General features: G+C 57.9%; 52 protein-coding genes. 44 read left to right on the top strand and 8 right to left on the bottom strand.

The annotated features are described in order from the left end of the window. Positions 1-56 precede the first annotated feature (56 nt). Entirely contained in the window at positions 57-1,355 is a 1,299-nt protein-coding gene (locus tag ABYM29_RS02355; protein WP_372861623.1) for an acetyl-CoA C-acetyltransferase, read from the top strand. A gap of 59 nt (positions 1,356-1,414) precedes the next feature. Here ABYM29_RS02355 and ABYM29_RS02350 read toward each other — a convergent pair whose 3' ends face one another. Both ABYM29_RS02350 and ABYM29_RS02345 read right to left on the bottom strand, forming a co-directional pair. Continuing rightward, complete coding sequence (locus ABYM29_RS02350) at positions 1,415-1,732, bottom strand: hypothetical protein (protein WP_372861621.1); 318 nt, start codon at positions 1,730-1,732, stop codon at positions 1,415-1,417. Between the two features lie 222 nt (positions 1,733-1,954). After that, positions 1,955-3,112 carry a diguanylate cyclase domain-containing protein gene (locus tag ABYM29_RS02345; RefSeq protein ID WP_372861618.1) on the bottom strand — a complete coding sequence of 386 codons (1,158 nt, stop codon included), beginning with the start codon at positions 3,110-3,112 and terminating at the stop codon, positions 1,955-1,957. A 249-nt stretch (positions 3,113-3,361) separates the two neighbouring features. Between ABYM29_RS02345 and ABYM29_RS02340 the strand changes: the two genes are divergently transcribed. The 6 genes from ABYM29_RS02340 (at position 3,362) to ABYM29_RS02315 (ending at position 9,032) form a co-directional block, all read left to right on the top strand. Further along, entirely contained in the window at positions 3,362-5,530 is a 2,169-nt protein-coding gene (locus tag ABYM29_RS02340; protein ID WP_372861616.1) for an FAD-dependent oxidoreductase, read from the top strand. Further along, entirely contained in the window at positions 5,531-6,346 is an 816-nt protein-coding gene (locus tag ABYM29_RS02335) for a DUF547 domain-containing protein (protein ID WP_372861613.1), read from the top strand. A gap of 16 nt (positions 6,347-6,362) precedes the next feature. Next, positions 6,363-7,052: a TIGR04283 family arsenosugar biosynthesis glycosyltransferase gene (locus ABYM29_RS02330; protein WP_372861610.1), complete on the top strand. Its 690-nt coding sequence runs from the start codon at positions 6,363-6,365 to the stop codon at positions 7,050-7,052. An 8-nt stretch (positions 7,053-7,060) separates the two neighbouring features. Further along, positions 7,061-7,723, top strand: coding sequence for a TIGR04282 family arsenosugar biosynthesis glycosyltransferase (locus ABYM29_RS02325; RefSeq protein ID WP_372861607.1), 663 nt, complete (start codon positions 7,061-7,063; stop codon positions 7,721-7,723). Further along, positions 7,716-8,498 carry a sterol desaturase family protein gene (locus ABYM29_RS02320; protein ID WP_372861604.1) on the top strand — a complete coding sequence of 261 codons (783 nt, stop codon included), beginning with the start codon at positions 7,716-7,718 and terminating at the stop codon, positions 8,496-8,498. The genes ABYM29_RS02325 and ABYM29_RS02320 overlap by 8 nt, the downstream gene beginning before the upstream one ends. Before the next feature lie 108 nt (positions 8,499-8,606). Beyond that, positions 8,607-9,032, top strand: coding sequence for an MOSC domain-containing protein (locus ABYM29_RS02315; RefSeq protein WP_372861602.1), 426 nt, complete (start codon positions 8,607-8,609; stop codon positions 9,030-9,032). 25 nt (positions 9,033-9,057) lie between these two features. Here the strand turns inward: ABYM29_RS02315 and ABYM29_RS02310 are convergent, their stop codons facing one another. Further along, positions 9,058-9,849: a crotonase/enoyl-CoA hydratase family protein gene (locus tag ABYM29_RS02310; RefSeq protein ID WP_372861599.1), complete on the bottom strand. Its 792-nt coding sequence runs from the start codon at positions 9,847-9,849 to the stop codon at positions 9,058-9,060. A 116-nt stretch (positions 9,850-9,965) separates the two neighbouring features. Here ABYM29_RS02310 and ABYM29_RS02305 point away from each other — a divergent pair, with 116 nt between their 5' ends. The 6 genes from ABYM29_RS02305 to nadA all read left to right on the top strand — a co-directional run bounded on the left by ABYM29_RS02305 (position 9,966) and on the right by nadA (position 16,704). Beyond that, positions 9,966-10,568, top strand: coding sequence for a TetR/AcrR family transcriptional regulator (locus ABYM29_RS02305; protein ID WP_372861596.1), 603 nt, complete (start codon positions 9,966-9,968; stop codon positions 10,566-10,568). 310 nt (positions 10,569-10,878) lie between these two features. Then, complete coding sequence (edd, locus tag ABYM29_RS02300; protein ID WP_372861594.1) at positions 10,879-12,732, top strand: phosphogluconate dehydratase; 1,854 nt, start codon at positions 10,879-10,881, stop codon at positions 12,730-12,732. After that, the gene (gene eda, locus ABYM29_RS02295) at positions 12,717-13,382 is read left to right on the top strand and encodes a bifunctional 4-hydroxy-2-oxoglutarate aldolase/2-dehydro-3-deoxy-phosphogluconate aldolase (RefSeq protein WP_372861591.1); all 666 of its coding nucleotides are present in this window, start codon (positions 12,717-12,719) and stop codon (positions 13,380-13,382) included. Before edd ends, eda begins: the two co-directional genes overlap by 16 nt. Then, positions 13,372-14,814: a glucose-6-phosphate dehydrogenase gene (zwf, locus tag ABYM29_RS02290; protein ID WP_372861588.1), complete on the top strand. Its 1,443-nt coding sequence runs from the start codon at positions 13,372-13,374 to the stop codon at positions 14,812-14,814. Before eda ends, zwf begins: the two co-directional genes overlap by 11 nt. After that, positions 14,807-15,529, top strand: a complete 723-nt coding sequence (gene pgl / locus ABYM29_RS02285) for a 6-phosphogluconolactonase (RefSeq protein ID WP_372861585.1) — start codon at positions 14,807-14,809, stop codon at positions 15,527-15,529. Before zwf ends, pgl begins: the two co-directional genes overlap by 8 nt. A gap of 131 nt (positions 15,530-15,660) precedes the next feature. Beyond that, entirely contained in the window at positions 15,661-16,704 is a 1,044-nt protein-coding gene (nadA, locus tag ABYM29_RS02280; RefSeq protein WP_372861583.1) for a quinolinate synthase NadA, read from the top strand. A gap of 22 nt (positions 16,705-16,726) precedes the next feature. On the opposite strand, the gene ABYM29_RS02275 is transcribed toward nadA, so the two are convergent. Continuing rightward, positions 16,727-18,178: a M48 family metalloprotease gene (locus ABYM29_RS02275; protein ID WP_372861581.1), complete on the bottom strand. Its 1,452-nt coding sequence runs from the start codon at positions 18,176-18,178 to the stop codon at positions 16,727-16,729. Between the two features lie 166 nt (positions 18,179-18,344). Here ABYM29_RS02275 and ABYM29_RS02270 point away from each other — a divergent pair, with 166 nt between their 5' ends. From ABYM29_RS02270 to ABYM29_RS02215, 12 genes are all read left to right on the top strand, one after another. Continuing rightward, positions 18,345-18,575, top strand: a complete 231-nt coding sequence (locus ABYM29_RS02270) for a sulfurtransferase TusA family protein (protein ID WP_372861579.1) — start codon at positions 18,345-18,347, stop codon at positions 18,573-18,575. 27 nt (positions 18,576-18,602) lie between these two features. Then, positions 18,603-19,682 (top strand): AI-2E family transporter, encoded by a 1,080-nt coding sequence (locus ABYM29_RS02265; protein WP_372861577.1) that lies wholly within the window; start codon positions 18,603-18,605, stop codon positions 19,680-19,682. A gap of 22 nt (positions 19,683-19,704) precedes the next feature. Continuing rightward, the gene (locus ABYM29_RS02260; protein ID WP_372861574.1) at positions 19,705-22,533 is read left to right on the top strand and encodes an insulinase family protein; all 2,829 of its coding nucleotides are present in this window, start codon (positions 19,705-19,707) and stop codon (positions 22,531-22,533) included. A 358-nt stretch (positions 22,534-22,891) separates the two neighbouring features. Next, positions 22,892-25,537 (top strand): pyruvate dehydrogenase (acetyl-transferring), homodimeric type, encoded by a 2,646-nt coding sequence (gene aceE, locus ABYM29_RS02255; RefSeq protein WP_372861668.1) that lies wholly within the window; start codon positions 22,892-22,894, stop codon positions 25,535-25,537. Between the two features lie 15 nt (positions 25,538-25,552). Further along, a complete protein-coding gene (gene aceF, locus ABYM29_RS02250) occupies positions 25,553-27,187 on the top strand; it encodes a dihydrolipoyllysine-residue acetyltransferase (protein ID WP_372861572.1) in 1,635 nt (544 codons plus the stop codon). A 104-nt stretch (positions 27,188-27,291) separates the two neighbouring features. Then, on the top strand, positions 27,292-28,152 hold the full coding sequence (locus ABYM29_RS02245; RefSeq protein WP_372861570.1) for an SDR family NAD(P)-dependent oxidoreductase: 861 nt from the start codon (positions 27,292-27,294) through the stop codon (positions 28,150-28,152). A 145-nt stretch (positions 28,153-28,297) separates the two neighbouring features. Beyond that, positions 28,298-29,131 carry an alpha/beta fold hydrolase gene (locus ABYM29_RS02240; protein ID WP_372861568.1) on the top strand — a complete coding sequence of 278 codons (834 nt, stop codon included), beginning with the start codon at positions 28,298-28,300 and terminating at the stop codon, positions 29,129-29,131. Between the two features lie 3 nt (positions 29,132-29,134). Further along, entirely contained in the window at positions 29,135-29,920 is a 786-nt protein-coding gene (locus tag ABYM29_RS02235) for a fumarylacetoacetate hydrolase family protein (protein WP_372861565.1), read from the top strand. A 79-nt stretch (positions 29,921-29,999) separates the two neighbouring features. Then, positions 30,000-30,908 (top strand): acetaldehyde dehydrogenase (acetylating), encoded by a 909-nt coding sequence (locus tag ABYM29_RS02230; RefSeq protein WP_372861563.1) that lies wholly within the window; start codon positions 30,000-30,002, stop codon positions 30,906-30,908. A gap of 10 nt (positions 30,909-30,918) precedes the next feature. Beyond that, a complete protein-coding gene (gene dmpG, locus ABYM29_RS02225; protein WP_372861561.1) occupies positions 30,919-31,947 on the top strand; it encodes a 4-hydroxy-2-oxovalerate aldolase in 1,029 nt (342 codons plus the stop codon). A 174-nt stretch (positions 31,948-32,121) separates the two neighbouring features. Next, positions 32,122-33,246 (top strand): helix-turn-helix transcriptional regulator, encoded by a 1,125-nt coding sequence (locus ABYM29_RS02220; RefSeq protein WP_372861559.1) that lies wholly within the window; start codon positions 32,122-32,124, stop codon positions 33,244-33,246. A gap of 37 nt (positions 33,247-33,283) precedes the next feature. After that, positions 33,284-34,066: an SDR family NAD(P)-dependent oxidoreductase gene (locus ABYM29_RS02215; protein WP_372861557.1), complete on the top strand. Its 783-nt coding sequence runs from the start codon at positions 33,284-33,286 to the stop codon at positions 34,064-34,066. On the opposite strand, the gene ABYM29_RS02210 is transcribed toward ABYM29_RS02215, so the two are convergent. Together ABYM29_RS02210 and ABYM29_RS02205 are read right to left on the bottom strand one after the other, a co-directional pair. Beyond that, entirely contained in the window at positions 34,063-34,884 is an 822-nt protein-coding gene (locus tag ABYM29_RS02210) for a methylated-DNA--[protein]-cysteine S-methyltransferase (RefSeq protein WP_372861555.1), read from the bottom strand. The genes ABYM29_RS02215 and ABYM29_RS02210 overlap by 4 nt on opposite strands. 70 nt (positions 34,885-34,954) lie before the next feature. Further along, positions 34,955-35,887, bottom strand: coding sequence for a GAF domain-containing protein (locus tag ABYM29_RS02205; RefSeq protein ID WP_372861552.1), 933 nt, complete (start codon positions 35,885-35,887; stop codon positions 34,955-34,957). Between the two features lie 299 nt (positions 35,888-36,186). Here ABYM29_RS02205 and ABYM29_RS02200 point away from each other — a divergent pair, with 299 nt between their 5' ends. The 6 genes from ABYM29_RS02200 (at position 36,187) to pyk (ending at position 42,877) form a co-directional block, all read left to right on the top strand. Next, positions 36,187-37,251, top strand: a complete 1,065-nt coding sequence (locus ABYM29_RS02200; protein WP_372861549.1) for a Rieske 2Fe-2S domain-containing protein — start codon at positions 36,187-36,189, stop codon at positions 37,249-37,251. 46 nt (positions 37,252-37,297) lie between these two features. Continuing rightward, positions 37,298-38,209 carry a VOC family protein gene (locus ABYM29_RS02195; protein WP_372861547.1) on the top strand — a complete coding sequence of 304 codons (912 nt, stop codon included), beginning with the start codon at positions 37,298-37,300 and terminating at the stop codon, positions 38,207-38,209. A 127-nt stretch (positions 38,210-38,336) separates the two neighbouring features. Next, positions 38,337-39,485, top strand: a complete 1,149-nt coding sequence (locus tag ABYM29_RS02190) for an acyl-CoA dehydrogenase family protein (RefSeq protein WP_372861544.1) — start codon at positions 38,337-38,339, stop codon at positions 39,483-39,485. Between the two features lie 231 nt (positions 39,486-39,716). Then, the gene (pomA, locus tag ABYM29_RS02185) at positions 39,717-40,487 is read left to right on the top strand and encodes a flagellar motor protein PomA (protein WP_372861541.1); all 771 of its coding nucleotides are present in this window, start codon (positions 39,717-39,719) and stop codon (positions 40,485-40,487) included. Then, positions 40,487-41,344 carry a flagellar motor protein MotB gene (locus tag ABYM29_RS02180; protein WP_372861539.1) on the top strand — a complete coding sequence of 286 codons (858 nt, stop codon included), beginning with the start codon at positions 40,487-40,489 and terminating at the stop codon, positions 41,342-41,344. Before pomA ends, ABYM29_RS02180 begins: the two co-directional genes overlap by 1 nt. Before the next feature lie 111 nt (positions 41,345-41,455). After that, positions 41,456-42,877 (top strand): pyruvate kinase, encoded by a 1,422-nt coding sequence (gene pyk, locus ABYM29_RS02175; RefSeq protein WP_372861666.1) that lies wholly within the window; start codon positions 41,456-41,458, stop codon positions 42,875-42,877. Between the two features lie 29 nt (positions 42,878-42,906). Here pyk and ABYM29_RS02170 read toward each other — a convergent pair whose 3' ends face one another. Beyond that, positions 42,907-43,689: an SDR family oxidoreductase gene (locus ABYM29_RS02170; protein WP_372861538.1), complete on the bottom strand. Its 783-nt coding sequence runs from the start codon at positions 43,687-43,689 to the stop codon at positions 42,907-42,909. Positions 43,690-43,977: 288 nt separating this feature from the next. Here ABYM29_RS02170 and npdG point away from each other — a divergent pair, with 288 nt between their 5' ends. The 7 genes from npdG to ABYM29_RS02135 all read left to right on the top strand — a co-directional run bounded on the left by npdG (position 43,978) and on the right by ABYM29_RS02135 (position 51,345). After that, on the top strand, positions 43,978-44,652 hold the full coding sequence (npdG, locus tag ABYM29_RS02165) for an NADPH-dependent F420 reductase (protein ID WP_372861536.1): 675 nt from the start codon (positions 43,978-43,980) through the stop codon (positions 44,650-44,652). Positions 44,653-44,661: 9 nt separating this feature from the next. Further along, positions 44,662-45,432, top strand: coding sequence for a coenzyme F420-0:L-glutamate ligase (gene cofE, locus ABYM29_RS02160; protein ID WP_372861534.1), 771 nt, complete (start codon positions 44,662-44,664; stop codon positions 45,430-45,432). After that, positions 45,432-46,394, top strand: a complete 963-nt coding sequence (cofD, locus tag ABYM29_RS02155; protein WP_372861532.1) for a 2-phospho-L-lactate transferase — start codon at positions 45,432-45,434, stop codon at positions 46,392-46,394. The genes cofE and cofD overlap by 1 nt, the downstream gene beginning before the upstream one ends. 4 nt (positions 46,395-46,398) lie before the next feature. Continuing rightward, complete coding sequence (gene cofC / locus ABYM29_RS02150; RefSeq protein WP_372861529.1) at positions 46,399-47,142, top strand: 2-phospho-L-lactate guanylyltransferase; 744 nt, start codon at positions 46,399-46,401, stop codon at positions 47,140-47,142. A gap of 3 nt (positions 47,143-47,145) precedes the next feature. Continuing rightward, complete coding sequence (gene cofH, locus ABYM29_RS02145; RefSeq protein ID WP_372861527.1) at positions 47,146-49,593, top strand: 5-amino-6-(D-ribitylamino)uracil--L-tyrosine 4-hydroxyphenyl transferase CofH; 2,448 nt, start codon at positions 47,146-47,148, stop codon at positions 49,591-49,593. A gap of 27 nt (positions 49,594-49,620) precedes the next feature. Beyond that, a complete protein-coding gene (locus tag ABYM29_RS02140) occupies positions 49,621-50,385 on the top strand; it encodes an SDR family oxidoreductase (RefSeq protein WP_372861524.1) in 765 nt (254 codons plus the stop codon). Between the two features lie 69 nt (positions 50,386-50,454). Continuing rightward, entirely contained in the window at positions 50,455-51,345 is an 891-nt protein-coding gene (locus tag ABYM29_RS02135; RefSeq protein WP_372861522.1) for an AEC family transporter, read from the top strand. A 72-nt stretch (positions 51,346-51,417) separates the two neighbouring features. Here ABYM29_RS02135 and ABYM29_RS02130 read toward each other — a convergent pair whose 3' ends face one another. Next, positions 51,418-51,903, bottom strand: a complete 486-nt coding sequence (locus ABYM29_RS02130; RefSeq protein ID WP_372861520.1) for a DUF3806 domain-containing protein — start codon at positions 51,901-51,903, stop codon at positions 51,418-51,420. Positions 51,904-52,104: 201 nt separating this feature from the next. Between ABYM29_RS02130 and dapA the strand changes: the two genes are divergently transcribed. From dapA to ABYM29_RS02100, 6 genes are all read left to right on the top strand, one after another. Next, on the top strand, positions 52,105-52,980 hold the full coding sequence (dapA, locus tag ABYM29_RS02125) for a 4-hydroxy-tetrahydrodipicolinate synthase (protein ID WP_372861518.1): 876 nt from the start codon (positions 52,105-52,107) through the stop codon (positions 52,978-52,980). Positions 52,981-53,021: 41 nt separating this feature from the next. Then, entirely contained in the window at positions 53,022-54,029 is a 1,008-nt protein-coding gene (gene bamC / locus ABYM29_RS02120) for an outer membrane protein assembly factor BamC (RefSeq protein ID WP_372861516.1), read from the top strand. After that, on the top strand, positions 54,029-54,787 hold the full coding sequence (locus tag ABYM29_RS02115; protein WP_372861515.1) for an MBL fold metallo-hydrolase: 759 nt from the start codon (positions 54,029-54,031) through the stop codon (positions 54,785-54,787). Before bamC ends, ABYM29_RS02115 begins: the two co-directional genes overlap by 1 nt. 17 nt (positions 54,788-54,804) lie before the next feature. Then, a complete protein-coding gene (gene purC, locus ABYM29_RS02110) occupies positions 54,805-55,524 on the top strand; it encodes a phosphoribosylaminoimidazolesuccinocarboxamide synthase (protein ID WP_372861512.1) in 720 nt (239 codons plus the stop codon). A 20-nt stretch (positions 55,525-55,544) separates the two neighbouring features. Beyond that, entirely contained in the window at positions 55,545-55,835 is a 291-nt protein-coding gene (locus ABYM29_RS02105; protein WP_372861510.1) for a hypothetical protein, read from the top strand. A 75-nt stretch (positions 55,836-55,910) separates the two neighbouring features. After that, positions 55,911-56,797: TonB-dependent receptor plug domain-containing protein (locus ABYM29_RS02100; protein ID WP_372861507.1), on the top strand; the 887-nt coding region annotated here is incomplete at its 3' end.

Here is a 56,797-nt window from a genome sequence, read left to right as displayed (position 1 = left end):
GGCGGCGCCGCGGCTTGCTACACTGCGCGACCTGACAAAAGACCCGAGGACCTGTCATGGCTCAATCCATTAAACGCGTCGCTATTATTGGCGGTAACCGCATTCCCTTCTGTCGCTCCAATACCGCCTACTTTGGCGCCAGCAATCAGGACATGCTCACTGCTGCCATAGAGGGTTTGGTGCAGCGTTACCAGCTAAAGGGAGAGCGTCTGGGCGAAGTTGCGGCGGGTGCGGTGATGAAGCACAGCCGTGATTTCAACCTGACAAGAGAGTCGGTGCTCAGTACCTCGCTGGATCCGGCAACGCCGTGTTTTGACGTGCAGCAGGCTTGCGGTACCGGCTTGCAGGCGCTCAACTTGGTCGCGAACAAGATTGCTTTGGGGCAAATTGACGCAGCCATCGCCGGTGGTGTCGATACGACCTCCGACGCGCCGATTGGTGTCAGTGAGGGTTTGCGCAAGATTTTGCTGCAGGTGAATAAGGCGCGTAGCTTGGGCGAGCGAGTGAAGCCTTTTCTGCAGTTGCGGCCAAAGGATATCGGGGTGCAGATTCCATTGAACTCTGAGCCGCGCACCGGCTTGTCTATGGGGGGACACACAGAAGTAACCGCCAAGGCCTGGCAAATCCCCCGAGACCAGCAAGATGAACTGGCCTACAACAGTCACAAAAATCTGGCTGCGGCCTATGAGCGCGGTTTCTTCGATGACCTGATTACGCCATTTAAAGGTGTGGGGCGTGACAATATTTTGCGCGCTGATACCACTGTTGAAAAGCTGGCGACTCTCAAGCCGGCCTTTGACAAGGTGAGTGGTGAAGGGACGCTGACCGCGGGTAACTCTTCAACACTGACTGATGGTGCCTCAGCGGTGCTGTTGGCAAGTGAAGAGTGGGCAAAGGAGCGCGGCCTGCCCATTCGCGCATACCTGAGTTTTGTGGAAACGGCGGCGGTAGATTTCTTCGGCAAAGAGGCTGGCAGCGAAAAAGAAGGTTTGCTGCTGGCGCCGGCTTACGCCGTGCCGCGGATGTTGGCGCGCGCCGGTTTGAGTCTGCAGGATTTTGATTACTACGAAATCCATGAGGCGTTCGCTGCGCAGGTGCTGGCAACGCTGAAGGCCTGGGAAGACGAGGATTTTTGTAAGCAGCGCCTGGGCCTGGACCGCGCGTTGGGCAGTATCGACCGCAGTAAACTGAACGTGAATGGCAGCTCCCTGGCGGCCGGTCACCCCTTTGCCGCGACGGGCGGACGGATTGTCGCGACGCTGGCAAAAATGCTGGAAGAAAAGGGCAGTGGTCGCGGATTGATATCGATTTGCGCAGCTGGTGGACAGGGTGTGACAGCCATTGTCGAGCGTTAATCGCGCCGTGCCAGATAAAAAAAAACGGGGCCTAGGCCCCGTTTTTTTATGCCTGTAGATTACTGCTGGCCTTTGCCATACGACTCACAGCTGCCCTGTTCATAGCCGATCACGCGTTGGTCTGCACAGGCGCTACAGGCATTGCCGTAGCTCTGGTGGGTATTGGCGGTGCAGTCTTGTGTCAGGCAGCGCATGCCGGTGTCTACATGACCGCAAACCGGGCGGTATTCACGTGTACAGCGTTGTGGGCGAGGCTGTTCACAGCTGATAAAGCCCTCGGTAATAGCGGCGGGCGTTTCGGTAGTCGCGCAGCCCGCTAAAATTGTGCAGAAAAGGGCTAGTGGCAATATCATGCCGCGGCGGGGCGAGTGGATCATGGCCGGATTTCCTGTGTCTGTGGTGAGCGTGGCGACGAATTTGACAGTACTGTCGAACAGACTATAGCGCCCCGTTATTTTTTCAAGAGGCAGGCGAGCTTACCGCGCGCGGGTGAAATTTTTGGGTCAGCGATTTCGCTGTCAGTATTTCAGCAGGCTGGCAATTTTTTGCAGTCCGGGAGATCAACTCTTGGCTTGCGGCTAAATATTGGCGGCATGGGATCAGTCAGGCACTGGTGAATCCAATGGCGCCGCGCGAACAGTTTGCTGGCCGAGGCGTTTAACGTGATACATGTTTTGGTCGGCAATCCGCAGCAGGGTTTCGTAGTCCTTGCCGTGATCTGGATAGATGGCGTAACCGGCACTGGCACTGGGTTGGTAGTCGATGCCATCAATATGCAGTGTTTGCGATAGCAGCTTCAGCAGCATGTCGATACGCTGCTCTATGATGTCAGTACTGCCCAGCGTCGGCAGTAAAATGGCGAATTCATCGCCGCCGAGGCGCGCGGCAACGTCGTCGTCACGGATGACGGTGCGCAGCCGCTTGGCAATCTGACTGAGTATTTCGTCGCCAAAGTGATGGCCGTGGCTGTCGTTGGCCTGTTTGAAGTGGTTGAGATCAAAATACAGTACGCAAAAGCGGCTGCCCTGGCGTTTTGCCTTGGCGATGGCGGCGTCGATGGCGTCGATGAAATGTCGGCGATTGGCCAGTCCCGTCAGGCTGTCGTGGTGGGCCTGGTGGAAGTACTTATCTTGCTCACGCAGCAGTTGGCTGCGCAATTTTCGCCCGTTTAAGTCGTAGTAAACGACGATAAAAATAATAAAGGAATGCGTAGTTAGCAGACTGCCGAACAGGGCGAGACCGAGGTTTTCGGCAATGATGATGTTGTTGAACATGTGGCCCTGGGACTCAGCGGCAAACATCAGCGAACCGATTAGGCCGATGGCTATGCTCCAGAACACGCCGGCTGAGGCGCCAATACTGAGTGTCGCCAGCGCCGGGATAATGACCGAGCAGATATTGATGGGGGAGCCGATGCCTCCGGTTTGCATGGAAACATGCAGCAGCCCGCCGGTCAGTGTGGCGATAAAAGCATGCAGGGCGAAGTGGCGCTTGGCACTGAAACGCAACATCAGCAGAGCACAGCAAATGCCGACGGCCATGCCTAGAGAAAACTCGGTGATTAATCGCTTGCCATTAGCGGTGATGGGCAACAGGTATTGGTTGACCAGCAGGAGGGCGCTTAGATATAAAAAAGTCCCCAGTAGTATGCTGGCTAGAAAACGATACACAAAGAGTCCGGTGCCACTGGCCTTGGCGCGAGGCGGAATCCACGGGTCGATCACGTGCAGTAGCAACTTCTGGAAGTCTTTGATCATGATAAGCAGCGTCTTGTTGATTATTATGAATGTCGGGGAGATCCATCTTCCCTGGCGACCGCTGTCTGATACCGCCTATTCCTTAAACGGTGACGGACAAATAATACTCAATTTGTATAATTTGTGCCATATATTGGCCGTATTGTCGGCAAGTTGACGGCTTCTGTAACAATATTCGAAAAGCTCGGTCTCTGTTTGGTAGTTGTATACCAGGGCCACCGTACTGCTCTCACATCATCGGGACCGATTATGACAAAGAAAAAATTCGTGCTGCTGCTGGTTGTTCTCGCGGCATTACTCCTCATCGCTAACAGCGGGCTGGGTGAATACCTGAGTTTGCAGGGCTTGAAGTCGGTGCAGGGCGACATCAATGCTTTTCAACAGTCGCAGCCCTGGGGATTTGCCGCGCTGTTCTTCGGCGCCTACGTGCTGGTGGCCGCGCTGTCTCTGCCGGGGGCGGCGGTAATGACCTTGGCCGCCGGTGCGTTTTTTGGCCTGATAAAGGGGCTGGTACTGGTGTCGTTTGCGTCGACGATCGGCGCGACCCTGGCTTTTTTGGTGGCCCGCTATATTGCGCGAGACGCCCTTGCCCGGCGCTTTCCGCAGCGCTTGGAAAGCATTGATGCCGGGGTGATAAAGGAGGGCGGTTTTTACCTGTTTACCTTGCGCTTAGTGCCCCTGTTTCCGTTTTTCTTGATCAACTTATTGATGGGACTGACAGCGATGTCGGTGCGGCGTTTCTATTGGGTCAGTCAGCTGGGGATGTTGCCGGGTACCGCGGTGTATGTGAATGCCGGGGTGCAGCTGGGTGCACTAGATAGCCTGTCGGGCATTGTTTCGCCTGGCCTGATTTTGTCGTTCACCTTGTTGGGTGTGTTCCCGTTATTGGCTAAGCGGTTAATTGCTGTGATTAAGGCGCGCAGGGTCTATCGGCCATGGACGCGGCCGGCGCGCTACGACCGCAACTTGATTGTGATTGGTGCCGGTGCTGCGGGACTGGTCAGTGCCTATATCGCCGCAGCGGTAAAAGCCAAGGTCACCTTGATTGAGGCGGGGGAAATGGGCGGTGATTGCTTGAATACCGGCTGCGTACCCAGTAAGGCGCTGATCAAGTCGGCCAAGGTGGCCGCCATGCAGCGCCGCGCAGAGCACTACGGGCTGGACAATTACCAGCCACAGGTTAATTTCAAGCGCTTGATGGCGAGAGTGCGCGAGGTGATCGCCGCTATTGCTCCTCACGATAGTGTCGAGCGCTATACCGAGCTGGGGGTGGAGGTCATTAAGGGCTACGGCCGACTGATTGACCCCTGGACGGTGGAAATTGCATTGCCTGGCGGTGGCAGCCAACGGCTTACCGCCAAGTCGGTGGTGATTGCTGCGGGTGCTGAGCCGACCGTGCCGCCCCTGCCGGGGATGCGGGAAGTCGGTTATGTCACCAGTGACACCCTGTGGTCGCAGCTTGAGCATTATGAGGCGCCACCGTCGCGGGTGGTGGTGCTGGGCGGCGGGCCGATCGGCTGCGAACTGAGCCAGTGCTTTGCGCGACTGGGGTCGGCGGTCAGTCAGGTTGAAATGTTGCCGAGGCTGTTGCTTAAAGAAGATGAGGAGGTGTCAGCGTTTGTCACCGAGCAATTTTCTCGAGAGGGAATCGCGGTGTATTGCGATACCCAGGCGCTGCGCTGCGAGCGCCGCGGTGAAGACAAGTGCTTGATTGTGCGTGATGGGGGCAGTGGTGAGGAGCGGGCAATCGTCTACGATTTGCTGATCTGTGCGGTGGGGCGCAGTGCCCGGCTCAAGGGCTATGGCTTGGAAGAGTTGGGTATTAGCAGTCAGCGCACGGTGGACACCAATGAGTATCTGCAGACCTTGATGCCCAATATCTACGCCGCAGGTGATATTGCGGGACCCTATCAGTTTACCCATGTCGCCGCACACCAGGCCTGGTATGCCAGCGTTAACGCCCTGTTCGGGCAATTCAAAAAGTTTCGAGTCGATTATTCGGTGATTCCCTGGGTGACCTATGTGGATCCGGAGGTGGCGAGGGTTGGGCTGAGCGAACAGGATGCTAAAGAGCAGGGCGTTGCCTATGAGGTGACGCGCTACGGTATTGACGACCTGGACCGTGCGATCTGCGAAGGCGAGGCAAAAGGTTTTATCAAGGTGTTGACGGTGCCCGGTAAAGACCGGATTTTGGGGGTGTGTATCGTCGGTGCTCAGGCCGGTGAGTTGCTGGCTGAGTTTGTGTTGGCCATGAAGCACGGCCTGGGCTTGGGCAAGATTCTGGGCACTGTGCACCCCTATCCGACCCTGGCTGAGGCCAATAAATACACGGCGGGCGAGTGGCGCAAGGCGCATCAACCGGAGCGTTTGCTGCGTTTGTTGTCGCGCTTCTTTGCTTGGCAGCGGGGGGGGAACTAGATGGCCGGCAAGCAATATTGGCTGAGGCGCATGCTGGTGATGTTGTGCGCAGCGCTACTCACGCCTATCGCCAATGCCGAATTTGAACATACGGCGTGGCAACAATTATTGGTCAAGCATGTGTATGTGCTGAGGGAGGGGCGTGCCAGTCAGGTGGATTACCGGGGCATGGCCTCCGACCGCCAGTCGCTTGCCGACTATCTATCCCAGCTTGCCAAAGTTACCGAGTCTGAATACCAGGCGTGGACGCCACCCCAGCAATTGGCATTTTTGATCAATGCTTATAATGCCTGGACTGTGGAATTGATACTGCGGCATTACCCCGATATCGATTCGATTCGAGATATCGGTGGTTGGTTCGGTTCGCCCTGGAAGCAGGAAATTGTTGCGCTGTTAGGGAAAAGGCGCAGTCTTGATGAGCTGGAGCACCAGATGATTCGCCCGCACTTTCGCGAACCGCGCATTCACTTTGCCGTGAACTGTGCGAGTGTCGGCTGCCCCGCGCTGTTGCCGGAAGCCTATCGGGGCGAGCAACTGGACAAGCAGTTGGAGACGGCAACAAAGGCATTTTTGGCGGATCGGCAGCGCAATGCGCTGCGGCAAGGTCGTCTGTCGGTGTCGCGAATTTTCGATTGGTATGCCGGTGACTTTGCCCAAGGTTGGCGAGGTCTGGGGTCGCTGAGGGAATTTCTCGCCCACTATGGTGAGGCGTTGGGCTTAACCCCTTTACAGCGTCAGGCATTGCGCGATGGCCAGTTGCGCATTGTCTACGGCGATTACGATTGGCGTTTGAATGATCGGCCCGGCGATGAGTGAGAGATGCGAGTGTCCGATGTCACGTCCGCTGTTATCTGTGGTGGTGCCCCTGCTTAATGAGCGCCCCTTACTTGACGAGGTGCTGGCTGAGGTGGCGCATTGGCAAGCGCGCTACCCGGCTGTTGAGTGGCTATTTGTCGATGGTGGCAGTCGCGATGGGTCGCGACAGTGTTTGCAGAGCGCGGAGGTAACGCTGCTTGACAGTCTGCCCGGCCGGGCGCGGCAAATGAACGCTGGCGCCGCACAGGCAGCTGGACAGTGGTTGCTATTCTTACATGTCGATACGCAGTTGAACGCTGCGGCTATCGATGCCTTGCTGGCGCTTTGTCAACGTGAGAAAACCGGTTGGGGGCGCTTTGACGTCCGCCTGCAGGGCCGCCCTGCGATGCTGCGTGTAGTGGCGCGCATGATGAACTGGCGTTCGCGTTTAACGGGCATCGCTACCGGTGACATGGGGATCTTTGTACAGCGAGATTTGTTTGCCGAGATAGCCGGCTATACTGAGCAGCCGTTGATGGAGGATATTGAAATTAGTAAACGACTGCGCCGTGAGCGCTGGCCGCATTGCCTGCCGCAGCGTATTACCAGCTCGGGGCGGCGCTGGGAAAGCCGCGGTGTGTGGTCGACTATTGCTCTCATGTGGCGCTTGCGCTTGCAGTATTTTCTCGGCACACCGGCAGAGCAGATCGCTCGCCGCTATCGCTAGGCGGAAATATGACCTATATACCAAGTATTGCGGTAAAAATTTTTGCCAAGGCGCCGCTCCCGGGAATGGCCAAGACGAGGCTCGCGCCGGCGCTGGGCGACGTTGCTGCCGCGCAAGTAGCCGAGAGTTTGCTGGCCTGCTGTGTGCGACTCAGTCGGCAGTTGCCTGCTGGGATGGATGCAGAATTTCAGCTGAGCCCGGCGCCGCAATCGGCAAGTTGGCAGGGCATTGAGTTTCTGGCGGGGAGCCGCTGTTGCGACCAGGGTGAGGGGGATCTGGGGCAGCGCTTGCTGCGCGCTGCCGAACGCGGTTTGACAGAGGCCGATGGGGTGGTCTTGATCGGTACCGATTGCCCAGCACTTACCGTAGAGCACCTGTGTTGGGCGCGACATTGTCTGCGCGAAGTGGATGCCGCATTGATACCGGCCCGCGACGGCGGTTATGTGCTGCTGGCTTTGCGGGTGGTCAATAGCAGCCTATTTTTTGATATCGACTGGAGCACTGCGCGGGTGGCGGAACAAACCCGTCGGCGGCTAAGGGCCGCCGGGTTGTCGTGGCGAGAACAGGCGCCACTGGCCGACCTGGATTTGCCCAGTGATATTGTTGAGCAGCCTCAAACCTTTATCGAGAACTGCGCGCCGTTGGCGCGATATCGGGGTGTTGATGGGTGACTGGGAAGGGCCGCTAAGGCTGACGAGCTTTGCACTGTTGTTCGCGGTGTTTGCGGCGATTGAGGCATGGAAGCCATTCCGTCCGCCGCAACACCGCCGTTGGTTGGCTAACTTGGGGCTTGCGCTGATAGGTAGTGTGCTGCTGCGCATATTGTTTCCACTGGCCGCCACCGGGGTTGCGTTGCTGGCCGAGCAGCGGGCTTGGGGGCTGTTTAATGCGCTCAATTGGCCGCTTTGGTTTAGTCTGCCTTTGTGCGTGTTGCTACTCGATTTAGCCATTTACTGGCAGCATCGGCTGTTTCACCACCTGCCCTGGTTGTGGCGCGTGCATCGGGTGCACCATGCGGATACGGCGGTGGACGTGACCACAGGACTGCGTTTTCATCCCCTCGAGTTGTTGCTGTCAATGCTGCTTAAGGCGGGGCTGATTATTGCAATGGGGGCACCAGCTTCGGCGGTGCTGATATTTGAGGTGTTACTCAATGCCTGTGCGATGTTCAACCATAGTAATTTCGTGTTGCCGCAGCGCGGGGAACGGCAGTTGCGGCGACTGTTGATAACACCGACCTTGCACCGCATTCATCACTCGCGGCGCAGCGCAGAAACCAATAGCAATTTTGGTTTTAGCGTATCTTGTTGGGATCGGTGGTTTGGCAGCTATAGCCAGGAGGCGGCTGGTGGTGATGATAGGGTGGCATTGGGCTTGCCCGGCGAGCGACAGTATGCCAGTCGGCTCGGAGTCATGCTTTGCCTGCCATTTCGGCGTGACCGTTAGGCGGGCCTGGCGGTGAATGCCCAAGGGCGGTTGTTGGCTCGCTATTTGTCAGCTTTGCCGGCAGCTCCGCTACAGTGGATTGGTGTGCGGCCCGGGCGCAAGCTGGCCATGCAGTCGCTCAGCCATGTTGAAGCGCTGGCGGGGCTGGGCTTGGAGGGAGATTGGCGCGCGCAAGGGCGGCCGGGTTCAGCGCGGCAGGTTTCGCTGATTAGCCGTGAGTTTATCGACAGCATCGCGACTTATATGGGAGTCGACGGCATCGATCCCGCACTGCTGCGTCGCAATTTACTGGTGTCGGGCATCAACCTCAATGCCCTGCGGCATCAGTATTTCCAAATTGGCGGCGCTATTTTTCAGGCCACGGCACTGTGTCACCCCTGCGGGCGTATGGAACAGGCCTTGGGGGAGGGGGCGGTGGCGGCAATGTTGGGCTACGGTGGCTTGTGCGCGCGGGTCTTGCGCAGTGGCCGCATTGCCGTGGGTGATACATTGCAGCCGCTGGCAGAGGAGGCACTACCGGGCTTGTTGAGTTGACTCAGGGCTCAGGAGGGCTCAGGGCTCAGGGCTCAGGAAAGGCACCGTGGCGACCCCGGCCCTCGCGGAAGGCCTCGGCGCCGCTGAGTGCCTCGCCGCTGTCTAGGCTGTGTCGGCCGAGTTGAAATTCGCGGCGCAGTGCTTGATTTTCACTGAGTGACCACTGCTCGATAGCACTGCGTCGATCGTTGCGTAAGCACTGCTGGGGAAAGCTGGCGAGCTGTCTAGCCAATTGTTCTGCTTGTTCCAACAGTTGTTCACTGGCCACCACGCGATTGACTAGACCAAAAGCCAAGGCTTCTTGGGCGTCGACGGCGCGGCCGGTAAGAATCATGTCCATGGCGCGGCTGTGGCCGATAAGCCGCGGTAAGCGCACACTGCCGCCATCGATCAGCGGCACGCCAAAGCGTCGGCAGAACACGCCAAAGACGGCGCGTTCACTGGCTACCCGCAGGTCGCACCACAGCGCCAGCTCTAAGCCGCCGGCGACGCAGTAGCCGTCGACTGCGGCAATGACCGGCTTGTCCAGCTGCAGGCGGCTGGGCCCCATGGGCGCGTCGCCACTCTCCTGAAGGGGATTGCGCCGATCGATATCACCACTGGCAAAGGCTTTTAAATCCGCGCCGGCGCAAAAATGCTCGCCATCTCCGCTGAGAATGGCAACTTTTAGCGTGGGTTCATGGTCAAACCGGCGCAGGGCCGCTGCCAGCTGCACGGCGGTGGGGCCGTCTACGGCATTGCGCAGTGCTGGGCGGCATAGGCGGATGTGGCAAATATCGTCGATACACCGGTAGGAAACGGGGGGCTGGCCGCTCATAGGGGCTTTTCCTTATATTTTATAGGTATTTAAGCCGGATATTAGCTTAGTGGCTTGTATATTGCGCGGCGGCTCGGGTGTAATGAGCTGAGACGATATCAATGGAGTGAGTAATCGTGGCAAGACCGAGAGTAAGAGAAAAATTATTGGATGCGGCCTATGCGCTGTTCCGCGATGATGGCGCGGCAGCACTGACGACGCGAGGCGTGGCCGCGAAGGCGGGTACCACGGAAGCCAGTGTGTTCAATAATTTTGGTGCTAAAGCGGGCTTGTTGCGCGCCCTGGTCAATGAGCGCCTGCCTCAGCTGATCGAGGCAAAGGACTGTGTTAAGCATGGCGACACCACAGATCTGCGTCTGTGGTTAGAGCAGGTATACAGCAGTGCCGAGCAGTTTTATATTGCCGTTGCGCCACTTACGACCCCGTTTTGGGTGGGGAATATCCACGATAGCACCGGCGATGTCCTTTCTGAGATTTTATTCCCAGTACACAGCGTGCTGTGTGAGCGTTTACAGGCTTTGCAGCAGAGCGCGAAAATTTCTCCGTCAATCGATACCCACGCCGTTGCTTCCCTGCTGATTGGTGCAGCCTTGCACAACGCGCTGAATGTCATTGCCCGCGAGCTGGTGGGCTCTGATGGCAGTCAACTCGAGCGCGGCACTGGAAATGCGGCGTCGAGCGCTGTGGTAGACCAGGTCTACGGTATTTTAACTACCTGAGTGCTGGCAGAGTGGCGAGGGACGCCACTTGTACGCCATCAAGGCTCGGCGGTAACGCGTTCCCGGCGTTGTTGCCCCAACGTGTTTTTCTTGTCGCTACGCTATCTGCTCGGTTGGCTTGAGCGGTCTGCGGGCGCTCCCCAAACATGGCGAATAGCCTGCGTGCAGGCTCCAGCAGTGGGGTTGAATACGACTGGTAGCTACCTTGCCAGGCAACTATAGTCATCAGTAGACCGTCAGCTGTTCAAGCCTGTTGTGGCGGTGATTTGGCGGCTGGGCAAGATGCCGGTCAGCGCCAAAAGGAGGGGCGATGGCATCCTTACATCCCGAGTTGCAGCGCATTACCGAGGCGATAGACCGTCGCAGTCGCAATACTCGCAACAGCTATTTGCAGCGTCAGCGACGTGCCGCGGGCTTGCAGGCCGTTCGAGCACAGCTGAGTTGTGGCAATTTGGCCCACGGGTTTGCCGCCTGTGGAGAAGATGATAAATCGCGGATTCGCCTAATGCAGGCGGCAAATGTCGGTATCGTCACCGCCTATAACGACATGCTGTCGGCGCACCAACCCTACCGCGACTATCCTGAGCAGATAAAGCGGGCTGTTCGCGCCATGGCTTGTTCAGCACAGGTGGCAGGAGGTGTGCCGGCGATGTGCGATGGTGTCACACAGGGGCAGGCTGGCATGGAACTCAGCCTGTTTAGTCGCGATGTCATTGCCCAAGCTACCGCGGTGGCACTGTCGCACCAGATGTTCGATGCGGTGCTGTGCTTGGGTATTTGCGACAAAATAGTGCCGGGGATGCTGATTGGCGCCCTGCACTTCGGTCATTTGCCGGTGATGTTTGTGCCGGCGGGGCCGATGCCTAGCGGTCTGCCTAATCGGGAAAAGCAGCGTGTGCGACAACTGTTTGCCGAAGGCAAGGTCGGGCGCGAAGCGCTACTGGCCGCCGAGGCTGAATCGTATCACTCGGCGGGGACCTGTACGTTTTACGGTACGGCCAATAGTAATCAATTGCTGATGGAGGCGATGGGATTGCAGTTGCCCGGTGGCTCGTTTGTCAACCCGGGCACGCCACTGCGCGAGGCGCTGACGATAGAGGTGGCACAGTATATCTGCAAGATTAGTCGTGTTAGCGGTCGTTGTCGGCCGCTGGCTGAAGTGCTGGATGCGCGCAGTATGGTCAACGCGATGGTGGTGTTGCTTGCGTCTGGTGGCTCTACCAACCACGGTATACATCTGCCGGCGATTGCGCGCGCTGCCGGGCTGCTGATCAATTGGGATGACCTCGATGCGCTCTCCAAAGTGGTGCCCCTGTTGGCGCGGATTTATCCCAACGGGGAGGCGGATGTTAATCACTTTCACGCGGCGGGGGGCAGCAGTTTGCTGTTTAGGCAGTTGCTGGATCTGGGTTTGCTGCATGGTGATGCCCGCAGTATGTGGGGGGAGTCGATAGCGGATGCGGCTCAAGAGCCGTTTTTGCACAGCGGCAAGCTAGGGTGGCGGCCCGGCGTTGGACAAAGTGTCGACGACACGGTCATCGCTTCGCCAGAGGCGCCCTTTGATCGAGAGGGCGGCTTGCGATTGCTGCAGGGCGAGCTGGGCAGAGCGCTTATCAAGGTGTCTGCGGTGGCCAGGGAGCATCGCTGTATTCGTGCGCCGGCGGTGGTGTTGGCGAGTCAAGATGCCTTGCAACAGCAATTTGATGCCGGCGAGCTGAATCGCGACTGTGTTGTGGTGTTGCCTTATCAGGGCCCCCAAGCCAACGGGATGCCAGAGTTGCACAAGCTGACGCCACTGCTTGGCGTATTGCAGGATCGCGGTTATCGGGTGGCAGTGGTCACTGATGGCCGTATGTCTGGTGCCTCTGGCAAGGTGCCTGCGGCCATTCATGTCAGCCCTGAAGCCGCGGCAGGGGGCAGCATTGGTCGCGTGCGCGACGGTGACGAAATGGTTGTGGATGCTGAGCGCGGTGAGCTGCGCTGCTTGGTGGACGCCGACGAGTGGGCGGCACGTTTGCCACAGGGGGCGGTGGAAGATAGCAGCGAAGGTGTGGCGCGGGAAATGTTTGCCGGTGTGCGTCAGCGGGTGAGCGGCGCGGAACAGGGCGCCTCGGTGCTGTTTGTCGGGCTGCCGAATGGGGAGGGAGAATGCATCAGTTACTGAGTGATATTGTAGGCCGGGCGGCTGTTTTACCCGTGCTAAGTATCGATCGCGTCGAGGCGGCGATTCCCTTGGCCATCGCTCTGCGCGATGGCGGTTTGCCCGTTTTAGAAGTCACCCTGCGTACCCCGGCGGCGATAGAGGCCATTGACCGTATTCGCCAGCGAGTGAGTGGCGTGTGTGTGGGGGCCGGTACGGTTATCAGCGGCCACGACGTGAAGCGCGCCAAGGCTGCGGGCAGCGAGTTTTTGGTAGCGCCGGGTTGCAGCGAGGGCTTGTTAGCGGCCGCACTGGACAGCGATTTGCCATTTATGCCAGGCGTCGCAACAGCCAGTGAGGCGATGCGTTGTTTGGAACGTGGTCTGCGTATCTTGAAGTTTTTTCCCGCTGAGGCCAGTGGTGGAGCAGCGGTGCTGCACGCGCTTGCCGGTCCGCTGCCAATGCTGAGTTTTTGTCCTACTGGAGGAATTTCTCTGGATAATATGGCCCCGTATCTGGCGCTGCCATCGGTGGTGACCTTGGGCGCTTCCTGGGTGGCGCCGCCAGCATTGCAGGCGGCGGGTGATTGGTCGGCGATTACTGAGCGGGCGCAGTTGGCGAGTCGGCGCGTGCAGGCGTTGCGCGCTGCAGCGGAGGCCGGCGATGGACGGTGAATGCGACCTGGTGGTATTTGGCGCGGCAGGGGATCTGTCCGGGCGCAAGTTGTTTCCCGCGCTGTTCCAGTTGCATTGTGCGGGCCTGCTAGCACCGCAGTCGCGGATAGTTGCGCTGGCGCGCCGTCCGCAGACTCAGGAAACGTTTGCCAATGACTTGCTGGAGCGCCTCGGTGGGCTGGCGGAGAGTGCTGACGAGCAGTGGTCGAGTTTCACTGAGCGCTTGCATTACTGCTGTTTGGATTTTAATGATGGCAAGCAATACGCTCTGCTGCGCACATTGTTAAAGCCGGGGCGCCGGGCGATCTATTATTTGGCGACACCGCCCAGCTTGTTTGGTGCGATTTGTGAGAAATTGAGTGCTCAACAGCTGATCGATGAATACAGTCGTGTGGTGCTGGAAAAACCGATAGGGCAAGATCTGGCATCGTGTCGGGCAGTGAATGAAACGGTAGGGCGGCTGGTTGCTGAGGAGAATATCTACCGTATCGACCACTATCTGGGGAAGGAGACGGTGCAAAACTTGTTGGTACTGCGGTTTGCCAATCGCTTTATCAACACCCAGTGGGATCAAAGTTGTATCGACCACATTCAGATAACGGTGGCCGAAACGGTGGGAATTGAGGGCCGCTGGTCTTACTACAATGAGGTCGGGCAATTGCGCGATATGGTGCAGAACCATTTAGTGCAGCTGCTGTGTCTCGTGGCGATGGAGCCGCCTAATGCGATGACGGCAGAAAGTATCCGCGATGAGAAGGTGAAAATTCTGCGGGCCTTGCGCCGCATTGATGCCGCTAGCGTCTCCGCTCATGCCGTGCGAGGGCAATACGCTCAGGGTTGGTATCGCGGTAGTGCCGTGCCGGGCTATCTGGAAGAAGAAGACTGCACGGTAGGCGACAGCGATACCGAAACCTTCGTGGCAATCAAGGCACATATCGACAACTGGCGCTGGGCGGGGGTGCCGTTTTATTTGCGTACCGGCAAGCGCCTGCCGGAAAAGCTCACGGAGATTGTGATCACCTACAAGAGTCTGCCGCACAATATTTTTTCTGCTGGCGACAATATCCCCAATAGACTGGTTATCCGCCTGCAGCCCAATGAGGGCATAGCGATGCAGATGGTCTCTAAGTTACACAGTTTGAAAAACAAGATGGCGCTGGTGCGGCAAAACCTTAATTTGGATTTTTTAGGCTCTTCGGGGATGAGTCGTATCCCCGATGCTTACGAGCGCCTGTTTTTAGATGTGATCAACGGCGATCCGTCGCTGTTTGTCGGTCGCGAAGAGGTGGAAGAGGCCTGGCAGTGGTGCGATGCACTGATTGCGGCCTGGGACGCCCAGGCCATGCCGGTTTCCCCCTACCATGCGGGTTCCTGGGGGCCGGCCAAGGCAGAGTTATTGATCGAGCGTGACGGGCGTAGTTGGCATGAATGAGCATCTACTTGAGCGACGACTGAATCAGGTGGGTGCGCAGTTACTGAGCTTCAGCTGCCGGGAGTCCCTGGCGCAGGCATTGTGTGATGATTTGCAAATGAGCCTCAACGCCGCGCTGGAGATCCGCGGCGAGGCCTCGCTGGTATTGCCGGGTGGCAGCACGCCCGAGCGCTTGTTGGAGCTGCTGTCGGTCTGTGGCCTCGATTGGTCGCGGTTAACGGTGACCTTAAGTGACGAGCGCTGGGTGTCGACGGATAGCGCGGATAGCAATGAGTGGCAGTTGCGCCGGCAGCTGTTGCGCGGCGCTGCTGCTGAGGCTAGGTTTGTGCCGCTCAACTTGGCGGCTGGCAGCGTTGAGGAGGCCGCTGAACTCGCCGGGCAAGCGTTGGCGGCGCTTCCGCGCTTTGACTGTGTGGTGCTGGGGATGGGCGGCGATGGTCATTGTGCGTCGCTGTTTCCGGATAGCCCTGAATTAGCACAGGCGATGGCCATGCGCTCGCGGCGGGCGTGTGTGGCGCTGACTACACCAGCGAGCCCCTATCCGCGCTTGACGCTAACACTGCCTCGCCTGTTAAACAGTGAGCACGTGGTGGTGTATATCTGTGGCGAAGAAAAGCGACATGTGCTGGAGCGCGCCCTGTTTGCAGACCCTGCGCCGCCAGTTGCGGCACTGTTTGGCCGCGGCACCCCGGTGTCGGTGTATTGGGCGCCCTAGTGGCGCTGGAATTGTGGCGGGCAGAGGCGCAAAATAGTGCTGAAGGCCGATGGCGTGCCGCAGATCTGGCTTTGCGGGGGCAAGTATTGTTAGAATCGGCCGCTTTTCATCCTCTGCACGGGGAAATGATTTTGGCGGAACAGGCAATTTCACAACAGCTGGTGCGCGAGCACCTGGCTAAGCTTAACGAGCCATCGGCGCTGTCGGCGGCGGAGCGACTGGCCCTGCGCGAACGTATCAAAGCGCTGCTCAAGGCCCGTGACGCGGTGCTGGTGGCTCACTATTACACAGATCCTGAGATTCAGTCGCTGGCCGAAGAGACCGGTGGCTGTGTGTCTGATTCCCTGGAAATGGCACGTTTTGGTCGCGACCACCCGGCATCGACGCTGATTGTTGCTGGTGTAAAGTTTATGGGTGAGACGGCAAAGATTTTGTCGCCGGAAAAAACCGTGCTGATGCCTACCTTAGAGGCGACCTGCTCGCTGGACATTGGTTGTCCGGCCGATGAGTTTGCCGATTTTTGCGATCAGCATCCCGATCGTACCGTGGTGGTTTACGCCAATACCTCGGCGGCGGTTAAAGCCCGTGCCGACTGGGTGGTAACGTCAAGTATCGCGCTGGATGTGGTGGATCACTTGGACGCCGAGGGGCAGAAAATTCTGTGGGCGCCGGACAAGCACCTCGGTGACTATGTGCGTCGCGAAACCGGCGCCGACGTGCTGCTCTGGGACGGTGCCTGTATCGTTCACGAAGAGTTTAAGGCCCAGGGGATTCTCGATCTCAAAAAGGTATACCCAGACGCTGCTGTGCTGGTGCACCCGGAGTCACCGGCCAGCGTAGTGGAGCTGGCTGATGTGGTGGGTTCGACCACGCAGATTATTAATGCCGCCCGCGACTTGCCCAATCCACAGATGATTGTTGCCACCGATCAGGGGATTTTCTACAAGTTGCAACAACTGGTGCCGGATAAGGAATTTCTGATTGCGCCAACTGCGGGCAGCGGTGCCAGCTGTCGCAGCTGTGCCAATTGTCCGTGGATGGCGATGAATGCCCTGGATAATCTCGCCGAGGTCTTGGAGAAGGGGGGCAATGAAATCCATGTCGATCCCGCTCTGGGAGCGCAGGCGATGAAGCCTCTGATCCGTATGCTGGATTTTGCTGCCGCCAGGCGTTGAGTCGATCTTTTACCAGGGGCGCCTAGCGCCCCTGCAGTTCTTTTAATTGTTTCTTCAGCTCGTCAATATCCCGCAAGCGCTGGGTGATTTTTCCCTGTAGTACACGGTTGTTACCGCTTTGCTTGTGGGCGTAGTGCAGTTGGCTGGCAGCGCGTTCAAATTGGGCATTGAGAATAAAGTATTCGGCGCGGGCCAGGTGGACGCCAAGGATGTTGCCGGCCAGTCCGCGCACTTCGGCCAACTGATACCACAAGTGCGGGTCCAAGCTGCGCTGCTCGCTGTGCTCGCTAAGCAGCTGGTCGGCGCTGCGAAAGCGCTGGGCTTGTTGCAGGGCCTTGGCCAGATGCATGGTCAGCGGGTGGTTGCCGGGACTGAGTTCAAGGGCGCGCCGCAGTATGTCGATGGCCTGGTCGGTGTTTTTCTGGCCCAGCAAAATATCCGATCGGGCAATGATATAGGCAACGCGTTGGGGGTCGTCTTTAATCAACGCGTCCAGTTGAGTGCTGGCTTCTTGCCAGCGCTCTAACTTGCTCAGCGCCAACACGATGCCATAGCGTCGGGCTTCGCCGTTGGCCCCTGTCTCGTTTTGCCAGCGCTGTAACAGGCTTTCTGCCTGTTCGCTATGGTAGACGGTGGCGCGCATCTTCATCAGCTGGAAGCTCAGGTTGTCGGTGAATACCTTGCGGGGGTAGCTGCGCGCGCGGTTTTTGCTGTCGCTGATCCGGCTTTCGGTGAGCGGGTGGGTCAACAAAAATTCTGGCGGTTTGGCGCGGGCATAGCGCAGATTGCTGTTCATGTTTTCAAACATGGACGGAATGCCATTGGGGTCCATATTGGCGCGTGCCAGGGTTTCCATGCCGACCCGATCGGCTTCTTGTTCGTGTTCGCGGCTGAAGCGCAATTGATTTTCTAAGGCGGCTGCCTGACTGGCGGTAATGGCGGCAATGCCGGCATCGGTGCTGGTGGTGGCGGCGATAATAATGCCAGCCAACATGCCTGCCATACTGGGAATGCTGGCTTCTCGCGCCTTATCGATAGATCGACTGAAGTGGCGTTGGCTGAGGTGGGCAATTTCGTGGGCGAGCACGCCGGCAAACTGCGCTTCATTGTCGCTGAACAAAAACAAGCCGCTGTGCACGCCGATTACACCGCCCGGCACCGCAAAGGCGTTGATCGTATTGTTGTCGACAATCACCGTTTCCAAGAGCGGCTGTTTTAATTCGCTGTTTGCGGCCAGCTTGTAGAGCAGTGACTCAAGATAGCTTTGTAATTGCGGGTCGGCCAACGTTTTCACTTGAGTGCGAAACATTTTTAGCCACATGCGGCCGAGTTGGTATTCCTGTTTGGCGGAGTAGGGCGAGGCACTGACCTCACCGAGTTCGGGCAATTGATTGCCGGGGTCGCGACTGGCTTGGGCCAGGGCGGTAGTGCACAGCAGGGCGCTGCAAAGTGTAATCAGGAACTGTCGTAACACTGCGTTGTCCTTGTAGGTGGCCGCGGCGGCGCGCGCTTTTGCTTAATCGATCATACTAGAGTGCAGGGTGTCAGACCTAGTAATGCAAAAAAAGTGCGGCCTGGAGCTATTCTTAGCAAGGCCGTGCTCAGGCTATACTGCCGGCCTTTCGCGAAAGGGGTATGCTATGACCGAGATACACAGTCGAGTCGATGCTAGGCAGTTGGACTGTCCGCTGCCACTGCTTAAGGCCAAGCAGGCGTTAAACCGTATGGGAAGTGGCGAAGTTTTAGAAGTGCTGGCTACCGATGCCGGTTCGCAGCGCGATTTTGCGGTATTTGCCCGGCAGAGCGGCAATACCTTGCTTCAGCAGAGTGAACAGGCGGGTGAGTTTCGTTATTTGCTGCGCAAGAAGTAATCACCACAGGGAGTTAGGGGCGGCGGCATGCTGAAGATGGTTCGCAATTGGTTTAATCGTATCTTCGCGGAAGAAGAAACGGTGGTGCTGCTGATTATTCTGGCGGCGATATTGCTGTTGATACTCAGTATTGGTCATGTACTGATTCCGATTATTGCCAGCGTGGTGCTGGCCTTTATGATGCAGGGCATTATTGCCCGGATGTCGGGGCTGGGGGCGCGGCGTTGGTTGGCAATTGCGGTGGCCTACGGGGTTTTTCTCACCGTATTTTTCGGCGTGTTGATGCTGCTGCTGCCCTTGGCGTGGCAGCAATTGGTCACCTTGATTCAGGAGTTGCCGACCATGCTGCGCAAGTTGCAGCAGGCGCTGATGGTGTTGCCCGAGCGTTCAGAACTGATTAGCGAAGAGCAGATACGCAGCTGGATGGCGGCGGCCAGCAAGGAAGTTGGTTCACTGGGCCAGTATTTGGTGTCTTTTTCGTTGGCGCAGCTTCCCAACTTGGTTGCGGTAATGATCAACATCGTATTGATTCCGATATTGGTATTCTTTTTCCTCAAAGATAAGCAGTTGATCCTGGATTGGTTGGCTGGATTTCTGCCGCGTCGTCGCCCGCTGCTGACGGCTGTCTGGCTGGAAATGAATGATCAGGTGGCTAACTATGTGCGTGGCAAGGCCATTGAAATCGTGATTGTAGGCGTCGCGTCGTACCTCAGTTTTAGCATTTTGTCGCTTAACTATGCCGCCTTGCTGGCGTTGCTGGTGGGCCTGTCGGTGGTCATTCCCTATATCGGCGCTGCGGTTGTTACTCTCCCTGTGGTATTGGTTGGTTACCTGCAGTGGGGCTGGGGCGGAGAGTTTTTTACCCTGTGTATCGTCTACGGTGTTATCCAAGCGCTGGACGGCAATGTGCTGGTGCCACTGTTGTTTTCTGAAGCGGTGAATATGCACCCGGTGGCGATTATTGCTGCAGTGCTGGTTTTTGGCGGTATTTGGGGGATGTGGGGGGTGTTTTTTGCCATTCCTCTGGCGACCTTGCTCAAAGCCATTCTCTACTCGTGGCCGCGGCCGGCCAATAACAACGATGGCGCGGATCAGGCGCCACTATAACTTGAGCTCAAAAGGATACTCTGTGCGCTTTTTGCAACACGCTGTTGTTTTGATTCTAATGTTGGCGATGACTGCCTGCGCCGCGCCGCGCAGTGCGGAGTCACAGAAAGTGGTTACTCCGCAAACGGAGCATCGCGCCTTTCGCAGTTTACAGCTGGAAAATGGCATGAAGGTGCTGTTGGTCTCCGACCCGGATAGCGATAAGGCGGGAGCCTCGCTGGATGTGAATGTCGGCAGCCGGCAAGACCCCCGTGATTACCAGGGGCTGGCGCATTTTCTGGAGCATATGCTGTTTCTCGGTACCGAAGCTTATCCGGAAGCCGGCGATTACCAGGCGTTTATCACGGCTAATGGCGGCAGTCACAATGCCTACACCAGTTTTGAGCATACCAACTACTTTTTCGATGTGCGCGCCGAGGCCTTGGCGTCCGCGCTGGATCGCTTCGCCCAGTTTTTTGTGGCGCCGCTTTTTAACGCGGCTTATGTACAGCGCGAGGTGAAGGCGGTGGAGTCTGAATACCGTGCACGGCGGCGCAATGACAGGCGTCGTGAGCTGGCGGTATTTAAGGCGCAGTTAGCTGCGGAGCATCCCTATAATAAGTTTTCGGTGGGCAATCTCCAGACTTTGCAGGCCGAGCGCGAAGCGCAGCTGCGCGAGCAGTTGCTGGCCTTTTACGAGCGTTATTACTCCGCCAATATCATGAGTCTGACCGTGGTGGGTCGGGAGTCCCTGGCCGAACTGGAAGAAATGGTGCGGGCGCGCTTTTCTGCTGTGGCTGATCGCGGGCTGAAAATTGATGCGATCGCTGAGCCGCTGTTTGCCGATGACCGCTTGCCGCGGTGGGTGAATATTGAGCCGGTGCAAAATGAGCGTCGACTGTCGCTGCAATTTCCTGTTGCGGACGCGCGCGCCTTTTGGCGCAGCAAGCCACTGTCGTACATCGGCAATTTGTTGGGGCATGAGGGCGCGGGTAGCTTGTTGTCCGAATTGAAGGCGCGGGGTTGGGCCGAGGGGCTGAGCGCCGGGCAAAGCCTGGATCTGCAGGGGCAGGCGATGTTCGGGGTGACTATCGCCCTGACTGAGGTGGGGCTGGCTCAGGTCGATGATATTGTCGGGATGGTGTTTGCCTATGTCGATATGTTGCGTCAACAGGGCGCGCAGGCCTGGCGTTATCGAGAGCAGAGCCAGCTGGCCGATCAGCAGTTTCATTTTCGCAGCCGCGCGACCTTAACCCGGGAGCTGGTGGCCTGGTCGTCGGCGCTGCAGCAGTATCCGCCGGCGCAGGTGTTAAGGGCGCCGTATTTGATGGCTGAGTACCGGCCTGAGTTGATTGGCCAGTATTTGGCCGACTTGCAACCGGAGCGTGCGTTTATCACCCTGATGGCGCCGGGGCTGAATACCGATCGTCACCTTGAGCGCTACGATGTTGCCTGGGGTTTGCGTGAGCTGCCCTCGTCTCTTGTTGAGCAGTGGCGCGGAGTGCCCGCAGGCAATTTGCGTCTGCCGGCGGCGAATCCCTATATCGCCAGTGACTTCGACCTGCACGACGACCCGGAGGCGCGGTTGCAGCCGCGCCGTTTGGTGAGCGATGGCGTGGGCGAGTTGTGGCTGTTTAATGATCAGCGTTTTGGTCTGCCCAAGGGGCGCAGCTATGTGTTACTGGAGAGTGCGCAGACCGCAAAAGATGCCGCCAGTGTGGCCAGCAGCGCGCTGTGGCTGCGGATGGTCGCCGACCAGCTTAATGAGCAGGCTTATGCCGCGCAGTTGGCGGGCTTGAACTATAGTGTAGACAGCAACTGGCGGGGAGTCGAAATCAGCCTGGGTGGTTTCAATCAGACGCAGGCCAAGCTGCTATCGGCCGTGCTGCAGGCCTTGCGTCACGGAGATTGGGACGAGCAGCGCTTTGATCGGATTAAGCGTCAGCGTCTGCGGGAGTTGGAAAATATTCGCCGCAAATCCCCCTATCAGCAGCTGTTTGATGAGTTGCCGCGATTGCAGCGACGTGAGGAGCCGGCGCTGGCGTCGCTGATTGCAGCCACTGAGTCGCTAACGATGGCAGCGGTGGCGCTACAGGCGGATCGGGTGCTCGCGGATTTTCGTTATCGGATATTGTTGCATGGCAATTTTACCGTTGAGGATGCGCAGAACATGGCTGAGCTTGCGGCAACAGTATTGCCTCAAGCGGCTGAGGCCAGTCGTCACGCTCAGCATATTGTTAAACTGCCGCCGGGCGCGGTGGTGGCCGAGGTGGCGGCAGAGCACAGCGATGCGGCCTTGTTGAGCTATGTGCAGGCCGCGCAGCCAGGCAAGGCGGAGCGTGTGGCGATGGGTTTGGCGGCACAAATTATCAGTGCCGATTTTTATCACCAGTTGCGCACCGAAAAACAGTTGGGTTACATCGTCAGCGCGGGGGTATATCCACAGCGCGATGTCGCCGGGCTATTTTTCTTGGTGCAGTCGCCAGTGGTTAGCGCTGCGCAGCTGGCTGAAGAGGTCGACGGCTATCTGCGTCGTTGGCTGGCTGCGGGGGTAGATGAGGCGACCTTTAGCCGCTATCGCGAGACGCTGCTGAGCAAGTTGAGTGAGCAGCCAGAAAACCTTTGGCAGGCGGCGGACCGCCACTGGCAGGATCTGCTCGATGGTTATCGGCAGTTTGACAGTCGAGAACAGTTGATAGCGGCGCTTAGCGCCATGGATCGCGAGCGCTGGTGGCAGATTGTCGAGCAGGCCTTGACCGCCGGTCAGCGCCGCAGTATGCAGTTGTTCAGTGCCGGCCAGTGGCCGGCTGCGCGGCCCGGCGGTATGAGTGCGGCTGCTTTAAAGGATGCACACAGCTATCAATTTGACTAGGTTTAATATGTTGCTGAAAGCTTAAGTGGTTGTTTTTTATAAGGCTGGCATGCTTTATTCATAATAAAAATAGTTTGATTTTCTTGAATTATGGCTGGAGGGCTGCGATGATTGCGTCGCGCTCCAGCGGCCCATTGCCGGTGGGGTAGCGAAATTTCATCGGCAGTTCTGCCCGACCCACAAGGTGGGGCAGCGCCAGATAGGCCAGGTGATCACCGTCACCAACCGGCAGGCACACCACCGATTATTGATCATGCTCGGTGCGCCCGTTGATGCGGAACACAATCAAGCGAGTCGCTTGCTGGTCTAGGCAGCCCACGGTATTGATAAGGACTGTGATATGTACCAAGACCCCGATTTGCGTGAAGATTTAGATCCACAAGAAACCCAAGAATGGCTGGAGGCGCTAGATGGCGTGCTCAGCCAAGCCGGTCGTGGCCGCGCGGCGATTTTGATGAAGCGCCTGGCCAAGCACGCCGCCCGCCAAGGCACTCAGCTGCCCGGCGCGATAACCACCTCTTTTCGCAATACCATCGAGCCGCGCGATGAAAAGCGCATGCCCGGCGATCTGTTTATGGAGCGGAAGATCCGCTCGCTGATTCGCTGGAATGCGCTGGCCATGGTGATGCGCGCCAACGATAACGACGAGGGCCTGGGTGGCCATATCTCCAGCTTTTCTTCTTCGGCCACCCTCTATGATGTGGGCTTTAACTACTTTTTCCGCGGTGGCGACAAGGCCGACCTGATTTACTACCAGGGCCACAGTTCGCCGGGCATGTATGCGCGCTCGTTTCTGGAGGGCCGCCTGGACGCGGAGCAGTTAGATAATTTCCGCCGCGAGGTCGACGGCAATGGCCTGTCCTCATACCCCCATCCCTGGCTGATGCCGGACTATTGGCAGTTCCCCACGGTGAGCATGGGTCTGGGGCCGATCCAGGCGATTTACCAGGCGCACGTTATGAAGTACCAGCAGAGCCGCGGTCTGGTTGACCACGGCGACCGCAAGGTGTGGTGCTTTATGGGCGACGGCGAGTGCGATGAGCCGGAATCGCTGGGCGCGATTGCGCTGGCAGGGCGCGAGTGTTTGGACAACCTCTGCTTTGTAATCAACTGCAATTTGCAGCGACTGGATGGCCCGGTGCGCGGCAACGGCAAGATTATCCAAGAGCTGGAAGGTGTGTTCCGCGGCGCCGGCTGGAATGTCGTGAAAGTGATTTGGGGTCGGCACTGGGATCAGCTGCTGGAGCGCGATACCACTGGGCTGCTGCGTCGCCGGATGAACGAAGTCTGCGATGGTGAGTTGCAAAACTACAAGGCCAATGGCGGTGCTTACACGCGCAAGCATTTCTTCGGTAAATACCCCGAATTGCTCGAGCTGGTGAAGGATCTGTCCGATGACGAGATCATGTATCTCAATCGTGGCGGTCACGATCCCTACAAGGTCTATGCGGCCTACGCCAATGCCAAGGAAACCAAGGGGCGGCCTACCGTGGTGTTGGCGATGACGGTGAAGGGCTACGGCCTGGGCTCCGGCGGCGAGGCGCAGAATGAAGCGCACTCGGTGAAAAAACTGGACCTCGAGGAGCTGAAGAAATTCCGCGACCGCTTCGGTGTGCCCATCAGTGACGAAGAGCTTAAAGACGTGCCGTATTACCGGCCGCCCGCAGACAGCCCGGAAATGGTCTATATGCATAAGCGCCGCGAGGAACTGGGTGGATATTTGCCGGCGCGCCAGGCTGATTTTGACGCCTTGGATGTGCCGCCGCTAAGCAAGTTTGAGGCGCAGCTAAAAAATACCGGCAAGCGCGAAATCTCTTCAACCATGGCCTTTGTGCGCATGTTGTCGACGCTGGTGAAAGACAAGGCTGTGGGTGGGCGTATTGTGCCGATCGTGCCCGATGAGGCGCGGACTTTTGGTATGGAGGGTATGTTCCGTCAGCTGGGGATCTACTCCTCGCAGGGCCAGCGCTACACCCCTCACGACTCCGACCAGATCATGTATTACAAGGAGTCTAAGGACGGTCAGATTCTGGAAGAGGGCATCACCGAAGCGGGCGCATTTTCGGCGTGGCTGGCGGCGGCGACGTCCTATGCCAATCACCGCTACCCGATGGTGCCCTTCTATATTTTCTACTCGATGTTCGGTTTTCAGCGCATCATGGACTTGGCTTGGGCGGCGGGTGACTCGCAGGCGCGCGGTTTCCTGATCGGCGCCACGTCGGGGCGCACCACCCTCAATGGTGAGGGCCTGCAGCACCAGGACGGTCACAGCCACCTAATGGCCAATATGATCCCCAATTGTGTGTCCTACGACCCGACGTATTCCTACGAGCTGGCGGTGATTATTCAGGACGGTATGCGCCGTATGTACGGCGACAAGGAAAATGTTTTCTACTACATCACCACCATGAACGAAAACTACTACCACCCGGATATGCCGGAGGGTTGTGAAGAAGGCATTATCAAAGGTTTGTACAAGTTGCGCGCCAGCGCGGCGAAAAAGCCCAAGTTGAAGGTGCAGTTGGTCGGCAGCGGCACGATTTTGCGAGAAGTTGAAGCGGCGGCCGAGCTGCTGAAGGGCGAATATAAAGTGGAGGCCGATATTTGGAGTGCAACCAGCATTAATCAGTTGCGTCGCGAGGGCATGGAGTGCGAGCGTTGGAATCTGCTGCACCCCGAAGATGCGCCGCGTATTCCCTATGTTGGCGAGCAGCTGAACGCCGAGTCGGCGCCGGTAATTTGCGCCACCGATTACATTAAATCCTACGGTGATCAGCTGCGTCCCTACATCGACAATCGCTATGTGGTGCTGGGTACCGATGGTTACGGCCGTTCGGATACCCGTGCCAAGCTGCGCAGTCATTTCGAGGTGGACCGCTACCATATCGTTGTAGCGGCGCTTAAGGCGCTCAGTGATGACGGCAAATTGCCCGCGTCGGTGGTGACCAAGGCGATTGCCAGTTACGGCCTTGATGCCGACAAAATTAGTCCAATGTGCCGCTAATAGAAGGAGTTTTTTGTGACTGTAGAAACGATAAAAATTCCTGACCTCGGTGGCGGTGACGGCGTTGAGGTAATTGAGGTGTGTGTGGCCGAGGGCGATCGCGTCGAGGCCGAAGACTCGCTGCTGGTGCTGGAGTCCGACAAGGCGTCGATGGAGGTGCCGGCGCCCAAGTCCGGCACCGTGGTGTCTATAAAGCTTAGCGTTGGCGACAGCGTTGGCGAGGGCGATGTGATTTTGGAGCTGGAGGTCGACGGCGACGCCGCAGCGGCCGCGCCCGCTGACATTGAGCCAGCAGCTGTTGAGCCTGCAGACGTCACGGCGGCTGAGCCGGCGGCGCCAGCCGAAGTCGAGGTGCCTGCGGCTGCCGGTGGTCAGCGCAGTGAAACGGTGAAGGTCCCAGATATCGGTGGCGGAGAGGGGGTCGAGGTGATCGAGCTCTGCGTTGCCGAGGGCGATGAAGTCGCCGAGGGTGATTCGCTGGTTGTGCTGGAGTCCGATAAGGCCTCGATGGAAGTGCCTGCGCCCTTCGCGGGGGTGATTACGGTGCTGCTGATTAACGTCGGTGATGCCGCGAGTGAGGGCACGGCGATCGTCGAAATGCAGGTGGTGGGCGCAGCGCAAGCCAGTCAGCCAGCGGCTGAGCCTCCGGTGGAAGCGGCGTCGCCTGCGCCAGAGCCTCAGCAGGCCGAGTCCAAGCCGGCAGTGCCGGCAGCCGCTGCTGCTGCACCACAGCCGCCGTCAGCCGCGGCCAAAGGCGTGTACGCCGGCCCGGCGGTGCGCAAATTGGCGCGAGAGTTTGGTTTGGATCTTGCGCGGGTGACCGGCAGTGGCCCGCGCGGCCGCATCGTCAAAGAAGATCTGCACGCCTTTGTGAAAGCCTTGAGCGCGGCGCCGGCGGCGGCCGCTGACGGCGCGGCGATTCCGCCGATTCCCGAGGTGGATTTTGCCAAGTTCGGTGAGATAGAGGTGCAGCCGCTGAGCAAGCTGCACAAACTGACCGCGGCCAATATGCACCGCAGCTGGTTGAACCTGCCCCATGTGACCCAGTTTGATGATGCCGATATCACTGAGCTGGAGGCCTTCCGTGCGGAAATGAAAAAAGAGGCAGAGCGCCGCGGGGTCAAGTTGACGCCCCTGCCGTTCTTGCTGAAGGCGGCAGCGGCAGCGCTGCGCGCCAACCCGAAGTTCAATGCCTCGCTCAGCGCCGATGGCCAGAATATGGTTTACAAGCACTATGTGCATATCGGTATGGCGGTGGATACACCGGCGGGATTGGTGGTGCCGGTGATTCGCGACGTTGATAAAAAATCGCTGTGGCAGTTGGCGGCAGAAACTGCCGAGCTGGCGCAGCGTGCCAAGGAGCGCAAGCTGAAGCCGGCGGATATGCAGGGCGGTTGCTTTACGATTTCCAGTCTGGGCGGTATTGGTGGCACCGGCTTTACGCCGATTATCAATGCGCCGGAAGTCGCCATACTGGGGGTTTCCAAATTGGCGGTTAAGCCGGTGTGGGACGGCAGTGCATTCCAGCCGCGCAAAATGCTGCCCTTGTCGCTGTCTTACGACCACCGTGCGATCAACGGCGCCGATGCGGGTAAGTTCTTTACCGAGCTGGGGCAGCTGCTGGCCGATATTCGCCGCCTGCTGTTGTAGGCGGGCTGGGCGGCGGGCGACTAGTCATTTCGGGGGATGTGTTCAGCGCGCAGGTCTGTCAGCCTGTGCCGCTGTAATCAACAGCATAATACTGGGAACTCGCCGTGAAACAGGACAAGCGTATTATTCTCGTGACCGGAGCCAGCCGGGGTGCCGGTAAAGGCATAGCGCTGGCGCTGGCTAAGCCGGGCAGCACGATCTACGTAACCGGGCGCAGCCAGTCTGAGGGTGATGCGGCCTTGCCGGGCACCGTTTTTGCCACCGCTGAGGCCATTGAGGCTCGCGGCGCCAAGGCAGTGCCGCTGGTGTGCGATCACCGCGATGACCAGCAGGTGCGCAAGGTGTTTGAGGTGATCGAATCCGAGCAGGGTCGCCTGGACATCCTGGTGAATAACGCCTTGCAGGTGCCGGAGGGGCTGACGCTGCCCGGGCCATTCTGGCAAAAGCCGCTGGCCCTGCAGGACATTCTTAACGTCGGGCTGCGCTCGAGCTATGTGGCCTCGTATTTTGCCGCGCCGCTGCTGCTGAAAAGCGCCCGGGGCTTGGTGGTGAATACCTCTTCTGCCGGTGGTCGCTGCTATATGCACGGCCCGGCTTACGGCGCCGGTAAGGCCGGTGTCGACAAAATGGCCCACGATATGGCCGTCGATTTTCGTCCCCATAATGTCGCGGTGATCTCGCTGTGGATGGGCTTGCTGAAAACTGAGCGCAGCATGCGGGTGTTTGACGAGCAGCCGGAACTCTATGCCGACGCTGTGGCAGCGGCCGAATCGCCGGAGTTTCCGGGTTTGGTGATTGATGCCCTGTATCGCGATGCCGAGTTGATGTCGCGCAGTGGCAAGGTCTACTACGGCGCCGAGTTGGCCGAGGAGTACGGGGTGGTCGATATCGACGGCAAGCAGCCGCCGTCACCGCGGGCAATGCTCGGCAAGCCGCCTAAATTCAGCGATGCCGTGGTGGAGTAGCGCCTGCGCGGGCGGAGCTGTCATCCGTTTGGGGGATTAGTGTGGCGCCCCGCCTTCTATAAAATTTACTCTATTGAAAAGGGCTTAGCGCCGCTTTGCGGTGCGGGCTGGCGTTAAAAATTTGCAGATTTGGGGGCAAGCAGTCATGGGCGAATTAGTCGCGGGACTTCCCGAGGGGCACTACGCCACGCTCGGCAATGGCCACCGTATTCACTACCTCGATCAAGGTGACGGCCCGGTGTTGGTGTTTCTGCACGGCAGTGGCAGCGGCGCCAGTGGTCACAGCAACTTCAAATATAACTACCCCTGGTTTGTCGAGCAGGGCTACCGGGTGATTGTGCCCGACCTGATTGGCTACGGTTATTCCGACAAGCCCGACGACGTTGAATATCCGCTGGATTTCTTTGTCGAGTGCGTGCACCAAACCTTGCAGCATATCGGTGTGAGTCGCTACAGCTTGGTGGGTAATTCCCTCGGCGGTGCTATCGCCTTGAAATACACCCTCGATTACCCCGAATGTGTCGACAAGCTGGTACTGATGGCGCCCGGCGGGATCGAGCAGCAGGCCGACTACTTCCATATGCCGGGCATGCAGATAATGAAAGAGGTGTTTACCTCGGGGCCAATGGCGCCGGAGCGCCTGGAAGATTTTATCCGCCGCGGCCTGGTCTACGACGATTCTGTGGTCGATGAGCAACTGGTCAACGAGCGCTGGGGTATTTTCCAGCAGCAGAACAGCCAGGTGATTACCACCATGACGGTGCCCGATATGACCGAGCGCCTGGCGGAAATACGCTGCCCAACCCTGGCCTTTTGGGGAGTGAATGAGCAGATGATGCCCGAGACCGGCATTATGAAATTGGCCAAGGGTATTGCCGATATTCGCCTGACACTGGTGTCGCGCTGTGGCCACTGGGTCATGGTTGAGCATCGCGAGATGTTCAATCGCCAGACCCTCGATTTCTTACAGAACGGATAAATTATGGATAGCTCCAAAATCGATGCGTTGGGCGACGAGCTTTACGAGGCGCTGCGCAGTCAACAAAGCATCGTGCCGCTGACCGCGCGCGAGGCTGATATCACCATTGACGACGCCTATTATATTTCCCTGCGCATGCTTAACCGCCGCCTTGCAGATGGTGAAAAAGTGGTCGGCAAAAAAATCGGTGTCACCAGCAAGGTGGTGCAGGAAATGCTGGGCGTACACCAGCCCGATTTTGGCTTTTTAACCGATGCCATGACCTTTGAAAACGGCGCGGCAGTGCCGGTAGCGGGGCATCTGATTTCGCCTCGCGCTGAAGCTGAGATCGGCTTTCGCCTGAAAAAGGATCTGCAGGGCCCCGGCGTCACCGAGGCCGATGTGTTGGCCGCTACCGATGCGATTATGCCCTGTTTTGAAATTGTCGATTCGCGCATCGATAATTGGCAAATTGCTATTCAAGACACGGTTGCCGATAACGCCTCCTGCGGCGTGTATGTGCTGGGTGACAATGAGGCCGATCCCAAAGACTTTGATCTGCCGGCGCTGAAAATCCGCGTGTGGAAGAATGGCGAATTCCTCAGTGAAGGTTTAGGCAGTGCGGTACAGGGCAATCCGCTGACGGCGGTGGCCTGGCTGGCCAATACCCTGGGGGCTTTTGGCATTCCCTTTAAGGCCGGTGAAGTGATTTTGTCGGGTTCGCTGGTTCCTTTGGAGCCAGTGCAGGCCGGCGACAGTTTGCGTATGGAGCTGGAAGGGGTCGGCAGCGCCGACATCAGCTTTGTGTAAGCTAGCTGTGTGAATAACACGATATAAAGCGACTATTTCGGGGGCGAAACAACGCGCCCAACTGACAGTGAGAAATCTTATGGCTGAAAAAATTCGCGCGGCCATCATTGGGCCGGGCAATATCGGTACCGACCTGCTGATGAAAGCAATGCGCTCTGAGCTGATTGAACCCGTGTGGATGGTGGGTGTGGACCCCGAATCGCCCGGTCTGGCCCGCGCCAAGGAAATGGGGATGAAAGTCACCGCTGAAGGTGTGGACGGCATGTTGCCGACCATGCGCGAAGACGGTGTGCAGATCTGCTTCGACGCGACCTCGGCCTATGTGCACGCGGAAAACTCGCGCAAGGTCAACGAGCAGGGCGCGCTGATGATCGACCTGACGCCGGCGGCGATTGGTCCTTTTTGCATTCCACCGGTCAACCTCAGTGCCGCAGTGGCTGAGAAGTGCATGAACGTCAATATGGTGACCTGTGGCGGCCAAGCCACTATCCCTATGGTTGCCGCAGTATCGCGTGTGCAGTCGGTCAGCTACGGCGAGATCGTGGCCACGGTAAGCTCTAAATCTGTGGGTCCGGGCACGCGCAAAAACATCGACGAATTCACTCGCACCACTGCCGGCGCAGTAGAGAAAGTCGGCGGTGCGCGTCAGGGCAAGGCGATTATCGTCATTAACCCGGCTGAGCCGCCGCTGATTATGCGCGACACTATCCACTGCCTGACTGACGATGAGCCCGATCAGGAGGCTATTCGCAAATCGGTCGACGATATGGTGGCCGAAGTGCAGAAATACGTGCCCGGCTATCGCCTGAAGAACGGCCCGGTATTCGACGGCAATCGCGTATCTATTTTTATGGAAGTTGAAGGTCTGGGGGATTTCCTGCCCAAGTACGCCGGCAACCTCGATATCATGACGGCAGCGGGCCTGCGCACCGCTGAGATGTTTGCCGAAGAAATTCTGGCAGGCCGTTTTTCGCCATCGGCCGCCTGAGGGAAGGACAATGAATATACAAGGTAAAAAAGTCGTTCTGCACGATATGTGTTTGCGCGATGGTATGCACGCCAAGCGCCACCAGATCTCGCTCGATGAAATGGTCAATATTGCTACCGGCTTGGATGAAGCGGGTATGCCGCTGATCGAAGTCACCCACGGCGACGGCCTGGGCGGTAGCTCGGTAAACTACGGCTTTCCGGCGCACAGCGACGAAGAGTATCTGAAGGCGGTGGTTGGCGCGGTAAAAAATGCCAAGATCTCCGCTCTGCTGTTGCCGGGCATTGGTACGGTTGACCATTTGAAAATGGCTGCGGACCTGGGGGTGAGCACCATTCGCGTGGCGACTCACTGCACTGAGGCCGACGTTTCTGAGCAGCACATCGGTATGGCCAGCGAAATGGGCCTGGATACCGTTGGCTTTTTGATGATGACTCATATGATTGGCGCTGAGGAAATTGTCGAACAGGCCAAACTGATGGAGTCCTACGGCGCCAACTGCATTTACTGCACTGACTCGGCGGGTTATATGCTGCCTGACCAAGTGCAGGAGCGCATCGCGCTGCTGCGCGCCGAACTCAAGCCGGAAACCGAAATTGGTTTTCACGCCCACCACAATCTCAGCCTGGGCGTGATGAACTCGCTGGTGGCGGTGGAGCACGGTGCCAACCGTATCGACGGCTCGGTCGCGGGTCTGGGTGCCGGCGCGGGTAATACGCCGCTGGAAGTGCTGGTGGCGACGCTGGAGCGCATGGGCGCCGATCACGGTATCGATCTGTACAAGATCATGGATGTGGCCGAAGAGCGGGTGACGCCGATTATGGATAGCCCTATCCGTATCGATCGCGACTCGCTGACTCTGGGCTATGCCGGTGTGTATTCTTCCTTCCTGTTGTTTGCCAAGCGCGCGGAGGCCAAATACGGTGTGTCGGCCCGCGATATTTTGGTAGAGCTCGGCCGCCGTCGCACGGTCGGTGGTCAGGAGGACATGATCGAGGATCTGGCCCTGGATATGGCCAAAGAGCGCGGTCTGATCTAGATCGCGCCACCCTTTCTAAGAGCGGCCCCTTGAGGGGCCGTTTTCTTTTGCGCCGCAAATCGCCTTGCGGAGTCTCGCTGCGATAACACGCTAGTGCCCTTAAAACCTGTAAGCCCAAGGGTTCTCGGTTATACTGGCGAACATGTCAAAATAACAAGGTTTACCAACACCATAATGTTGATCGATCCCAAGTTTGACCGCCTGCTAGCCAGTGTTTATCAAGGGCCGATGGAAGAGGAGCCCTGGCAGGGTTTTCTTTCCGAGCTGTCGCAAATTATGCAGGCGGTGTCGGTGACTCTAGTGCTCAATCCCCCCTCTGAACAGGGCCGCGGGGTGCTGCGTGTGGTGGGCGGCAGCACCGTGGAAGGCTTGGAAAACTATCAGGAGCGGCTGTTTGCGATGGACCCCTTCCTGTCGCTCAAGCCGGGTGAGGTCAAGAGCCTGATGGAGCTGGTATCCGTCGATGACTGGCTGCGCAGTGAACTCTATTTGATGTGCATGAAGCCCTGTGGGCTCTACGACACTCTCGGTGTGGATATTCGTGTGCCCGGCGAAATGAATGCCGGTCTGCGGGTGGCGCGCAGCGAATCGGCTCCGGTGTTTGACCAGCGCGACCGCGACTTGATTCATGCGCTGATGCCTCATCTTGAGCGCGCGCTGCGGCTGCATGTGCGGCTCAATATTATTGAGTCCGAGCGCGACCTCTATGCCGGCGCGGTAGAGAGTTTGTCGCTGGCGACGATCATCCTGGATGAAAATGGCCGCTTGCTCAGCTGTAATAAGATGGCTAAAAATCTCGTCTCGCGGGAGCCGGAAGTTAAAATCGAAGATGGCTACTTAATTCTGGGCGATCAGGCCACCACCAAGAAACTACAGGGTTTGATCAACCGTATTCTCGATCATCGCGACAAGAATGAAGCCGCCGTGGTGGAGGCCATGCGCGTGCATCGCGATGGCGACTTTGCCGACCTGGGGGTGATTGTGCGCCCGGTGCCACTGACCGAATGGTCGGAGGGGCAGTCGGTGCCCACCGTGGCGATCTTTATCAGCGACCCGGAATATGGCGCCGAAGCGCCGGTTAATATTATTATCCAGTTGTTCGGTTTTACGCCGACGGAAGCCCAGTTGTCGCTGTTATTGGCCGACGGCCTGAGTCTGGATGAGGCCTCCGAGGCGCTGGGTATGAGTCGCAATACTGCGCGTACCCACTTGCGCTCGATTTTCTCTAAAACCGGTGTCAGCCGCCAAACCTTGCTGGTGCGACTGATTCTAAAAAGTGTGGCCCAGCTGGCCGACTGATTTTCAGCCGCGCCAGCTCGATTAGTGGAGCGGTGTGATGTTGGAGGCAGGGGCGGGCGTCGCGGCAAAAATTCTGCAAAACAAAGTGGCCATCGTGACCGGGGGTGGCCGGGGTGTGGGTCAAGGGATCGCCTTTGCGCTGGCGGCTGCGGGCGCGCAGTTGGTGTTGCTGGGGCGCAATGCGGTGGCACTGGACGACAGTTGCAGCGAGATCCACCGTCGTGGTGGCGATGCCAGCGCCATTGTTTGCGACGTGACCGATCCGAACGATATCCAGCGCGCCGTTGACGACATTGTCAATGACTACGGTGGCGTCGATATTCTGATCAATGCTGCGCACAGCGCCTGTCTGGGCGCGCTCTTAGAGCTCAGTGACGACGATGTGCTTCTCGGGTTCGATTCTGGCCCGGTGGCAGCACTGCGCTTTATGCGGGCTTGTCACCCTTATTTGTGTGGCGATGGTGTCATTATTAATCTCGCCAGTGGGCTTGCGCTGCGCCCCGATTCGACAGGCTTCGGCGCGTTTGCGGCCGCCAAAGAGGCGATTCGCTCCTTGAGTCGCGCCGCCGCCTGTGAGTGGGGCGGCGACAATATTCGCGTTAACTGCCTTATGCCCCTGGCTAACTCCCCTGGCTTGACCGCCATGCTGGACGTCGGGGGGGCGTCGCTCGGCGAGTTGCTGGGCGACATCCCCTTGGGGCGTCTTGGTGACGCTGAGCGGGATATTGGTCGCGCGGTGGTGTTTTTGTGCAGTGCCGATGCGGCGTTTATTACCGGGCAGACCTTGGCGGTCGATGGCGGTCAAGCCTTGCTGCGTTAGTCGCAGAGCCCGCTGCCGATTTCGCGTAGTAAAATCGCCCGTTTGCGGCTCGGCCCCCAGCGATAGCCGCCCAACTCGCCGCTCTGGCGAATAACCCGATGACAGGGGATAAGCAGTGCCACTGGATTGCTGCCGACAGCGCGACCGACGGCGCGGGCCGCCTGTGGCCGCCCAAGTTTGCGGCCCAAGGCGCTGTAGCTACTTAGCTGACCACAGGGAATGCTCAATAGTGCTCGCCATACCTGTAGCTGGAAGTCGCTGGCCAGCACGTGCAGTGATAGGCTTTGTGGGGCGCTGCCGGTTTTGAAAAAGTGTTGCAGTTTGTCCTCGGTGGCGGCGTTGTCTTGGTGAAATGTTGCCGCCGGCCAGTGCTGGAACATCGACTCCAGTTCAGTGCGGCCGTCGCCAAAGGCCAAGGCGCAGATTCCGCGCTGGGTCTGCGCTAGAAACATTGGGCCAAACGGACTGTCGGCATGCCCCCAGCGAATCTGCAGTGCTTCTCCGCGTGAGCGATACTCGCCGGGGGTCATGGCTTCTATCCGCACAAAATGATCATAGAGTCTCGAGCTGCTGCTCAGCTGCAGTTGTTCGCTCAGTGTCAGCAGGGGCTGGGGTTCATACAGTAATTGCTTGGCGCGTTCGACGTTCAGTAGCTGGCTGAAGCGCTTGGGACTGATGCCGACCCAGCGGCTGAACAGTCGTTGAAAGTGGCTGGGGCTGAGGCCGACTCGTTTTGCCATGGCGTCGAGTGTGATGTTGCCGGGCTGGGTGCTGAGGTAGTGCAGGGCCTGCTCAATGCGTTGGTAGTCCGTTGACACCGTTGTGCTCCATCGGATAACAGTGGCTAAGCATAGCGCCTGTGCGTGCTGCGTCGAGCTGAATCTTGCGCTAGGCGATATCCAGTCGCTGAGCGCCTTGCTGCATTAAGGCAGTGATGGAGTGGTGGGCGAAGGGGTTGTAGGCCAGCCAGCTGCTTTGCAGCACTATTGGCGCTTCCGTATGGCGCTGATTGTGGCGTTCGACGCCGTGTTCAACGCGCTGTAAAAAATCTGCGACTTGATTGCCGGGGCAGCTGTTGAGCAGGCAGGCAAAGTGGGTGTCGTCGGTGCGGGCGTTTAAGTCGCCTTCCCCGCAGGCTTCAGTGAGGATTTCTGAAAAGGCGCTGGCTGCTTCAGGGCAGAGTTTGCCACTGTCTGGGCTCATCGGCGCGAGCAGGCGAAAAAACGCGGCGCTGGCCGGCAGTTCTACCCTCGAGCAGGCGTTCATCAGCTTCTGGGCCAGTAATTCAAAGCCCGTGCGATTGCACAGCCCGGTGTCCGCATCGGTGCTTGCCAAATAACTGGCTGACAGTTCGCGTTCGGCGATGTGGGCGAGGTCTTCGAGTGTTTGGCGGTCGTCTTCACTAAGTTGCCGGGGTTTTCGGTCGATGATACAGAAGGTGCCCAGGTGCTCACCAGTTGCCGCGGTTAGCGGGAAGCCGGCATAGAAGCGGATACGGGGTTCATCGGTCACTAGGGGGTTGTCGGCAAAGCGTTTATCTTGGCTGGCGTCGCTGACGACAAAGAGTTTGTCTTGCAATATTGCGTGACCGCAGAAGGAAATGTCTCGCGGGGTTTCGCTGGCGTCCAGGCCCGCTGCCGATTTGAACCACTGGCGGTCTTTGTCGACTAAGCTGACCAGGGCGACGGGCACGTTCAGCAGCTTGCGGGCCAGCCGGGTGAGGCGGTCAAAACGCTCTTCAGCCGGGGTGTCGAGAATGTTGAGCATGGTCAGCGCTGCCAGTCGCTGCGCTTCGTTGTTCGGTGTTTTCGGTGTGTCCATGCTGCGGCCTCGCCGGGCTAAATGTTTGCTAAGTCAATGTATCGCAAGCGTATTTTAAGGTTTTAATGCAGGCTTTTCTGCAGGGGGTTTAGCCTAGCATATCGACCTTGATATCGGCCTTCAATCGCTGCTTGTCACAATTCTTTTTTTTGTATAAAAGTCTAATAAAAACAATATGTTGTGATATTTTTTCGGTCGTCTAAACGGATTATAGCTAGCTCGCGGTGGCTGTGTGAAAATTTTTACCGTGATAGAGGGACCCCGGTTAGAGGGTCGGCCGAATAAACGAGGAGAGAACAATGAGTGAGCTCGCGCAAGCAAAGCGTCAGCCCCATATTATTGAAGCTAAGGAATTACCGGATCGCTTCGCTCGCGGCTGGCACTGCCTTGGCCTAGCCAGTGAGTATACTGATAAACCGGTAAGATTGGATTATTTTGGCACTCGCCTGGTCGCCTTTCGAGGAGAGGATGGCGAGGTGCACATCCTCGATGGCTACTGTCCTCATATGGGCGCGGATCTCAGCGAGGGTTGCGTAGAAGGCAATTCTATTCGCTGTCCCTTCCACGCCTGGCGTTGGGGGGCCGACGGTGTCTGCGACGAAATCCCCTATGCCAAGCGCATTCCCCCCAAGGCGGTGATTCGTTCTTACCCGACACTGGAAGAAAACCACCTGCTGTTTGTCTGGTACGACCCCGAAGGTCTGCCGCCCATTGAAGAGCAGCGGCCGCCGCGTATCGATGATCTGTTTAGTCCCGAGTGGACCATTTGGCAGATGGATCTGATGACCATCAACACCAACAGCCGTGAGCTGGTCGACAATATGGCCGACGTAGCGCATTTTGCGCCGATTCACGGTGCGCCGATCAAAGAGTTTAAGAACATCGTCGAAAAGCACACCTATGAGCAGGTGCTGGTGGGTGGCAGTGAGCTGCTGGCTGAAGATGGTGAGCTGACCTCCAGTGCCAAGTATTTTGGCCCTGCATATATGAATACCTATATGACTGGCCAGGTTGAGGGAATGAACGTTGAGTCGCGCCTGCTGGTGACCCATGTGCCGATTGACCACAACAGCTTTGATCTGCGTTTCGGCGTGGCGGTGAAAAAAATCCCCGGCATGACTGACGAGCAAAACAACGAAATGGCTCGCCAGTACACCGAGCAAAATCGCGCGGCGTTTTTCCAGGATGTGCATATCTGGCACACCAAGACCCGCGTAGACAACCCGGTGCTGTGTGATGGCGATGGCCCGATCAACCGCCTGCGCCAGTGGTATAACCAGTTCTATGTTGACCGCACTGATGTGCCGGCAGTGTTCAATGAACGCCGTGAATACGTGGTGGATTATGCGATCCGCAATGGCTGATCGCAGTTCCTTGAACAATAAATTCTAAAGACAGCAGGAATACTTCATGGATGTACGCAGTTTAGGCTACGTCGTAATTGAGTCTGCCGACCCGGTAAAGTGGTTGGAATACGGCCGCGATATTCTCGGTCTGATGCCGGCACCGACCATGCCGGATGATGGCAATGTTTATTTGAAGCTCGACGAGCGGCCTTTCCGCTTTGCGATTGAAAAGGGTGAGTCCGAGCGCTTGGCGCGCTGCGGTTGGGAACTCCGCGATGCGGACGATTTTGCCGCCGCCAAGGACAGCCTGAATGCCGCCGGCGTCAGCTTTGAGGTAGGCTCCGCGGAGCTGGCCAAGGCGCGCCGTGTTCGCGAGTTAATTGTTTTGCGCGACCCCTCGGGCAACGAGCTCGAGCTCTACTGGGGAGGCGAGCTGGATTTCGCCAAGTTTGTGTCGCCGCTGGGTATCAGCGGTTTCGAGACCGGCTTTAATGGCGATATGGGGCTGGGGCACGCGGTATTGCCGGCGGGCAAGCTCGGCGAAACGCATCGCTTCTATAAAGAAGTGTTGGGCTTTGGCGACAGTGACTACATGCATTTTCACTTCTCGCCGGATCCCAATGATCCGGGGCAGGGGTTGAATTTCATGCATGTGAATAACCCGCGTCACCACAGTTTAGCCCTCTACGAGGACGCCAATAACCCGGTGGGCTGTGTGCATTTGATGCTGGAAGTGCTGGAAACTGACGAAGTGGGCTACTGTCTGGATCGCGTTGAAGCGGCGGGTATTCCCATTGTGTCGACCTTGGGCCGTCACACTAACGATCGCATGCTATCTTTCTATATGGCGACGCCGACGGGTTTTGCGATGGAGTTTGGTACCGGCGGCCTGCAAGTGGACTGGGACGATTTCACCCCTACCGTGACCAGCTTGCCCAGCCTGTGGGGGCACAAATTCAATATGCCCGACGCGTGAGCTGCGGGCATAAAATCCTTTGCTCATCGCTAAACGTAAGTAATTGGTAGATGAAGCAGTCAATACAGATAATAGAAAACACAGGAGAGCGGCGATGAGCGCAGTAGCTGCAACAGATAACACTGATATGAATTTTGACACTATGATGGCGGCCATTAAAGAGCTGCAACCGGTATTTCGCGAGCGCGCGCCGCAAACGCGCCAAGAGCGCAAGGTGCCCCAGGCTTCTATTGATGCCCTGCAAGAAATCGGTTTCTTCTTGGCCTTGCAGCCCAAGCGCTACGGCGGCCTGGAGATGAAGCCCCAGGAGTTTTTTAAGCTGCAGATCGCCATTGCTGAAGCCTGTATGTCTACCGCTTGGGCGAGTGGCATTATCGCTGTTCACGCTGTGCAGCTGGCTATGATGGATGACCGCGCACAGCAGGCGGTGTGGAACGACTCGATTCACACCCGCATTTCTTCCTCATACGCGCCCATGGGTAAAGTGACGCCGGCCGAAGGTGGCTTCAAGCTCAGCGGTCGCTGGGGCTGGTCAAGCGGCAGTGATCACTGCACCTGGGTCTTGCTGGGCGCCATTGTGCCGGGCGAGGGCTACCGCACCTTCCTGGTACCGCGCAGCGACTATCAAATCATTGATACCTGGCAGTCGATGGGTCTGGAAGGCACCGGCAGTAATGATATTGTCGTTGATGATGTCTTCGTGCCGGATTATATGACCCACAAGCAGAGTGACGGCTTTGCCGGCACTAACCCCGGTTTGGCGGTGAACGACGCGCCGCTCTACCGCCTGCCCTGGGCGCAGAGCTTTATCCGCGTGGTGTCGACGCCGGCTATCGGTGCCTGTAAGGCGACCGTTGATCTGTATAAGCACGCGGTGTTGAACAAGGCCAGTGGTGATCCGACCAAATTGGCCGGTGACACTCAGGTCGTTGAGCGCATTGCGGCAGCCCTTAACGGCATCGACGAAATGGAAGCGATTCTGTTCCGCAACTTTGACGTGATGCTGGAGCAAATCGAGCGCGGCGAAGAAATTCCTCTGGAAGACCGTATTCGCTACCGCTACCAGGCCTCACTGGTTATCAGCAAGAGCATCGAGATCGTTGACTCCCTGTACGAAGTAGCCGGTGGACACTCGGTATTCAACGACAGCGAGATTCAGCAGCGCTTCCGCGATGTGCATACCGCCCGCGCGCACGTGGCTAACAACCCCACCAGTTTTGCTCGAAACTTCGGCGGTGTGTCATTGGGCATGGATAACGCTGATTTCTTCATCTAATTTCCAGTGTGAACGCGCTTCACGCGGAACCCAAAAACCGGCTTATGCCGGTTTTTTTATTTAAGCGCCGCCCGTTTCGCAGGGGGCAGGGGCAAACCCGTATAGAAAATCTCCGCGCTGACACGCAAGCTGAGCTGAAATGATTAAAGCTCTACAGGTTTCCTGCCGATAAGCGGTGTGAGAGCCCGGTTTTGGTTCTCGAAGGCAGAAAAGGCGTAGCGGAGAGTTACATTGGACATAGCAACCCTGTTGGGAATGTTTGGCGCGTTGGGTGTGATTATTGCCGCCATTTTTTTTGGTGGCAGTGCAGGGGGCTTTGTTGATATCCCCAGTATTCTTATCGTGATCGGCGGGGCAACGTTTGCCAACCTGGTCAAGTTTCCGTTGGAACAGACCCTAGGGGCCTTCAAGGTGGCGTCGAGGGCATTTTTTCACAAACCTACCAGCTCCCAGTTACTGATTACTGAATGCGTGGAATTGGCTGGCATTGCCCGCAAAGAGGGCCTTTTGGGGCTGGAGTCGCAGGAGATCAGTAATGAGTTTCTCAACAAAGGCGTGCAGATGGCCATCGATGGCCACGACCCAATCTTTGTGAAGCGCCTGCTCAATAAGGAAATCAATCTCACCATTGAGCGCCAGGAAATGGGCGAGGCGATTTTTCGCGGCTTTGGTGATTCTGCGCCGGCCATGGGCATGATTGGCACCTTGGTGGGTTTGGTGCAAATGATGTCGAATATGTCTGACCCCAAGGCCATTGGCCCGGCCATGGCTGTGGCACTGTTGACCACACTTTACGGTGCGATTCTCGCCAACGCTGTGGCGTTGCCGATGGCCGATAAATTGGCCTACAGAACGCAAGAGGAACGCCGTAACCGCCATTTGATTCTAGAGGCGGTGGACGGCATTCAGGAAGGCCTCAATCCGCGGGTCTTGGAGTCGCTGTTGGCTACCTATCTGCCGGACAATCAGCGCGAGCAGGAGAATGACGCCGAGGAGGCCTAGTGGAAGACCTGCCACAAAAGAAAGCGGCACCGGGCGCGCCTGCGTGGATACTGACGTTTGCCGATCTCATGTCGCTATTGCTGGCATTCTTTGTACTGCTGTTCTCCTTTTCGGAGATGGATAAGCAGAAGTTTAAGGAATTGTCGGGCTCTATGCGCGACGCCTTTGGCGTACAGCGCGAAGTGCCGGCGTTCAATCCGCCCATTGGCACCAGTATTATTGCCCGGGATTTCAGTCCGGGGCGGCCGACGCCAACCATCGATAATGAGGTTCGTCAGGCGGCTGCCCAAGAGATGCGCAGTTACGCAGAGATGCCTATTGATGAGGATCTGCGGATTAGTGAAGAGGAACTGGCCGCAGATTTAGAAAAAGTTGAGCGCTATTTAAATGTTGAAATTAAAGAGGGGCTTGTTGAAGTTGAGGATGACGGTGAGAGAGTAATCACTATTCGCATCAGGGAAATGGGCTCTTTTGCGTCAGCCAGTGCCGATATGGATAGCGACTTTTTGCCGGTGATTAATAAAATTGCCACCTTGATTCAGGAAATTGGCGGCCATGTGGTAATTGCTGGACACAGTGACAACCTGCCGATTAACACTTCGCGTTTTCGTTCTAACTGGGACCTGTCTTCAGCGCGTGCCGCCACAGTGTTGCAGCGTATAGTCGATCGCAGTGGCCTGTCTGCAGAGCATTTTCGGTTGGCGGGCCACGCCGATACCCGGCCGATTGATAATAACGATACGCCAGAGGGGCGAGCGCGCAATCGTCGAGTTGAGGTGATTTTGCTGCGCGGCGGTGTGCACGACTCGGCAGTTGGGCCTGTCTACGGCGGACGAGAGACCTCGGTTATGGAATAAACTTCTCGCGGCGAGCTATTTGTCGCCTGCTGGCATCGATGCGCCATGACTGCAGGTGTAAACTGCGGTGATGGCGAATTGTCGCCACTAGAGGAGAGAGTCGATATCGTTATGCGTCGTACCAAAATTGTTGCCACGGTGGGCCCAGCCTGTGATTCCAGAGAACTTTTGCGCGAGATGGTTCGCGCGGGCGTTAATGTCTTTCGTTTAAATTTTTCCCACGGCAGTGCTGACGAGCATCGCAGTCGCTGTCAGTTGATTCGAGAAATATCCGCTAGTGAAGGCCGTCATGTGGCAGTGTTGGGTGACCTGCAGGGGCCCAAGATCCGCCTGCGCAAGTTGGCTGTGGAGCCTGTTCATATTGAGCCCGGTGTCGAATTGGTGCTCGATACTCGCCTTGCGGACGGCGAGGGCAGTGAGCGTCATATCGGTGTCGACTATGAGCCTCTGGCGCGATCGGTGAGTGCTGGGGATACCCTGCTGATTGATGACGGCCGTTTACAGTTATCGGTCATCGCTGTTCGCGGTGAGGAGGTACATTGTCGCGCGGAAAGTATTGGTAGCCTGCGTTCCCGCAAGGGGATAAACCGCCTTGGTGGCGGTTTATCGGCACCGGCATTAACGGATAAAGACCTGGAAGATATCAAGCACGCAGCGGCGATGGATCTCGATTTTATCGCTATTTCTTTTCCAAGCAGCGCCGCCGATATTAACGATGCCCGCGAAAAGCTGGAGCGAGCGGGATGCTTTGCTCATATTATCGGCAAGATAGAGCGCGCCGAGGCGGTTGCTGACGAGGGTCATCTGGATGCCTTAATCAGTGCTTGCGACGGCGTGATGGTGGCCCGCGGCGACCTCGGTGTCGAAATTGGCGACGCCAGCTTAATTGGCTTGCAAAAGCACATTATCAAGCGCGCGCGGGTGCTGAACCGGCCGGTGATCACCGCTACGCAAATGATGGAGTCGATGATCAGCAACCCTATTCCCACCCGAGCCGAGGTTTTTGATGTCGCCAATGCCGTGCTCGATGGTACCGACGCGGTGATGCTATCGGCGGAGACCGCCGCGGGGCAGTATCCGCTGGAAACGGTGAAGGCAATGTCCCGCAATTGCGAGGGGGCGGAGCGCTACCCGTCTGCGCGCAAGTCCAGCTACCGGATCGAGCGCAGCTTTGATTCCGTTGAGGAAACCCTGGCAATGAGCGCCGTGTATGCGGCCAATCATCAGCAGGGGGTCAAGGCGATTGTGTCGCTGACGGAAACCGGGCGCACGGTGCTGTTAATGTCCCGCTTGACCTCAGGTATTCCTATTTTTGCCTTTAGTCGCAACGCTGCCACCTGCCGGCGGGTCAGCTTGTATCGCGGGGTGTTTGCTATGCCTAGTCCAAGTTCCGCGCCCGCCGTCGAAGACTGTATTGAGGCGTTAAAGGCGCGAGCTGAGGTTGCCGCTGGCGACCTTATTTTGATGACGATGGGCGATCAGGTTGGCGTCGACAATCACACCAACGCGCTGAAAATCGTGCGTGTTCTGTAGTGATTGCGGCCGCCGGGCGGCCGCGGTGGTCACTTGTCGTTGCCGGCGTTGGCCGCGTCGAGAAAGGCCGGTTTTTCACCGCCGCCGTGTACCGTCAGAGCGGCGCCACTGATATAGCTGGCCATATCGCTAGCTAAGAATAGGCAGGCTTCGGCGATATCCTTGGGGATTGCCATACGCCCCAGTGGAATGGTGTTGCCGACGGCGGCAATGCCGGCTTCATCGCCGTAGTGCAGGTGTGATTGTTCGGTGCGGATAAGGCCGGCAATGATGCTGTTGCTGCGCACCTTGGGGGCCCATTCCACGGCCAGAGAGCTGCTGAGATTCAGCAGGCCCGCTTTGGCTGCGCCGTAGGCTGCGGTGCCCGGAGATGGGCGTTGCGCGCTGACTGAGGCGATGTTAACAATGCTGCCACCACTGGCCTGCTGCTGCATAACGGCGTTGCAGGCTTGAGCGAAAAATAGCGGGGCGAGTAGGTTAAGGCGCACGATTGATTCCGAAAAGCGCGGTGAGGCTGTCGCTGCATCGGCGAAGGGGGCGCCGCCAGCATTGTTAATCAAGACATCAATGCGGCCGAATTCAGCAACAATTTCGTTGATAAAGCCCTGCACTGCGTCGGGGTCGCGAACATCCAGGGCGCGGAACCAGGCTTCGCGGCCATCGGCGCTGGGCAGGCTATCGGGGATGCTGCGGCCACAGATTGCCACCTCGGCGCCCGCCGCCAGAAACTGCTCGCTGATCCCCCGGCCCACGCCTTTGCCGCCGCCGGTGACCACTACTACTTTTCCTGTAAAATCCAGTGCGCTCTGCATTACCGCTTACCTACCTTGTACCCTGTCGTGTTAGTGTTTTACTGCTGCGCGCCGGCGTCTGTTTGCGCCGTTTGCGCCGCGAGATTGAAGGTCGACAGTTTAGCGCTTTAGCCAACTTTTTAATATGACCGTATTTTTATGCGCAAATGACTTGTTTTGTCAGTGTCAGTGGCACAGCGCTCTGTATACACTAGCGCTTTGATCCGGCTTCGACGGCGCCGCTGCGGCGCCGCGGTGTTGTGTGTTCAGCGCATAACATCTCCCAATGACAAGTAAAAGGTGTTTGATATGTCCAACAGTGCAGTGATTGCGATTCTTGGTGGTACCGGCAATTTGGGGACCGGTCTGGCTCGGCGCTGGGCGCAGGCGGGTTACCGGGTCATTATTGGTTCGCGTACCCAAGAAAAGGCGGAGCAGGCAGTTGCCGAGCTCAAAGCGCTGATGGCGGAGCGCGGTGTTGACGCGGTGGCCGTGGAGGCAATGGACAACCAAGCCGCCGCGGAGGCGGCTGATATTGCAGCGCTGACGGTGCCTTTCGCCCATCAACGGGGCACTTTGGAGGCCCTGCGTGCTGCGTTGCAGGGGAAAATTTTGGTCGACGTGACGGTGCCCCTAGTGCCGCCCAAAGTCGCGCGGGTGCAATTGCCTGAAGAGGGCTCGGCGGGCCAGATCGCCCAGCAGATTCTCGGCGACGGTGTGAAGGTGGTGTCTGCCTTTCAAAATGTGGCGGCGGTGCATCTGCAGGAGGGGTCTGAGCTGGATTGTGACGTGCTGGTTTGTGGCGACAGCAAAGATGCCCGCGCCAGTGTGATTGAACTGGTTGAGGCCGCCGGGCTGCGTGGCTTCCATGCTGGCAGCATAGCCAATGCCGCGGCAGTTGAGGCGATGACGTCACTGCTGATTTTTATTAACAAACAGTATAAGTGTCACGCCGGGATCAAACTCACCGGCGTTGACCAGTAAGCCGCAGCAATGGCGAGTTCACAGCTGCAGCTCATCGCCCTTCAGGGGTTTCCTCTGGTTGAGCCGGGCGATGATTTGACGGCGCTGGTTGCGGCCGCTTTGGAGGCCAATCAACTCCGCCTACAGGGTGGTGATGTGTTGGTTCTTGCTCAGAAGGTCTTTTCCAAGGCCGAGGGGCGCTATGTGCGTCTGGCTGAGGTGGAGGCGAGCGCGGAAGCGAAATCGCTGGCCGAGCAGTGTGATAAAGACCCTCGGCAGATGGAGTTGGTGCTGCGCGAGTCGCGCGAAGTGCTGCGCGCACGCCCAGGAGTGGTTATTGTTGAGCACCGTTTGGGCGTTGTGCACGCTAATGCCGGTATCGATAAGTCGAATATTCCCAATTGTGATGACGATCCGCAATTGTTGCTCTTGCCGGAAGACCCCGATGCCAGTGCTCAGCGCTTGCGTGCGGGTTTGGCGCAACGCTGTGGTGTTGAGGTCGCGGTTATTATCAACGACAGTGCCGGTCGCGCCTGGCGCAATGGTACTGTCGGCTTTGCGCTGGGCACTGCCGGTTTTGAGGTGGTGGAAAATCGCATTGGTGATGCCGACTTGTTCGGTCGCGTGTTGGAAGTGACCGAAATTGCGGTGGCCGATGAATTGGCAGCGGCGGCGTCCTATGTGATGGGGCAGGCTGATGAAGGGAGCCCCGTAGTACTGTTGCGCGGCGCGAAGTTGCGGCCGTCTGACGACGGCTCGCGAGCGCTGTTGCGCGATCGCGAGCGGGATATGTTTCGCTAGTGGTTAAGCCGCTTGTGTCGGGCAAGTTTGTGGCGCTCAGTGGCGGCGTGGGGGGCGCTAAGCTGGTGCGGGGGTTGGCCGATTGTCTCGCTCCCTCACAGTTGACGGTGGTGGCCAATACCGCTGACGACTTTGACTACTGGGGTTTGCGGATTTGCCCAGACCTCGATTCGATTACCTATGCGCTTGCTGACCTCAATGACGAACAGCGCGGCTGGGGCTTGCGCGATGAAAGTTGGGTAACCCTGGAGGCGATGCGTCGCCTTGACGATCAGCAGTGGTTTCAGCTGGGTGATCGGGATCTGGCCAGCCATTTATTTCGCACGCAGGCGCTGCGTGCTGGCCAGTCCCTGACGGCGGTTACTCGACAATTGGCCCAGCGCCTGGGCAGCGCTACGCGCTTGTTACCAATGACTGAGCAGCACGTCGCCACGCGGGTATTTACCGATATCGGCGAGCTGGAGTTTCAGCAGTATTTCGTGCGCGAGCAGTGCCGGCCGGCGGTTGAGCGTGTTGAGTTTGCCGGCATAGATCAGGCGGAGTTAAATCCAGAGGCCATTGCAGCTCTGGCCGACCCGGCGCTGCGCGGTATTATCATTTGCCCGTCTAACCCGTTTTTAAGTATCGACCCGATTTTATCGCTGCGGGGTTGCCGCGAAGCCATTGCTGAGGCGGGTGTGCCCGTGGTCGCGGTTTCGCCGATTATTTCCGGGCGGGCAGTGAAAGGGCCGGCCGCAAAGATGATGCGCGAGTTGAATATTCCCAGCCGGGCAGCGGCAGTGGCCAGTTACTATGGTGAGCTGCTCGACGGCTTTATTATTGATGAGCACGATAATGAGCAGTGTTCAGAGATCGTCCGGATGGGGGTCGAGTGTCGGGCTGCACAGAGTATGATGAGCGATCTGAATACCAAAGTGCAGTTGGCTGCGGCAACTTTGTCACTGATTGAGGAACTGGCGTAACACTATGTGGTTGGTTTTACCGCTCAAGGATTTTGTGCAGGCCAAGCAGCGCTTGTCTGGCTGCCTCAGTGTGTCTGAGCGCCGCACCTTGTTTCAGCATATGGTTGAAGATGTGTTGGCGGTGCTGTCATCGGTGCCGGCTTGTGAGCGTTTGTTGATTGTTTCTGATGACCCTGCCGCGCATCTACTTGCCGAGCACTTCGGTGCGGAATGCTGGCCGGAAGCGGAGTTGGGGCGCGGATTAAATGCGGTGTTGGAAGCGACCCTGGCGCGTATCGCCAGCCTGCCGTCGGCGCCGCAAAATGTGATGATTGTGCATGGCGACCTGCCGTTGATTAACGCCGCAGAATTGTCGGCACTGGTGGCGCGCCAGGCGGAGGCCGCCGTGCCAGCAATGGTTATTGCGACTGACCGCCATCGCCGGGGCAGCAATGTTTTATTGATGCCTCTGCGTCAGCGAATTTCCCTGCACTATGGCGAGCACAGCTTGGCGGCCCATCGCCGCGCCGCCCAGAGGGCCGGATTGGAGCTGTTGGTGCAGTGCAGCGAAGGTTTGGCCAGTGATATTGATACCCGCGACGACCTGTTGGCCTTGGTTGAGCGCGCAGCCGATGACAGTGCGGGGCAGCACCTGGCGCCGCAGACGATGAGTTATCTACAGGGCAGTGGTATCGCCCGCCGACTGCAGCAGATGAATCCGCCTGCGGATCAGCGGTCCGAGGAGTTGCGTGGAAATGGGCCTAATTGAGCGATGAGTAATATAGAATTTCAGCCCCTGATAGATGTGGCTCTCAGCGGCGAGCTGAGTGACGAGCAGGCGTTGGCGCTGCACCGTTGTGACGACACGGCGGCACTGGCGGCTGCGGCCGCGCAGCTGCGCGATCGCGGTTTTGGCAACGTGGTGAGTTACTCGCGCAAAGTGTTTATCCCGCTCACCCAGCTGTGTCGCGATGTTTGCCACTACTGTACTTTTGCGAAAACGCCAAAGCGTATCGAGCGGGCCTTCCTCAGTGTTGAGGAGGTGTTGAGGCAGGTGCGCGAGGCCGAAAAACTAGGCTGTAAGGAAGCGCTGTTTACCTTGGGCGAAAAGCCTGAATTGCGTTATCGTGCCGCCCGTGAAGCCTTGGCCGAAATGGGCTTCGCGACGACCTTGGAATACTTGGCCCACGTTGCGAGCCGGGTAAGGGACGAAACATCGGTACTGCCGCATATTAATGCCGGTTGCATGAGTGATGACGAGATTGCCATGCTCAGACCGGTGTCGGCATCAATGGGAATTATGCTGGAGTCTGCGGCCGAGCGGCTGTGTGACAAGGGCATGCCGCACCATGGGTCTCCGGATAAAGCCCCAGCGGCGCGCCTGGCAACGTTGCGAAGAGCCGGTGAGGCCCGGGTGCCGTTTACCTCGGGGATTTTGATTGGTATCGGCGAAACCCGCTGCGAGCGTATCGAGTCGCTGTTGGCGCTGCGCCGTGTGCACCGCGAGCACGGTCACCTGCAGGAAATCATCATCCAGAATTTTCGTGCCAAACAAGGCACCAAAATGGCATCGGCACCGGAGCCGGATCTCGATGAGCTGCTGTGGACAATTGCCGTTGCGCGCTTGATCTTCGGCGCGCAGATGAGTATTCAGGCGCCCCCCAACCTCAGCCCCGGGGTGCTGCCACAGATTGTCGCCGCCGGTATCAATGATTGGGGCGGGGTGTCGCCAGTGACCCCAGATTTTGTCAATCCCGAAGCGCCCTGGCCCCATGTCGAACGATTGGCTAAAGAGACGGCCCTCAGTGGCAAGTACTTGCACGAGCGGCTGACTATCTATCCGCGCTATGTGCGCGACGGTGAGCGCTGGTTGGACGATGCAATACTGCCGCAGCTGCTCAGGCTGGTTGACGGTCAGGGCTTGCCGCGCACTGATGGTTGGCTGACCGGCCAGGTCGCGGCGGCGCCCGAACAGGAGCTGCGGCTGTTGGCTAAGGAGCGACCACAGGCCAGCAGCGTCATTGCCGATATTTTGCGTCGCGCCGAGGCGCAGCAGGTGTTGACGGAAGCCGATATTGTTCGCTTGTTTGAAGCCCGCAATGATGACTTTGCGGCGGTGTGTCGGGCTGCTGATACGCTGCGCCGGCAGCGTTGCGGCGATCGCGTCAGCTACGTGGTCAACCGCAATATCAACTACACCAATGTCTGTTATTTCAAGTGTCAGTTTTGTGCGTTCTCGAAGGGCAAGCTGAGCGAAAACTTGCGCGGTCGGCCCTATGACCTCAGTGCAGAGGAAATTGCCCGCCGAGCGACCGAGGCCTGGCAGCGCGGTGCTACCGAAGTGTGTATGCAGGGCGGCATCCACCCGGAATATACCGGTCAGACCTACTTGGATATTTTGGCAACGCTGCGCGGGGCGACGCCGCAGATGCATGTCCACGCTTTTTCGCCATTAGAAGTTTGGCAGGGCGCGGAAACGCTGGGGCTGCCGCTGGAGGACTATCTGCGGCAGCTGAAAGCTGACGGTCTGCACAGTCTGCCCGGCACGGCGGCCGAGGTCTTGGACGATGAGGTACGGGCGGTGCTGTGTCCGGACAAAATCAACACCGCGCAGTGGCTGGAGGTGATGGAAACGGCCCACCGGGTGGGTCTGCCGACCACGGCGACGATTATGTTTGGTCACGTCGATGGCTACCACAACTGGGCGAGGCACTTGCTGGCCATAGCTGATTTGCAGCGGCGCAGTGGGGGCTTTACCGAGTTTGTGCCGTTGCCCTTTGTCGCCAGTGAGTCACCGATCTATCTGAAGGGGCGAGCGCGTCGCGGTCCGACTTTCCGCGAATCGATATTGATGCACGCGGTTGCACGTCTGGTCTTTAACGGTTTGATTGACAATATTCAGGCCTCTTGGGTGAAGCTGGGCGAGGCCGGGGTATTGGCCTGTCTCAACGCCGGGGTTAATGATCTCGGTGGCACCTTAATGAATGAAACGATTACCCGTGCGGCGGGTGCCAGTCACGGCGAGGAAACCAGTCCCGAGCAGATGGAGTGGCGGATCACCGCGGCGGGCCGTCAGCCTTGGCAGCGCAACACCCTTTACGGCAAAGCGGATGCCCAACAGGTGCTGCGCGCTCGGCATGCACGCGCTTTGCAGCAGACGGTGAATGACCCGGCGAGTAAATATGAACGCAGCAAACGCGAGTTGATTGCCAGTAGCTGAGTTGACTTGAAACAACAAAGGAAGGAAATGATGGGAATTTATGCAATGAGCGGTGGTGCCACAGGTATTGGTGCCGCTATTCGGGAACGTTTGTGCCAGGATGGTCACAAGGTCATTGTGGTCGATCTAAACGATGGCGATATCTGCGCCGACCTCAGCGAGTACGCCGGCCGCCAGCGTGCGATTGACGGTATTCGCCAGCTTTGTCCCGACGGTTTGGACGGGTTTATTCCCTGTGCCGGTGTCGGCCCTTCGGTGCGGCCGCCTTCACTGATTGCTCGCATCAATTACTTTGCCGCGGTTGCGCTGACTGAAGGGGTGCTGGATTTACTGGAGATGCGCAAGGGGCGCATTGTGATGATTGCCTCGAACTCGGCGCCGATGGTTGAGCACAATGACTATGTGGATCTACTGCTCGACGGCAAGGAAGAGGAGGCTTGTGAGCTGGCGGACAGTCGCGACACTCACTCTGCCTATGCGGGTTCCAAGCATGCAATCTGTTGTTGGCTGCGGCGTCGCAGTGGTGAATTTGCACGGCGCGGTATTCGCATTAATGGTGTGGCGCCGGGGATCGTAAGGACGCCACTCACCGACAAAGTGCTGGACGACAAAGAGTTGGGCCAGGCGATGCGTGACTTTGGCGACACTGTACCGCTGGGCAGTATTGGCCAGCCCCAGCAAATTGCCGAAATGGTAAACGTCTTGTTTGGTCCTGCGGGGGAGTATATGACGGGCTCGCTGGTGTTTATCGACGGTGGTCACGACGCGATGTTGCGTCCAGACGGTTTTTAAAGCCCCTTTCTCGAGTGCGCCGCTGCCGGCGGCGCGCTGTGAGCCTGTGTTTTCGTCCTAGGCCCCGCCATGTTTGCGCTGTTTTCTCCGTTGCTACCGATCATGCTGCCGGTGCTGTTGTGTGCCTTATTAGGCCTGCTTTGGGTGCGTTTCGACCAGCCCTTCGATCAGGAGTTTGTGCGCCGCATAGTGATGTGGGTCGGGGCGCCAGCGCTAATTATTGCGACTCTGGGCGGCATCGATATTTCCCCGTTGCAGCTGCGCCGGGTGTTATTGGCCAGTCTGGTGATGTTGGCGTGGACGGCGCTTTTCGGCGCCGTGGTTTGCCGCTTGCTGGGGCTTGGGTTGCGTGATTTTCTGATTCCACTGATGTTCGGCAACTTCGGCAATATGGGCTTGCCAATCAGCCTGTTTGCCTTTGGTCAAGAAGGCTTGGCCATGGCATTGGGGCTCTTTTTGGCCACTACGGTATGCCATTTTTCCCTGGGTGTGGCGGTGCTTAATGGTCGCGCAGCGCTTGTTGCCGTGAGCCGTTCACCGATTATTTACGCGGGCGTGTTCGCTGCGTTGCTGGTGTTTTACGACTGGCAGTTGCCCGCGACGGCTGCCAATACGCTGGGTATTCTCGGCGGCATGTCGATCCCGCTGATGCTGATTACCCTTGGCGTGTCACTGGCCTCTTTGCGAGTGTCGGCGGCGCGGCGGGCACTGTTACTCGGGGCTGCTCGGTTGCTGCTCGGGCTGTCGGCGGGTTTCGCCACGGTGTGGTGCCTTGAGCTGGAGGGGATGACGCGCAAGGTCATATTGCTGCAGTCGGCAATGCCGGCGGCGGTTTTTAACTATCTGCTGGCGGTGCAATACCGGCGTCAGCCAGCTGCGATTGCCGGCATGGTCGTGAGTTCGACGCTGATTAGCTTCGTAACTATTCCCCTGCTGCTGTTGTATCTCGGTGTGTCGTGATCGCCGGCCGCTGCGGCGCCCTGCCGCGGTGGTCTAGAGCTTTCAGGGCGCCTTATTTAGCTGCGCCGATGTTCATCGAATGATGATCATTTTCTTTATACGGGCGGTTTCACGCTCCAGCTTTTCGTAGATTGCCTGCACATCGACCTCGGCGCCCACGCGAACGCGGCTGGAGATCTGAGTCACCGGGAACAGGAATTCGTCTTTGGTCGGTACTTCTAGGGCGCGGCTGCGGCCCTTGCGGTCGCTGTATATGACCCAGCGCAGGCCATTTTCACGGCGCAGGTGGTCGCCCAGTATAATGCCCATGGCTTGTAGTTTGGCGGTTTCCCCGGCGCCGACCAAGTTGCGGTCGAGGATGTCTTGAATAAGCCTCAGGTCACTGCTGCGGCCGTGACCAAAGCTTCGCCCCAAGGACAGCTGTGCGAGGCTGTTGAGTTCTTGGCGGCGATCTTCCATGTAGCGCTGATCAAGCGGGGTGAGAGGGTCGGTCCGCCACTGCTCGGCGTTGCCGCTAATGGCAAACAGTAGTAGCAATAGTGGGGCGATAAACTTCATGACGTTCCTCTTTGTGGTTGTGGGGCGGATCAGTAGCAACATCAGCCGTTAGCGCTGTCATTATACGCCGTTTAGACCGACGCCGAGCGGCAATGTTTCCGGTCGTTGCGGTGAATCTGTGGTCGCGGTGAAATCGCCCTTGAGCTGGGCCTCTCGGGCCAGTACCATTGGCGGCTTGCGGAAAATTCTGGAGATTCAGGCATGATTACCGGCAGCATTGTCGCCTTGGTTACCCCTATGCACAGCGATGGCAGCATCGACTGGCAGGCGCTGTCCCGCTTGATTGATTGGCATATTGAGCAGGGTACCGACGGTATTGTTGCCGTGGGCACCAGTGGTGAGTCGGCGACGCTGGGCATGGATGAGCACAAAATGTTCATTAAAGCCTGTGTCGATCAGGTGGCGGGCCGTATCAAAGTGGTGGCCGGTACCGGTGCCAACTCCACTAGTGAGGCGATTGAGCTGACTGAAGTCGCCCGCGAAGTCGGTGCCGACGCCTGTTTGCTGGTAACGCCCTATTACAATAAGCCGACTCAGGAAGGCTTGTACCGTCACTATATGGCCATCGCAGACGCGGTGGATATTCCACAGATTCTCTACAATGTGCCGGGCCGTACTGCCTGTGATATGCAGAATGCCACCGCTGTGCGCCTGGCCGAACACCGCAATATTATTGCCATCAAAGATGCCACCGGGGATATTACTCGCGGCAAGGAACTGATTGACGCCGTAGGTGACAAAATGGCGGTGTTATCGGGTGATGATGCTACCGCTATGGAGCTGATGTTGCAGGGTGGTAAGGGCAATATTTCGGTGACCGCCAATGTTGCGCCGGCGGCGATGAAAGCGGTTTGTGATGCGGCCATGGCGGGTGATCGAGCCGCAGCAGAGGCCGCCAATGCGCCGCTGCTAGCACTGCATGAGCGCCTGTTTGTTGAATCAAATCCGATTCCGGTGAAATGGGCACTGCACGCCATGGGTAAAATGGAAGAGGGCATCCGTCTGCCGTTGACGCCACTCAGTGAAGGCGCGCAGCCACAATTGCGTGCCGCGCTTCAGCAGGCCGGCCTGCTGTAACCCCGCCTGTGATAGGCGCTAACTAATAAGTGAATATGCGAATGCGTTTTAGCACCGTCCGTTATCCCTTGGTGATTGTCAGCCTGCTGGCACTGAGTGCCTGTGGTACCTTCCGCGACCGTTCTCACGATTACCGCCGCGCCCAGCTCAGCGAGGCGCTGGTACTGCCTGCCGGCGTGTCCTCGGCGTCGCTAGATGATCGCTACGTGGTGCCGGGTATTCGCGACCATCAGGCTTTGCCCGGCGAGTTCGAGGCGCCGCGCCCAGAGCAGCTGACTAAAAATGTGGGCACCGCTGAAGTGAAAATTCAGCGCCTGGACAATGAACACTGGATATTACTCGATGGCGAGCCCGGCCAAGTCTGGCCGCGGGTGCGGGTATTTCTGGACCGCGCCGGGCTGGTGCTGGCGAATTTGGACAATGAACAGGGCATTCTCGAAACCCAGTGGCGGGTGGTTGAAGAAGGTGCGCCACAGGAGCGTTTTCGTTTTCGCTTAGAGCACGGTGTGCAGACGGGGACCAGCGAAGTACATATTTTGGTGCAGCAGGGCTCCGTGCAGCAGCCCTGGCCTGGGCAATCTACTGACCCCCAGCGAGAGGGGCAGATGGCGCGTGTGTTGGCGCAGTTTTTGGCCGACAGTGAAAGCCAGGGGTCGGTTTCTATCCTGGCTAAGCGCGGGGGTAAGAGTAAGGGTAAAATCTTTATCGAAGGTGAGGGCGAAGAGCGCTATTTACGTCTGTTCTTGCCTTATCAGCGAGCGTGGGCTGCGCTGGGCTTGGCGCTGAACAAGGCCGGTTTTGAGATCGAAGACGAGGCGCCAGCGGTGAATAAATACTGGCTGAGCTATGTTGCCCCCGAAGATCGGGAAGGCGGCTGGCTGAGCGGCTTCTTTGGTGCCAATAAGGCTAAGCGCAGCCGCTACGTGGTGGAGATGAAGCCGGTTGCCGAAGGCGAGTCGGTGATCCTGCTGAACTACCAGAAAGGCCGTCGCCTGGGCAATGAAGAGCGGGAGGTCCTGCTCAAGCGGATTATGGGATATCTGCACTGATGCGCTTTGCCTCGCTCGGTAGTGGCAGTAAAGGCAATGCCACGCTGGTCGAGTCACAGCAGGCCTGCGTGCTGGTGGACTGTGGATTTACCATCAAGGAAACCGAGCGGCGCATGGCGCGGCTCGGGCGTTCGGCAGATTCACTGAGCGCTATTCTCGTAACCCATGAGCACGGCGATCATATCAAGGGTGTGTTGCCGCTGGCCCGCAAGTACAGCTTGCCGGTGTATAGCAGTTTTGGCACCGCAGATTACCGGGACATGCGCCGTTATGACAAATGGCAGCGACTGTCTTTGGGACAGAGCGTGGATATCGGCGGCTTTGCCGTGATGCCTGTGGCGGTGCCCCATGATGCCCGTGAACCCTGCCAGTTTGTGTTTCGTTACCGAAAAAAGACCTTCGGCTTGCTGACTGACTTGGGTAGTATTACGCCGTTTGTGAGAGAGCAGTATCGCGACTGCGATGCACTGTTGCTTGAGTGTAACCACGACGTGCCACTGTTGCAGCAGGGGCCCTACCCGCCGTCATTGAAGCGCCGGGTGGGCGGAGATTGGGGGCATTTGAATAATAGTCAGGCTGCCGAGCTGTTGCACAGTGTCAATGTCGAGCACCTGCAGCATGTGGTGATGGCGCATTTGAGTGAGCAGAATAACACCCCCGAGTTAGCCAGGGCGGCGGTGGAACCCATTTTAGCGAACAGTGAAGCACTGCTGTCCGCAGATCAACAAGCCGGTTTTGACTGGCTGGATATCGCATAAGGCGAGTGAGGCAGACCATGGAAAAACGTGAGGAATTGTATTCGGGTAAGGCAAAATCGGTATTTAGAACCGATGACCCGGATCGTTTTATTCTGACCTTTAGAAACGACACCTCGGCTTTTGACGGTGTGAAGGTGGAGCAGCTTGATCGCAAGGGCATGGTCAATAATAAGTTCAATGCCTTTATCATGGAAAAGCTGCAGCAGGCCGGCGTGCCGACCCACTTTGAGCGCCTGCTCAACGATAGCGAGGCGCTGGTGAAGCGCTTGGAGATGTTCCCTATTGAGTGTGTGGTTCGCAATATTGCCGCCGGCTCTATCGTCAAGCGCCTTGGTGTGGAGGAAGGCTTGGAGCTGTCACCACCGACTTTTGAGACCTTCTTGAAAGATGACGCGCTGCACGACCCGATGATTAACGAGTCGCATATTCGCAGTTTTGGTTGGGCCAGCGATGCCCAGATGGCGCGTATGCGCGAATTGACCTACCAAGTTAACGACATTCTCAAAGCGCTGTTTCTAGACGCCGGCATGCTTTTGGTCGACTACAAGCTGGAGTTTGGTGTGTTCAGCGATGGCGAAATCTATCTGGGCGATGAGTTCTCCCCCGACGGCTGCCGGATCTGGGATAAAGACACCCGAGAAAAGCTCGACAAGGACCGCTTTCGCCAGGACTTGGGTAATGTTGTTGAGTCCTACGAGCTGGTGGGACGTCGCCTCGGCATGAGTTTTGACGATTAAGCAACTGAGTTAAGCCCACCGTGTACGGATTGTCGTTGCCGCGCTACCGCTCACTGCTACTCGCACTGCTTCTGCTGTGCTTGAGCTGGTCGGCGTGGCTTCAGGCCGAGCATATTCATCTCGACAGCCACGAGGTTGTTGAGGAGTGTTTGCTATACCACCAGGGTGCTAATGCAGCGCTGTCTAGCCATATTGGCTTGGGTGGTAGTTTTACCTCCGGCCAGCGACTGGCGACCTACCAGCCACTGGCTGGCAAGTCAGCCGCGCTATATTCGCCGCCCGCAAGGGCGCCGCCTTTCCTTTTATCCTGAAACCAAGCGAAGAAAAGATTGCACCGCCGCGCATTGTGGCGCGTGTTAATGCCATTTTTTTTACAGGATAGAAGTATGAAACCTATTTGGATCAGCTTAAGTGCTGTGTTGTCGCCTGTGGTTTGGGGTCTGTCGCCTGAGTCACTGCCTTCCGACAGCGCGGTAACGCCGGTCGATAAACCCCCGATGGAGCACGTTGTTGTATCGGTCGCCGCGCATAAAAAAGAGGCGCAAACGGCGCTGCCAGTGACGGTTTTGGATGCCGATACGCTGCGGCGCCAGGCGGCGGCTACGTTGGGCGACACACTGAATAATCTACCGGGGCTGAGCTCAGCGAGTTTTGGTCCCGGTGTTGGGCAGCCGGTGATCCGCGGGCATCAGGGGCCTCGCGTACAGGTCTTGCGCAATGGTCTGCCGAGCCTGGATGTGTCGAGTAATAGCGCCGATCATGCCGTCTCTGTGGAGCCGTTATTTGCCGATAGCATAGAGGTGTTGCGCGGCCCGGCAACGCTGCTGTATGGCAGCGCCGCGATTGGCGGTGTGGTGAATGTGATCGACGGTGTCATACCGAGTCGCCATCGCGATGGCGTCGCGGTGGCGGCGGAGCTTCGTGGCAGTACAGTGGATGATGGTCGCACGAGTGTGGCGCGCTTAGAGAGCGGCGCCGGTAATTGGGCGTTCAATATCCAGTCGCTATACCGTGATTGGGCTGATCCCGACATCCCCGGTTCATCATTGAATCCGCAGGCTGCCGATGATCCTGAAGAGCTGGAAGAAAGCTCGCAGGGTTACTTGGCCAATGCCGACGGTCGCAGCCGCCTGCAGAGCGTCGGGACGTCCTATCACTTTAGTCGCGGCGCGATTGAGAGCGGTTATATCGGTGTCAGTTACAGTAATTTGGACAGTAACTACGGTATTCCTGCCGGTGTTCATCACCACGAAGAAGAGGGGCACGAAGAAGG

This window comes from Spongiibacter sp. (assembly GCF_041602295.1).
Classification (GTDB): Bacteria; Pseudomonadota; Gammaproteobacteria; order Pseudomonadales; family Spongiibacteraceae; genus Spongiibacter.
This window is presented reverse-complemented; position numbering and strand designations above follow the sequence as displayed.

What these genes read in the sequence shown, in the direction of transcription:
- ABYM29_RS02355 (WP_372861623.1), top strand. Translation starts at nt 57, where the DNA reads ATGGCTCAATCCATTAAACGCGTCGCTATTATTGGCGGTAACCGCATT.
- ABYM29_RS02350 (WP_372861621.1), bottom strand. Translation starts at nt 1,732, where the DNA reads ATGATCCACTCGCCCCGCCGCGGCATGATATTGCCACTAGCCCTTTTC.
- ABYM29_RS02345 (WP_372861618.1), bottom strand. Translation starts at nt 3,112, where the DNA reads ATGATCAAAGACTTCCAGAAGTTGCTACTGCACGTGATCGACCCGTGG.
- ABYM29_RS02340 (WP_372861616.1), top strand. Translation starts at nt 3,362, where the DNA reads ATGACAAAGAAAAAATTCGTGCTGCTGCTGGTTGTTCTCGCGGCATTA.
- ABYM29_RS02335 (WP_372861613.1), top strand. Translation starts at nt 5,531, where the DNA reads ATGGCCGGCAAGCAATATTGGCTGAGGCGCATGCTGGTGATGTTGTGC.
- ABYM29_RS02330 (WP_372861610.1), top strand. Translation starts at nt 6,363, where the DNA reads ATGTCACGTCCGCTGTTATCTGTGGTGGTGCCCCTGCTTAATGAGCGC.
- ABYM29_RS02325 (WP_372861607.1), top strand. Translation starts at nt 7,061, where the DNA reads ATGACCTATATACCAAGTATTGCGGTAAAAATTTTTGCCAAGGCGCCG.
- ABYM29_RS02320 (WP_372861604.1), top strand. Translation starts at nt 7,716, where the DNA reads ATGGGTGACTGGGAAGGGCCGCTAAGGCTGACGAGCTTTGCACTGTTG.
- ABYM29_RS02315 (WP_372861602.1), top strand. Translation starts at nt 8,607, where the DNA reads ATGCAGTCGCTCAGCCATGTTGAAGCGCTGGCGGGGCTGGGCTTGGAG.
- ABYM29_RS02310 (WP_372861599.1), bottom strand. Translation starts at nt 9,849, where the DNA reads ATGAGCGGCCAGCCCCCCGTTTCCTACCGGTGTATCGACGATATTTGC.
- edd (WP_372861594.1), top strand. Translation starts at nt 10,879, where the DNA reads ATGGCATCCTTACATCCCGAGTTGCAGCGCATTACCGAGGCGATAGAC.
- eda (WP_372861591.1), top strand. Translation starts at nt 12,717, where the DNA reads ATGCATCAGTTACTGAGTGATATTGTAGGCCGGGCGGCTGTTTTACCC.
- zwf (WP_372861588.1), top strand. Translation starts at nt 13,372, where the DNA reads ATGGACGGTGAATGCGACCTGGTGGTATTTGGCGCGGCAGGGGATCTG.
- pgl (WP_372861585.1), top strand. Translation starts at nt 14,807, where the DNA reads ATGAATGAGCATCTACTTGAGCGACGACTGAATCAGGTGGGTGCGCAG.
- ABYM29_RS02270 (WP_372861579.1), top strand. Translation starts at nt 18,345, where the DNA reads ATGACCGAGATACACAGTCGAGTCGATGCTAGGCAGTTGGACTGTCCG.
- ABYM29_RS02265 (WP_372861577.1), top strand. Translation starts at nt 18,603, where the DNA reads ATGCTGAAGATGGTTCGCAATTGGTTTAATCGTATCTTCGCGGAAGAA.
- ABYM29_RS02240 (WP_372861568.1), top strand. Translation starts at nt 28,298, where the DNA reads ATGGGCGAATTAGTCGCGGGACTTCCCGAGGGGCACTACGCCACGCTC.
- ABYM29_RS02235 (WP_372861565.1), top strand. Translation starts at nt 29,135, where the DNA reads ATGGATAGCTCCAAAATCGATGCGTTGGGCGACGAGCTTTACGAGGCG.
- ABYM29_RS02230 (WP_372861563.1), top strand. Translation starts at nt 30,000, where the DNA reads ATGGCTGAAAAAATTCGCGCGGCCATCATTGGGCCGGGCAATATCGGT.
- dmpG (WP_372861561.1), top strand. Translation starts at nt 30,919, where the DNA reads ATGAATATACAAGGTAAAAAAGTCGTTCTGCACGATATGTGTTTGCGC.
- ABYM29_RS02220 (WP_372861559.1), top strand. Translation starts at nt 32,122, where the DNA reads ATGTTGATCGATCCCAAGTTTGACCGCCTGCTAGCCAGTGTTTATCAA.
- ABYM29_RS02215 (WP_372861557.1), top strand. Translation starts at nt 33,284, where the DNA reads ATGTTGGAGGCAGGGGCGGGCGTCGCGGCAAAAATTCTGCAAAACAAA.
- ABYM29_RS02205 (WP_372861552.1), bottom strand. Translation starts at nt 35,887, where the DNA reads ATGGACACACCGAAAACACCGAACAACGAAGCGCAGCGACTGGCAGCG.
- ABYM29_RS02200 (WP_372861549.1), top strand. Translation starts at nt 36,187, where the DNA reads ATGAGTGAGCTCGCGCAAGCAAAGCGTCAGCCCCATATTATTGAAGCT.
- ABYM29_RS02195 (WP_372861547.1), top strand. Translation starts at nt 37,298, where the DNA reads ATGGATGTACGCAGTTTAGGCTACGTCGTAATTGAGTCTGCCGACCCG.
- ABYM29_RS02190 (WP_372861544.1), top strand. Translation starts at nt 38,337, where the DNA reads ATGAATTTTGACACTATGATGGCGGCCATTAAAGAGCTGCAACCGGTA.
- pyk (WP_372861666.1), top strand. Translation starts at nt 41,456, where the DNA reads ATGCGTCGTACCAAAATTGTTGCCACGGTGGGCCCAGCCTGTGATTCC.
- ABYM29_RS02170 (WP_372861538.1), bottom strand. Translation starts at nt 43,689, where the DNA reads ATGCAGAGCGCACTGGATTTTACAGGAAAAGTAGTAGTGGTCACCGGC.
- npdG (WP_372861536.1), top strand. Translation starts at nt 43,978, where the DNA reads ATGTCCAACAGTGCAGTGATTGCGATTCTTGGTGGTACCGGCAATTTG.
- cofE (WP_372861534.1), top strand. Translation starts at nt 44,662, where the DNA reads ATGGCGAGTTCACAGCTGCAGCTCATCGCCCTTCAGGGGTTTCCTCTG.
- cofC (WP_372861529.1), top strand. Translation starts at nt 46,399, where the DNA reads ATGTGGTTGGTTTTACCGCTCAAGGATTTTGTGCAGGCCAAGCAGCGC.
- cofH (WP_372861527.1), top strand. Translation starts at nt 47,146, where the DNA reads ATGAGTAATATAGAATTTCAGCCCCTGATAGATGTGGCTCTCAGCGGC.
- ABYM29_RS02140 (WP_372861524.1), top strand. Translation starts at nt 49,621, where the DNA reads ATGATGGGAATTTATGCAATGAGCGGTGGTGCCACAGGTATTGGTGCC.
- ABYM29_RS02135 (WP_372861522.1), top strand. Translation starts at nt 50,455, where the DNA reads ATGTTTGCGCTGTTTTCTCCGTTGCTACCGATCATGCTGCCGGTGCTG.
- ABYM29_RS02130 (WP_372861520.1), bottom strand. Translation starts at nt 51,903, where the DNA reads ATGAAGTTTATCGCCCCACTATTGCTACTACTGTTTGCCATTAGCGGC.
- dapA (WP_372861518.1), top strand. Translation starts at nt 52,105, where the DNA reads ATGATTACCGGCAGCATTGTCGCCTTGGTTACCCCTATGCACAGCGAT.
- bamC (WP_372861516.1), top strand. Translation starts at nt 53,022, where the DNA reads ATGCGTTTTAGCACCGTCCGTTATCCCTTGGTGATTGTCAGCCTGCTG.
- ABYM29_RS02115 (WP_372861515.1), top strand. Translation starts at nt 54,029, where the DNA reads ATGCGCTTTGCCTCGCTCGGTAGTGGCAGTAAAGGCAATGCCACGCTG.
- purC (WP_372861512.1), top strand. Translation starts at nt 54,805, where the DNA reads ATGGAAAAACGTGAGGAATTGTATTCGGGTAAGGCAAAATCGGTATTT.